The organism is Streptomyces sp. NPDC001606, from assembly GCF_053596835.1.
Map to the genome: position 1 here is coordinate 283,604 of NZ_JBSFHC010000005.1, position 57,671 is coordinate 341,274.

The 57,671-nt window shown below is 71.8% G+C and carries 44 protein-coding genes and 1 tRNA gene (2 of these 45 running past the window's edge); 23 read left to right on the plus strand and 22 right to left on the minus strand.

What is annotated here, in order from left to right:
* A protein-coding gene (locus tag ACWCV9_RS12910) for a glycoside hydrolase family 48 protein (RefSeq protein ID WP_450786110.1) crosses the window boundary here: on the minus strand, positions 1–1,455 show its 5' portion. 1,464 nt of this gene lie to the left of the window's left edge; only the first 1,455 of its 2,919 coding nucleotides appear in the window; the start codon lies at positions 1,453–1,455; its stop codon lies off the left edge, out of view.
* A gap of 261 nt (positions 1,456–1,716) precedes the next feature.
* Here ACWCV9_RS12910 and ACWCV9_RS12915 point away from each other — a divergent pair, with 261 nt between their 5' ends.
* Positions 1,717–3,174 (plus strand): cellulose binding domain-containing protein, encoded by a 1,458-nt coding sequence (locus ACWCV9_RS12915; RefSeq protein ID WP_450786112.1) that lies wholly within the window; start codon positions 1,717–1,719, stop codon positions 3,172–3,174.
* 53 nt (positions 3,175–3,227) lie between these two features.
* Positions 3,228–5,009: a glycoside hydrolase family 6 protein gene (locus ACWCV9_RS12920; RefSeq protein WP_450786114.1), complete on the plus strand. Its 1,782-nt coding sequence runs from the start codon at positions 3,228–3,230 to the stop codon at positions 5,007–5,009.
* A gap of 27 nt (positions 5,010–5,036) precedes the next feature.
* Here ACWCV9_RS12920 and ACWCV9_RS12925 read toward each other — a convergent pair whose 3' ends face one another.
* Positions 5,037–5,810, minus strand: a complete 774-nt coding sequence (locus ACWCV9_RS12925) for a phytanoyl-CoA dioxygenase family protein (RefSeq protein ID WP_450786116.1) — start codon at positions 5,808–5,810, stop codon at positions 5,037–5,039.
* A 123-nt stretch (positions 5,811–5,933) separates the two neighbouring features.
* Between ACWCV9_RS12925 and ACWCV9_RS12930 the strand changes: the two genes are divergently transcribed.
* The 3 genes from ACWCV9_RS12930 (at position 5,934) to ACWCV9_RS12940 (ending at position 8,362) form a co-directional block, all read left to right on the plus strand.
* Positions 5,934–6,839 (plus strand): class I SAM-dependent methyltransferase, encoded by a 906-nt coding sequence (locus tag ACWCV9_RS12930; RefSeq protein ID WP_450786118.1) that lies wholly within the window; start codon positions 5,934–5,936, stop codon positions 6,837–6,839.
* A gap of 94 nt (positions 6,840–6,933) precedes the next feature.
* Positions 6,934–7,635 (plus strand): SDR family oxidoreductase, encoded by a 702-nt coding sequence (locus ACWCV9_RS12935; protein WP_450786120.1) that lies wholly within the window; start codon positions 6,934–6,936, stop codon positions 7,633–7,635.
* 115 nt (positions 7,636–7,750) lie between these two features.
* Positions 7,751–8,362, plus strand: a complete 612-nt coding sequence (locus ACWCV9_RS12940) for a hypothetical protein (protein ID WP_450786121.1) — start codon at positions 7,751–7,753, stop codon at positions 8,360–8,362.
* A 75-nt stretch (positions 8,363–8,437) separates the two neighbouring features.
* On the opposite strand, the gene ACWCV9_RS12945 is transcribed toward ACWCV9_RS12940, so the two are convergent.
* The 3 genes from ACWCV9_RS12945 to ACWCV9_RS12955 all read right to left on the minus strand — a co-directional run bounded on the left by ACWCV9_RS12945 (position 8,438) and on the right by ACWCV9_RS12955 (position 12,990).
* Positions 8,438–9,274: an aldo/keto reductase gene (locus ACWCV9_RS12945; RefSeq protein WP_450786123.1), complete on the minus strand. Its 837-nt coding sequence runs from the start codon at positions 9,272–9,274 to the stop codon at positions 8,438–8,440.
* Between the two features lie 83 nt (positions 9,275–9,357).
* Positions 9,358–11,184 carry an AMP-dependent synthetase/ligase gene (locus ACWCV9_RS12950; protein ID WP_450786125.1) on the minus strand — a complete coding sequence of 609 codons (1,827 nt, stop codon included), beginning with the start codon at positions 11,182–11,184 and terminating at the stop codon, positions 9,358–9,360.
* A 312-nt stretch (positions 11,185–11,496) separates the two neighbouring features.
* The gene (locus ACWCV9_RS12955; protein ID WP_385842873.1) at positions 11,497–12,990 is read right to left on the minus strand and encodes an MFS transporter; all 1,494 of its coding nucleotides are present in this window, start codon (positions 12,988–12,990) and stop codon (positions 11,497–11,499) included.
* A gap of 125 nt (positions 12,991–13,115) precedes the next feature.
* On the opposite strand from ACWCV9_RS12955, the gene ACWCV9_RS12960 reads away from it, so the two are divergent.
* Positions 13,116–14,090: an Lrp/AsnC family transcriptional regulator gene (locus ACWCV9_RS12960; RefSeq protein ID WP_450786255.1), complete on the plus strand. Its 975-nt coding sequence runs from the start codon at positions 13,116–13,118 to the stop codon at positions 14,088–14,090.
* A 77-nt stretch (positions 14,091–14,167) separates the two neighbouring features.
* On the opposite strand, the gene ACWCV9_RS12965 is transcribed toward ACWCV9_RS12960, so the two are convergent.
* Entirely contained in the window at positions 14,168–15,037 is an 870-nt protein-coding gene (locus tag ACWCV9_RS12965) for a LysR substrate-binding domain-containing protein (RefSeq protein ID WP_385842872.1), read from the minus strand.
* 145 nt (positions 15,038–15,182) lie between these two features.
* On the opposite strand from ACWCV9_RS12965, the gene ACWCV9_RS12970 reads away from it, so the two are divergent.
* A complete protein-coding gene (locus ACWCV9_RS12970; RefSeq protein ID WP_450786128.1) occupies positions 15,183–16,229 on the plus strand; it encodes a bile acid:sodium symporter family protein in 1,047 nt (348 codons plus the stop codon).
* Positions 16,230–16,321: 92 nt separating this feature from the next.
* Here the strand turns inward: ACWCV9_RS12970 and ACWCV9_RS12975 are convergent, their stop codons facing one another.
* Positions 16,322–17,239, minus strand: coding sequence for a quinone oxidoreductase family protein (locus tag ACWCV9_RS12975; protein ID WP_450786130.1), 918 nt, complete (start codon positions 17,237–17,239; stop codon positions 16,322–16,324).
* Between the two features lie 106 nt (positions 17,240–17,345).
* Here ACWCV9_RS12975 and ACWCV9_RS12980 point away from each other — a divergent pair, with 106 nt between their 5' ends.
* Positions 17,346–17,783, plus strand: a complete 438-nt coding sequence (locus tag ACWCV9_RS12980) for a MarR family winged helix-turn-helix transcriptional regulator (RefSeq protein WP_450786132.1) — start codon at positions 17,346–17,348, stop codon at positions 17,781–17,783.
* 141 nt (positions 17,784–17,924) lie between these two features.
* Here the strand turns inward: ACWCV9_RS12980 and ACWCV9_RS12985 are convergent, their stop codons facing one another.
* Complete coding sequence (locus ACWCV9_RS12985; protein WP_450786134.1) at positions 17,925–18,644, minus strand: SDR family oxidoreductase; 720 nt, start codon at positions 18,642–18,644, stop codon at positions 17,925–17,927.
* Between the two features lie 153 nt (positions 18,645–18,797).
* On the opposite strand from ACWCV9_RS12985, the gene ACWCV9_RS12990 reads away from it, so the two are divergent.
* Positions 18,798–19,634, plus strand: a complete 837-nt coding sequence (locus ACWCV9_RS12990; RefSeq protein ID WP_450786135.1) for a LysR family transcriptional regulator — start codon at positions 18,798–18,800, stop codon at positions 19,632–19,634.
* 9 nt (positions 19,635–19,643) lie between these two features.
* Here ACWCV9_RS12990 and fdhD read toward each other — a convergent pair whose 3' ends face one another.
* Positions 19,644–20,492, minus strand: a complete 849-nt coding sequence (fdhD, locus tag ACWCV9_RS12995) for a formate dehydrogenase accessory sulfurtransferase FdhD (RefSeq protein ID WP_450786137.1) — start codon at positions 20,490–20,492, stop codon at positions 19,644–19,646.
* 230 nt (positions 20,493–20,722) lie between these two features.
* Here fdhD and ACWCV9_RS13000 point away from each other — a divergent pair, with 230 nt between their 5' ends.
* The gene (locus ACWCV9_RS13000) at positions 20,723–21,670 is read left to right on the plus strand and encodes a beta-ketoacyl-ACP synthase III (RefSeq protein WP_450786139.1); all 948 of its coding nucleotides are present in this window, start codon (positions 20,723–20,725) and stop codon (positions 21,668–21,670) included.
* Between the two features lie 123 nt (positions 21,671–21,793).
* A tRNA-Leu gene (locus ACWCV9_RS13005) sits at positions 21,794–21,878 on the plus strand.
* 66 nt (positions 21,879–21,944) lie between these two features.
* Here ACWCV9_RS13005 and ACWCV9_RS13010 read toward each other — a convergent pair.
* Entirely contained in the window at positions 21,945–22,550 is a 606-nt protein-coding gene (locus ACWCV9_RS13010) for a CGNR zinc finger domain-containing protein (RefSeq protein ID WP_450786141.1), read from the minus strand.
* Positions 22,551–22,670: 120 nt separating this feature from the next.
* Between ACWCV9_RS13010 and ACWCV9_RS13015 the strand changes: the two genes are divergently transcribed.
* Positions 22,671–23,897, plus strand: a complete 1,227-nt coding sequence (locus ACWCV9_RS13015) for an MFS transporter (RefSeq protein ID WP_450786143.1) — start codon at positions 22,671–22,673, stop codon at positions 23,895–23,897.
* A 78-nt stretch (positions 23,898–23,975) separates the two neighbouring features.
* Here ACWCV9_RS13015 and ACWCV9_RS13020 read toward each other — a convergent pair whose 3' ends face one another.
* The 3 genes from ACWCV9_RS13020 to ACWCV9_RS13030 form a co-directional block, all read right to left on the minus strand.
* A complete protein-coding gene (locus tag ACWCV9_RS13020; protein ID WP_450786257.1) occupies positions 23,976–24,746 on the minus strand; it encodes an IclR family transcriptional regulator in 771 nt (256 codons plus the stop codon).
* 427 nt (positions 24,747–25,173) lie between these two features.
* On the minus strand, positions 25,174–25,896 hold the full coding sequence (locus tag ACWCV9_RS13025) for a 4'-phosphopantetheinyl transferase family protein (protein ID WP_450786145.1): 723 nt from the start codon (positions 25,894–25,896) through the stop codon (positions 25,174–25,176).
* Positions 25,897–25,910: 14 nt separating this feature from the next.
* Positions 25,911–26,450 carry an FABP family protein gene (locus ACWCV9_RS13030; RefSeq protein ID WP_450786147.1) on the minus strand — a complete coding sequence of 180 codons (540 nt, stop codon included), beginning with the start codon at positions 26,448–26,450 and terminating at the stop codon, positions 25,911–25,913.
* Positions 26,451–26,690: 240 nt separating this feature from the next.
* Here ACWCV9_RS13030 and ACWCV9_RS13035 point away from each other — a divergent pair, with 240 nt between their 5' ends.
* From ACWCV9_RS13035 to ACWCV9_RS13085, 11 genes are all read left to right on the plus strand, one after another.
* Positions 26,691–28,106, plus strand: coding sequence for an NAD(P)/FAD-dependent oxidoreductase (locus ACWCV9_RS13035; RefSeq protein WP_450786148.1), 1,416 nt, complete (start codon positions 26,691–26,693; stop codon positions 28,104–28,106).
* A gap of 137 nt (positions 28,107–28,243) precedes the next feature.
* Entirely contained in the window at positions 28,244–30,037 is a 1,794-nt protein-coding gene (locus ACWCV9_RS13040) for an acyltransferase domain-containing protein (RefSeq protein ID WP_450786150.1), read from the plus strand.
* A gap of 26 nt (positions 30,038–30,063) precedes the next feature.
* Positions 30,064–36,024, plus strand: a complete 5,961-nt coding sequence (locus ACWCV9_RS13045) for an SDR family oxidoreductase (RefSeq protein WP_450786152.1) — start codon at positions 30,064–30,066, stop codon at positions 36,022–36,024.
* A complete protein-coding gene (locus tag ACWCV9_RS13050) occupies positions 36,021–38,507 on the plus strand; it encodes a KR domain-containing protein (protein WP_450786154.1) in 2,487 nt (828 codons plus the stop codon). Before ACWCV9_RS13045 ends, ACWCV9_RS13050 begins: the two co-directional genes overlap by 4 nt.
* A gap of 39 nt (positions 38,508–38,546) precedes the next feature.
* The gene (locus ACWCV9_RS13055; protein ID WP_385842852.1) at positions 38,547–38,975 is read left to right on the plus strand and encodes an ester cyclase; all 429 of its coding nucleotides are present in this window, start codon (positions 38,547–38,549) and stop codon (positions 38,973–38,975) included.
* A gap of 121 nt (positions 38,976–39,096) precedes the next feature.
* Positions 39,097–39,957 (plus strand): oxidoreductase, encoded by an 861-nt coding sequence (locus ACWCV9_RS13060; RefSeq protein WP_450786156.1) that lies wholly within the window; start codon positions 39,097–39,099, stop codon positions 39,955–39,957.
* Between the two features lie 44 nt (positions 39,958–40,001).
* Complete coding sequence (locus ACWCV9_RS13065) at positions 40,002–41,396, plus strand: cytochrome P450 (RefSeq protein WP_450786158.1); 1,395 nt, start codon at positions 40,002–40,004, stop codon at positions 41,394–41,396.
* Positions 41,393–42,835: an aldehyde dehydrogenase family protein gene (locus ACWCV9_RS13070; protein ID WP_450786160.1), complete on the plus strand. Its 1,443-nt coding sequence runs from the start codon at positions 41,393–41,395 to the stop codon at positions 42,833–42,835. The genes ACWCV9_RS13065 and ACWCV9_RS13070 overlap by 4 nt, the downstream gene beginning before the upstream one ends.
* Before the next feature lie 62 nt (positions 42,836–42,897).
* Positions 42,898–44,160, plus strand: coding sequence for a cytochrome P450 (locus ACWCV9_RS13075; protein WP_450786162.1), 1,263 nt, complete (start codon positions 42,898–42,900; stop codon positions 44,158–44,160).
* Complete coding sequence (locus ACWCV9_RS13080) at positions 44,153–44,383, plus strand: ferredoxin (RefSeq protein ID WP_450786164.1); 231 nt, start codon at positions 44,153–44,155, stop codon at positions 44,381–44,383. The genes ACWCV9_RS13075 and ACWCV9_RS13080 overlap by 8 nt, the downstream gene beginning before the upstream one ends.
* A 143-nt stretch (positions 44,384–44,526) precedes the next feature.
* On the plus strand, positions 44,527–44,709 hold the full coding sequence (locus tag ACWCV9_RS13085; RefSeq protein WP_450786166.1) for a hypothetical protein: 183 nt from the start codon (positions 44,527–44,529) through the stop codon (positions 44,707–44,709).
* 94 nt (positions 44,710–44,803) lie between these two features.
* Here the strand turns inward: ACWCV9_RS13085 and ACWCV9_RS13090 are convergent, their stop codons facing one another.
* From ACWCV9_RS13090 to ACWCV9_RS13130, 9 genes are all read right to left on the minus strand, one after another.
* Complete coding sequence (locus ACWCV9_RS13090; RefSeq protein WP_450786168.1) at positions 44,804–46,000, minus strand: pyridoxal phosphate-dependent aminotransferase; 1,197 nt, start codon at positions 45,998–46,000, stop codon at positions 44,804–44,806.
* Positions 45,997–46,818, minus strand: a complete 822-nt coding sequence (locus ACWCV9_RS13095) for an S-methyl-5'-thioadenosine phosphorylase (protein WP_450786170.1) — start codon at positions 46,816–46,818, stop codon at positions 45,997–45,999. The genes ACWCV9_RS13090 and ACWCV9_RS13095 overlap by 4 nt, the downstream gene beginning before the upstream one ends.
* Before the next feature lie 44 nt (positions 46,819–46,862).
* Positions 46,863–47,552, minus strand: coding sequence for a methylthioribulose 1-phosphate dehydratase (mtnB, locus tag ACWCV9_RS13100; protein ID WP_450786171.1), 690 nt, complete (start codon positions 47,550–47,552; stop codon positions 46,863–46,865).
* On the minus strand, positions 47,549–49,111 hold the full coding sequence (gene mtnA / locus ACWCV9_RS13105; RefSeq protein ID WP_450786173.1) for an S-methyl-5-thioribose-1-phosphate isomerase: 1,563 nt from the start codon (positions 49,109–49,111) through the stop codon (positions 47,549–47,551). The genes mtnB and mtnA overlap by 4 nt, the downstream gene beginning before the upstream one ends.
* Positions 49,108–50,331 (minus strand): methionine adenosyltransferase, encoded by a 1,224-nt coding sequence (metK, locus tag ACWCV9_RS13110; protein WP_450786174.1) that lies wholly within the window; start codon positions 50,329–50,331, stop codon positions 49,108–49,110. Before metK ends, mtnA begins: the two co-directional genes overlap by 4 nt.
* Positions 50,332–50,374: 43 nt before the next feature.
* Entirely contained in the window at positions 50,375–51,127 is a 753-nt protein-coding gene (locus ACWCV9_RS13115; RefSeq protein WP_450786176.1) for a thioesterase II family protein, read from the minus strand.
* On the minus strand, positions 51,124–52,335 hold the full coding sequence (locus ACWCV9_RS13120) for an aminotransferase class V-fold PLP-dependent enzyme (RefSeq protein WP_450786178.1): 1,212 nt from the start codon (positions 52,333–52,335) through the stop codon (positions 51,124–51,126). The genes ACWCV9_RS13115 and ACWCV9_RS13120 overlap by 4 nt, the downstream gene beginning before the upstream one ends.
* 64 nt (positions 52,336–52,399) lie before the next feature.
* Positions 52,400–55,948: an SDR family NAD(P)-dependent oxidoreductase gene (locus tag ACWCV9_RS13125; RefSeq protein WP_450786179.1), complete on the minus strand. Its 3,549-nt coding sequence runs from the start codon at positions 55,946–55,948 to the stop codon at positions 52,400–52,402.
* A 6-nt stretch (positions 55,949–55,954) separates the two neighbouring features.
* Positions 55,955–57,671, minus strand: the 3' portion of a protein-coding gene (locus tag ACWCV9_RS13130; RefSeq protein ID WP_450786181.1) for an amino acid adenylation domain-containing protein. Its footprint extends 80 nt past the window's final position; only the last 1,717 of its 1,797 coding nucleotides appear in the window; its start codon lies off the right edge, out of view; the stop codon is at positions 55,955–55,957.

Sequence of the window (57,671 nt, forward strand, 5' to 3'; positions counted from 1 at the left end):
CCAGTGCATGCCGTAGACGTCGTCGGTGCCGTAGGTGCTCTTCAGCTCGGCGGCGATCGGGTCCGAGCCCACGGACACGGAGGTGTCCAGCTTCGCCGGATACTGGTCGGGGGTGTCCTCCTCGGGGGCGTAGGTCGCCGGCTTGGAGGCGTTGTAGAAGGAGTTGGTCGGCTGGTCGGCGTGCGTGGGGATCATGTACTTCTCCATGAGGGCCCACGCCCCGTTGAACTTCGACCAGTCGCCGGTGACCTTGCCGTACATCGCCTGGAGCCACAGCAGGTAGCTGTAGGCCTCGGACGTGGTCTCGTGCCCGTAGTCCGGCGCCTCGACGATCAGCGTCTCCACCGAGTGGTAGGGGATGCCCTGCGGGGAGAAGTAGCCGTTCGCCGGGTCGGTGATCTTCCCGTAGAGGTCCAGGAAGCGGGTGTCGTACGTCTTGGTGGGGGCCAGCTCGGTCACCGTCACCGTGGCCTTGGTGTAGCCCGTGGCCGAGGCGGTGAAGGTCGCGCTGCCGGTGCCGGAGGAGTCCGCCGTGACGGTGACGTTCTGCGCGGTGTCCCAGTTGGCCGGGGTGAAGGTCAGGGACGACCCGCCCGTGACCGACAGACCGGTGTTGCCGGCGGTGCGGGCCACGCCCACCGTCACGTTCGCGCTCGGCTTGGTCGACAGCTTCACCGCGAAGGTGCCCGACTTGCCCTGCTGGACGCCCAGCTGGGACGGGGAGGCGACGACGGCGGGTCCGGACGCGACGGTGACGCCGACCGGTGTCGACTCGGCGGACGCGCCGAGGCTGTCGTACGCCTTCGCCACCAGTGAATGACTGCCCACGGTCAAATCGGAGACCGAGAGTGTGTACGGCGCGCTCGTGTCGGTGCCGAGCAGCGTGGTGTCGTCGTAGAACTCCACCTTGCTGATGGTGGCGTTGTCGGCCGCCGCCGCGGTCGCGGCCAGCGGGATCGCGTCGCCCTGGGTGTACACCGCGCCCGCGCTGGGGCTGGTCAGCACCGTGAGCGGCGGCTGGTGGGCGCCGGCGCAGGTGGTGCCGTTGACCGCGAACGCGGTGGGCGCCGCGTTGGTGCCGCTGTAGGTGAACTGGGCACCGGTGCTGACGGCGGAACCCGCGGCGATGGTCGCGTTGTACGAGGCGTTCTTGACGGTGACGGTCTGGCCGGACTGCGACCAGGTGCCGTTCCAGCCGTTGGACAGCTTCTGGTTGCCCGTATACGAATAGGTGAGCGTCCAGCCGTCGATGGCGTCGGTGCCGCGGTTGGTGACGGTGAGGTCGGCGGTGAAGCCGGAGCCCCAGTCGTTGGTCTTGTAGTCGACGCTGCACTGCACGGTCGCCGCGTGCGCGGCCGGGGTGCCGGTGGCGAGCATCGTCAGGGGCAGGGCGAACGCGGCCGCCACGGCGGTCCACAGTCGCCGCACGGCTGCGCGTCTGCGTCCGGGATCCATGTGCTGGTTCCTCCTTGCGGCTTTGCGGCTCGGTCAGAAGTCAAGGCTTGAACCAGTGGGAGCGCTCCCATAGTGATGACCGCCATGTGAACGGTCAAGACGCTCGAAGAGACGAAAAGATTCGACGCTTTTAGTTGAGGAAAAGTCAGCGCCTCTGCTAGGCAATCCGGCCGCCGGGCGCTACCTTCCTTCGCACCAGTGGGAGCGATTCCATTCAGTCGACGCGTCCGTCACGGCGTGTCCAGCTGTGAGGAGTCGCTCATGCGACACCCCCCGCGTTCAGTACTTTTAGCCGCCGCCGGCGCCGCCGCACTCGTGCTCGGCGCCGTCGTCCCGGTGGCCAGCGCACAGGGCGCCGCGCCCGCCTGCACGGTGGACTACTCCGTCACCGGCCAGTGGGACAGCGGCTTCCAGGGATCAGTCAGGATCACCAACAACCAGGCCGCGCTCAGCACCTGGAAGCTCGGCTTCGACTTCGCCGACGGCCAGAAGGTCACCCAGGGCTGGAACGCCGCGTGGTCCCAGTCCGGTACGACCGTGACCGCCACGAACGAGAGCTGGAACGGCTCGCTCGACACCGGAGCGAGCGTCAGCGCCGGCTTCCTCGGGTCCTGGTCGGGCCGGAACACCGTACCGACCGCGTTCAAGCTCAACGGCACCACCTGCAATGTCGACAGCGAACCGCCACCACCCCCGACCGGCAGCGGCGCCCCCGCCCTGCATGTCTCCGGCGCCAAGCTCGTGGACGCCGGCGGCACGCCCCACCGGCTGCTCGGCGTGAACCGCTCCGGCGGCGAGTTCAAGTGTGTGCAGGGCTACGGCATCTGGGACGGTCCCGTCGACGACGCCGCCATCCAGGCGATCGCCGACTGGAAGGCCGACGCCGTCCGCATCCCGCTCAACGAGGAGTGCTGGCTCGGCCTGTCCAACGTCAAGCCCGAGTACGCCGGCGCGAACTACATCGCCGCCGTCAAGGACCTGGTGGCCCGCGTCGAGGCGCACGGCCTGACCCCGATCCTCGATCTGCACTGGACCTACGGCCAGTACACCGGCAACTCGGCGGGCTGCTCCGACGTGCACGCCACCTGCCAGAAGCCGATGCCCGACGCCCAGTACAGCCCGTCCTTCTGGGCGTCGGTCGCCGGCACCTTCAAGGACGACCCGGCACCCGTGTTCGACCTGTTCAACGAGCCCTACCCGGACCGTGCCACCAGCAGTGTCACGGACGCCTGGAAGTGCTGGCGGGACGGCGGGACCTGCCCCGGCATCTCCTATCAGGTCGCCGGCATGCAGGACCTCGTGGACAGCGTCCGGGGCGCCGGCGCCAAGAACGTCATCATGGCCGGCGGGCTGGCGTACTCCAACGACCTCAGCCAGTGGCTGACCTACAAGCCCACCGACCCGGCCGGCAATCTCGCCGCCGCCTACCACGTCTACAACTTCAACTCCTGTTCCTCGGCGAGCTGCTGGGACTCCACCCTCGCCCCGGTCGCGGCACAGGTCCCGCTGATCGCCGGCGAGGTCGGCGAGAACACCTGCGCGCACTCCTTCACCGACCAGGTCATGAAGTGGCTCGACGACCACGGACTGTCCTACCTGGGCTGGACCTGGAACACCTGGGACTGCTCCAGCGGCCCCTCCCTGATCTCGTCGTACGACGGCACACCCACCGCGTACGGCGCCGGGCTGCGCGACCATCTGCGCGCCCTCAACCCGTAACCCCCATCCCGCAACTTCCCCCAACGCAACCCCGGAAGAAGGAACCCGCACTGATGAGTCGCACCAGAACATCCCTGCTCGCGGCCCTGGCGCTGGTCGCCGGGACCACCGGCACGGCGCTGCTCTCAGCCCCGGCCGGAGCCGCCACCTCCTCCATCCCCTGCACCGTGACCTACACCGTGCAGAACCAGTGGGACACCGGCTTCACCGCCGCCGTCACCGTCACCAACAACGCGGCCGCCAAGTCGAGCTGGTCGCTGAAGTGGTCGTACGCCGGCAACCAGAAGGTCACCAACGCCTGGAACGCGACGGTCAGCCAGAGCGGCGCCGACGTCACCGCCGCCAATGCCGGCTACAACGGCACGCTGGGCACCGGCAGTTCGGTGAGCTTCGGCTTCAACGGCAGCTACAGTGGCTCCAACGCCGTACCCGCCACCTTCACCCTGGACGGCGTCACCTGCAACGTCGACAGCGGCGGAGGCGGCGGAACGGGCGGCGGCACCGGTGGCGGTACCGGTGGCGGCACGGGCGGCGGTACCGGTGGCGGCACCGGTGGCGGCACGGGCGGTGGCAGCACCGGCGGCCGGGTGGACAACCCCTATGTCGGCGCCAAGGTGTACGTGGACCCCGAGTGGTCCGCGCACGCCGCCGCCGAACCGGGCGGCAGCCGCATCTCCAACCAGCCCACCGCGGTCTGGCTCGACCGGATCGCCACCATCAACGGCGCCAACGGCGGCATGGGCCTGCGCGACCATCTGAACGCGGCGCTCACCCAGAAGGGCTCCGGCGACCTGGTGGTCCAGCTGGTCATCTACGACCTGCCCGGCCGCGACTGCGCCGCCCTCGCCTCCAACGGCGAACTCGGCCCCGACGACATCGACAAGTACAAGACCGACTACATCGACCCCATCGCCTCGATCCTGTCCGACCCGAAGTACGCGGGGCTGCGGATCGCCACCGTCATCGAGCCGGACTCGCTGCCCAACCTGGTCACCAACGGCGGCGGCACCTCCACCAGCACCAGCGCCTGCGAGACCATGAAGGCGAACGGCAACTACGAGAAGGGCGTCAGCTACGCCCTCCAGAAGCTCGGCGTCCTCTCCAACGTCTACAACTACATCGACGCCGGACACCACGGCTGGCTCGGCTGGGACACCAACCTCGGTCCCTCCGCGCAGGAGTTCTACAAGGTCGCCACCTCCAACGGCGCCAGCGTGAACGACGTCGCCGGGTTCATCGTCAACACGGCCAACTACAGCGCCCTGAAGGAGCCGTACGTCAAGGTCACCGACTCGGTGAACGGCACGACCGTGCGCCAGTCGAAGTGGATCGACTGGAACCAGTACGTGGACGAGCAGTCGTACGCCCTCGGCCTGCGGGACAAGCTCGTCTCCCTCGGGTTCGACCCCGGGATCGGCATGCTGATCGACACCTCCCGCAACGGCTGGGGCGGCACCGCCCGGCCCACCGGGGCCGGCCCGCAGACCTCCGTCGACGCCTATGTCAACGGGGGCCGGGTCGACCGCCGTATCCACGTCGGCAACTGGTGCAACCAGAGCGGCGCCGGGCTCGGTGAACGGCCCACCGCCGCGCCGGCCGCCGGTATCGACGCCTATGTGTGGGCCAAGCCGCCGGGGCAGTCGGACGGAGCCAGCTCCCCCATCGCCAACGACGAGGGCAAGGGCTTCGACCAGATGTGCGACCCGACCTACACCGGCAACGCACGCAACGGGAACAGCATGTCGGGCGCCCTGCCGAACGCGCCGCTGGCCGGGCACTGGTTCTCCGCCCAGTTCCAGCAGCTGATGCAGAACGCCTACCCGCCGCTGCCGTAACCCCCTGAGCCGGCGGATCCGCCGGGGTCAGGCCTCGTCGAGGCCCAGACCCCGGCGGATCGTGCGCTCCACCGGCGAGTAGCCGCCGTCCGGCCGGTGCAGCTCGTACGGCACCGCCGGGGACAGCGGCGGCTGCGCCATGAAACGCGGCCGGGTGCCGTGGTGCAGCTGGGCCGCGTGCACCAGGAACGGATGGCACAGGTAGACATCACCGGGGCGGCCGGTGGCGTACGCGAGCGGCCGGTGCTCGGTGGCCGCCTCCACCCGCGGGGCGATCTCCAGCACCGACACACCGGCCTCGCCGTACGGCTCCAGCAGCGGCGGTACGTCCAGATGCGAGCCGACCCGGATCCGGGTCGGCGCGTCCTCCTCGGTCACCTCGCTGAACAGGAACAGCATCAGCAGCGCGCGGTCCCGCGAACGCACATTGGTGAAGGGCCAGGTCTCACCCTCCACGGCGTAACTGCCCTCGATGTGCCAGCCCGCGTCGCCCGGGTCGGCGGGGTGCGGGAAGCGCAGCGGGAAGGTGCCGAGGGAATAGCGCGGCTCCCAGCGGCCCGCACCGACCAGCTGGTCGAACGCCTCGTGCAGGACGGGGGTGTTGACCGCCGCCGCGAACGGGCCCTGCGCCATCCCTCCCACCCGCACCACAGGTTCTTTCCAGGTGCCGGGGTCCTGCGGGTCGTACCCCGTCTCCCGCCACAGCAGCCGTGCGCAGTCCTCGGCGACGCGAGGCGGGAACGCCGCCTCGATCTTGACGAATCCGTCGGCGAGGAAGCGTTTCACCAGTTCATGATCCATAGTGTCATCCTCGTCGGATCCGTTGCCGTGCCGCATCTGTTTTTTGCGGTACCGGCAAGACGGCTGGCCCCCGGCCGGTGCGCCGTCGCACGCTGGCCGCCTCCGGACGAGAGGCTGACCACCATGGCGCACGACCACCCCACCCACGAGCACCGGCACGGGCACGGCCACGGCCACGACACCACCGACATCGACTGGAACGAGCTGGGCCCCCTGCTGGAGTCCCAGGCGGAGCTGTTCACCCCCCTCTACGAGCGGGCCCTGGCCTGGCTCGCGCGAGAGGTGACCGAGCCGGGGCTGATCGTGGACGCGGGCAGCGGCCCCGGCGTCGTCTCCTGCCTCTTCGCCGAGACGTTCCCCGGCGCCCGGGTCGTCGCCGTCGACGGCACCCCGCCGCTGCTGGAACGCGCCCGCGCCCGGGCCGAGAAGCAGGGCGTCGCCGACCGCTTCGACACCCTCGCCGGGGAACTGCCCGAGGTACTGGACGGGCTGGACTATCCGGCGGACCTGCTGTGGGCCAGCCGCAGTCTGCACCACCTCGGCGACCAGCGGGCCGCGCTCGCCGCGTTCGCCCGGCGGCTGGCCCCCGGCGGCACCCTGGCGCTCCTCGAAGGGGGCCTGCCCATGCGCTTCCTGCCCCGGGACATCGGCATCGGCCGGCCCGGACTCCAGGCCCGGCTGGACGCCCTGGAGGCGGAGTGGTTCACGCGGATGCGGGCGGACCTGCCCGGCTCGGTCCCGGAGACCGAGGACTGGCCGGCCCTGCTGACCGCCGCCGGCCTCGGACACACCCGCACCCGCAGCTTCCTGCTCGACCTGCCCGCCCCGGTGAGCGACCGCGCCCGCGCGTATGTCGCCGCGTCCCTGTCCCGGCTGCGCGAGGGTGTCGGCGACGGGCTGGACGCCGAGGACCTGGCCACCCTGGACCGGCTGCTGGACCCGTCCGACCCGGCGAGCGTGCACCAGAGGCAGGACGTGTTCGTCCTGGCGGCCCACACGGTGCACACCGCGGTGCGGCCGGTGGCGTGAACAACCCCCGCTGGACGGGGTTGACTTGGAGTGCGCTCGCAGTGATGGACTGCCCGGCGTTCACCACAGGACGCACAGGAACGCAGGGGGCCTCATGAACGACGCACCGGTCGCACTCATCACCGGCGGCGGCAGCGGGATCGGCGCCGCCGTGGCCCGGCAGCTGCTGGACGCCGGGCACCGGGTCACCGTCACCGGACGGTCGGCGCAGCGGCTGCGGGACTTCGCCGACGGGCTCGGCCGCCCCGCCGCGCTGCGGACGGTCGCCGGTGACGCCGCGTCGTACGACGACATACGGTCCGCGGTCGAGCACACCCTCGAAGCGTTCGGCCGGCTGGACACCGTCGTCGCCAACGCCGGCATCGCCACGCACGACTCCGTCGCGGACGGTGACCCGGCCGGCTGGCCCGAGATGGTCCTCACCAACGTCCTCGGGCCGGCCCTGCTGGTCCGCGCCTCCGTCGACGCGCTGAAGGAGTCCCGCGGCCGGATCGTCCTGGTCGGCAGCGTCGCCGGGTTCGTGCCCACGCCCGGGAACATCTACGGCGCCACCAAGTGGGCGGTGACCGGGCTCGCCGAGAACACCCGGCGCCAGGTCACGGAGTTCGGGATCGGCGTGACCCTGGTCGCTCCCGGCCGGGTGGAGACCCCGTTCTGGGACGGCTACGGCAGTCTGCCGCCGGGTCTGCTGCTGACCGCCGACCAGATCGCCGACTCGATCGTCTGGGCCATCCGGCAGCCGGCCGGGGTCGACGTCAACACCGTCGTCGTACGGCCGCTGGGGCAGCCCAACTGAGGCACGGCCGTCCGGCGGCTGCGGTCAGCAAGGATTCCTCACCGTTGGTGTGCGCGGTGGCAGCCGTCTCCTCCCGGGAGAACACTGGTCGTGTCGGACAGGGAGGCGATTTGCGATGTTCGTACGCACCATCTACGCGACCGGCGATCCGGCGAAGCTCGACACCGCCGTCCGGGCACTGAACACCTCCGGGCGGGAGCTGCTCGAGGAACGGCCCGGCTATCGCGGATCCGGTGTGTTCGTGGACCGCGAGATCGGCAAGCTGCTGGTGTCGAGCTGGTGGGACACCGAGGCGGAACGCCACACCAGCGACGAGGTCATGAGCGAGCGCCGGGCGATGCTGCTGGAGCCGTTCGCGAGCACCTACGCGGTGGAGAACTACGAGGCGGTCGTGGTCCACTCGGTCCAGCCGCCGCGCGTGGGCGGCGGACTCCGGCACACCCGGCTCGTGTTCGACCCGATGGACGCCGACCTGTTCGGCGACACCTTCCGCGCCACCGTGGTGCCGCGGCTGGACGCCCTGCCCGGACTGGCCCGGGTGTCCCTGCTCATCGACCGGGACCGGGGCACGGGAAACGTCGGCGCCCTCTTCGTCGACCGGGCGTCGCTGGTGGCCTCCCGGGCCGGTCAGGCGGCGGCCCGGCACGAGGCCTCGGCCAAGGCCCATGTCACCGTCGTCGGACTGGAGGAGTTCGAGGTCGTGCACGCCGACGCCCACCTCGACTGACCGGGCGCACGGCAGACACCCCTACCGGGTCCCCGCCGCGCCGGTGCTCCGGCGCGGCGGGACCGGGTGCGGGGCTCAGGCCAGGTCGAACGTGGCCGGGTCGGGCCCGATCCGCCGGTCCTCGTTGAGCGCGCTGATCGCGCCGAGGTCCTCCGCGTCCAGGCTGAAGTCGAACACCTCGATGTTCTCCTTGATCCGCGACGGCGTCACGGACTTGGGGATCACGATGTTCCCCAGCTGGAGGTGCCAGCGCAGCACCACCTGCGCCGGCGTACGGCCGTGCTTCTGCGCGATCGCGACGATCGCCGGTACCTCCAGCAGCCCCTTGCCCTGGCCGAGCGGCGACCAGGCCTCGGTGGCGATGCCCTGCTCCGCGTGGAACTCCCGGGCGGCGTGCTGCTGAAGATGCGGGTGCAGCTCGATCTGGTTGACCGCCGGGATCACGGAGGTCTCGGAGATCAGCCGCTCCAGGTGCTCGGGCAGGAAGTTGGAGACACCGATCGCCTTGACCCGGCCGTCGGTGTACAGCTTCTCCAGCGCCTTGTAGGTGTCGACGTAGGTGTCGCGCGCCGGCAGCGGCCAGTGGATCAGATACAGGTCGACGTAGTCGAGCCCGAGCTTCGCCAGCGACACGTCGAAGGCGCGCAGCGTGGCGTCGTACCCCTGGTCGCTGTTCCAGAGCTTGGTGGTGACGAAGATGTCGTCGCGGGGCAGGCCGGAGGCGGCGATGGCCTTGCCGGTGCCCTCCTCGTTGCCGTAGATCGCCGCTGTGTCGATGCTGCGGTACCCGGCCTCCAGCGCCGTGGCGACGGCCCGCTCGGCCTCGTCGTCGGGCACCTGCCAGACGCCGTAGCCCAGCTGGGGCATCTCGATGCCGTTGTTGAGGATGATCGGGGGGACCTTGCTGCTCACGAGCCTCTTGATCCTTCGGTTGTCGACAGGTGGTACTTCCATGGTCAACGATCAGGCGCCGCGATGCATTCCAGACCCGCGCATCAGGTCCGGTAAAGTGCCTCGACCTCGCGCTCGTACGCCTTCTCGATGGCCTTCCGCTTCAGCTTCAACGACGGTGTCAGCAGGCCGTGTTCCTCGGTGAACGGCTGAGCCAGTATGCGGAAGGTGCGGATCGACTCGGCCTGCGAGACGAGTGTGTTGGCGGCGACCACCGCCCGCCGCACCTCCGTCTCCAGATCCGGGTCGCGCACCAGCTCCGCCGGGGTCAGCCGCGGCTTGTTGCGCATCGTCAGCCAGTGCTCGACGGCCTCCTGGTCCAGGGTGACCAGGGCGGCGATGTACGGGCGGTCGTTGCCGACCACGATGCACTGGTTGACCAGCGGATGGTCCCGGACCCGCTCCTCCAGCACCCCCGGGGAGACACTCTTGCCGCCGGAGGTCACCAGGATCTCCTTCTTGCGGCCGGTGATGGTCAGATAGCCGTCCTGGTCCAGCGTCCCCAGGTCGCCGGTGGCCAGCCAGCCGTCGTGCAGGGTCTCGTCGGTGGCCTTCTGGTTGTTCAGATAGCCCTGGAAGACGTTGCCGCCGCGCAGCCAGATCTCCCCGTCGTCGGCGATGTGCACGGTCACCCCGGGGATGGCCTGCCCGACCGTGCCGTAGCGGGTGCGCTCGGGCGGGTTCGCGGTCGCCGCGGCCGTCGACTCGGTGAGCCCGTAGCCCTCGTAGATCTGCACGCCCGCGCCCGCGAAGAACAGCCCCAGCCGGCGGTCCATCCCCGAGCCGCCGGACATCGCGTTCCGGATCCGGCCGCCCATCGCCGCGCGGACCTTCGCGTACACCAGCTTGTCGAACAGCTGGTGCTGCATGCGCAGGCCCGCCGACGGGCCCGGCCCGGTGCCCCAGGCCTTCGCCTCCACCGCCTCCGCGTACTTCACCGCGATCTCGACGGCCTTCTCGAACGGCCCCGCCTTGCCGTCCTTCTCCGCCTTGCGGCGGGCCGCGTTGAACACCTTCTCGAAGATGTACGGCACCGCGAGGATGAACGTCGGCCGGAAGGCGGCCAGATCGGGCAGCAGGGCGGCCGCGTGCAGCTGCGGCTGGTGGCCGAAGCGGACCCCGCCGCGGATCGCGGCGACCTGCACCATCCGCCCGAAGACATGCGCCAGCGGCAGGAACAGCAGGGTCGACGCCTCGTCGCCCTTCTTGGAGTGGAACACCGGCTCCCAGCGCTGGATGACGGTGTCCGCCTCGAACATGAAGTTGCCGTGCGAGATGACACAGCCCTTGGGCCGGCCCGTGGTGCCCGAGGTGTAGATGATCGTGGCCACCGACTCCGGGGTGACCGCCTGCCGGTGCCGGTGCACCATCTCGTCGTCCAGATGTGCCCCGGCGTCGTACAGCTCCTGCACACAGCCCGCGTCCAGCTGCCACAGCCGCCGCAGGTTCGGCAGCCGGTCGATGACGGTGGCGATGGTCATCGCGTGGTCCTCGTGCTCCACGACCGCCGCCGTCACCTCGGCGTCGTACAGCATCCAGAAGCACTGCTCGGCCGAGGAGGTCGGATAGACGGGCACCACCTGCGCGCCGATCGCCCACAGCGCGAAGTCGAACAGGGTCCACTCGTAGCGGGTACGGGACATGATCGCGACCCGGTCGCCGAACCGGATGCCGTTGGCCAGCAGCCCCTTGGCCAGGGCGAGGACCTCGTCGCGGAACTCGGCGGCGGTCACGTCCCGCCACTGCCCGGAGGCGTCCTTACGGCCGAGGGCGATGTGCAGGGGATCGGTCCGGGCATGCTCGAAGACGACGTCGGCCAGACCGCCCACCGGCGGTGGCGATGCCAACGGCGGGTTCGTGAACTCGCGCAAACCTGGCTCCCCGGTCCTCGCTGTTTGGTCACGCCGTGATGCGGCACAGCGCCGTGAAAGCTACCCCACCGGTTCACCGTTCGGGAGGGGGTGGGAAGCCGGGCAAACCTCACGTTTTTCCCGCTCGGGACGCGGAAAATGCCCGCACATGGGGAAGGGCCGGACACAAAACTGACGGTACCGTAAGTTTCGGTACCGTAATCTCCACCGAATCTGTACGCGCCGATTACCGGTGACGGCGCACCGGTCGGCGCACGCGTGCGCGCGGGGCGGCCGGGAGCCTTCCCCGGACCGCCCCGCACCAGGCACGGCTCAGCGCCGTACCGCCATCGCCTGCTCCCGCGCCGGCGGCTGCCCCGCGGGCGCGCCCGCCCCCGGCCCGGCCGTCCGCACCAGCCACAGCACCAGCCCGCCCGCCACCAGGCCGACGACGCCGGCGGTCACCAGCGCGGTGTCCAGGCCCGAGGCGAACGCGGCGCGCAGCGTGTGCTCGGGGACGCTGCCGCGCAGCCCCGCCGCCCCGCCGCCGGCCAGGGCGTGCGCGGCGTCGTGCCCCAGCGTGCCGGTCATCCGCGAGGTCAGGAGGGTGCCGAAGACGGCGACGCCGAGCGCGTACCCGAGCTGGCGGACCGTGTTCACCGCGCCGCCCGCCATCCCGGCCCGCTCGGCCGGCACCGCCGCCAGTGCCGCCCCGGCGACCGTCGGGCTGACACAGCCGGTGCCGATGCCGACCAGCACGAACCCCGGTACCAGCGCGGTCCAGGAGGCGCCCGCGTCCAGCACGGCCTGGCACAGGTTCCCGGTGCCGATCAGCAGCAGCCCGCCGCCGATGGTGAGCCGGGCGGGTACGCCGTGCAGCAGCCGGCCCACCAGCACGGCGACGATCATCGCCGCGACCGTCATCGGCAGCAGGGTGAGCCCGCCGCGCACCGGGGACATCCCCAGCAGCGTCTGCATCCAGATCGACAGGTACGGCGTCACCCCGAACGCCACCCCGTTGAAGGCGAACGCGCCCAGCAGCACGCCCGCGAACGCCGGCCGCCGCAGCAGCGCCAGGTCCAGCAGCGGATCCGCCGCCCGCCGCTCCACCAGCACGAACACCACCAGCGCGAGCGCCGCGCAGCCGAAGGCCAGCAGCGCCGCCGGGGCCGTCCAGCCGTCCTCACCGGCCCGTACCACCGCGTAGGTCAGACCGCCCCCGAAACCGGCGAAGGACACCATGCCCGCCCAGTCCACCCTCATACCGCGCGGCCCCCGGGACTCCGGCACCGCCCGCAGCGTCAGCCAGACCTCGACCACGCTCACCGGCAGGTTCACGAAGAAGATCCACCGCCAGCCGGGGCCCTCCGTGATCAGACCGCCCAGCACCGGGCCGATCGCCGCGGCGCCACCGCTCACCGCGCCCCACACACCGAGCGCCGCCGATCGCTGCCTGCCCTGGTAGACCGAGCCCAGCAGCGGCAGGGTGGTCGCGAACATCGCCGCGGCGCCCACCCCCTGCAAGGCCCGGGCCGCCACCAGCAGCTCCGGCCCGGAGGCCAGCCCGCACAGCAGCGAGGCCACCGCGAACAGCACGACACCCGCCACATGCACCCGGCGGCGCCCCAGCAGATCGGCGGCCGCGCCCGCGCCGAGCAGCAGCGCGGCCAGCGCCAGCGCGTACCCGTCCACCACCCACTGGAGATCGCCGAGCGAGGCGTGCAGCGAGCCGGCCATGTCCGGCAGCGCCACCACCACGATCGTCACGTCCAGCAACAACATGAACGTGCCCAGGCACACGGCCGTGAGCGTCCCCCATCTCCGCATGTCCCCACTCCCTGCCGACTCCTGGGCCGATCGCCCATTGCTCCGTACGATGGCCCCACAGCGGCTGATCGGACGGCTCGACCAGGCGGAACCGACGGAACCCGACAGGAGAACCCGTGCCGAGAATGGAATCCGACACCTTCGACCAGCTCGACGTCCAGCTGCTGTCCGCGCTGGAGATCGACGCACGCGCCCCCTTCAGCCGGATCGCCGCCGTACTCGGCGTGTCCGACCAGACCGTCGCGCGCCGCTACCGGCGCCTCGCCGCCGAGGCCGGTCTGCGGGTCGTGGCCATGCGGGACGCCTACCGGCTCGGCCAGGACCAGTGGATGCTGCGGATCCGCTGCGCCCCGGACAGCGCCGCGGCCATCGCCGAGGCCCTGGCCCGGCGCCCCGACACCTACTGGATCGGCCTGGCCTCGGGCGGCACCGAGGTGCTGTGCCTGACCCGCCCGCGCACCCCCGGCGACCACGACGAGCTGCTGCTCGGCAGGCTGCCCCGCACCCCCAGCGTGGTCGAGATCCGCGCCCATCAGCTGCTGCACCGGTTCTACGGCGGTGGTGCGGAGGGCTGGATCCGCAAGCTGAACGCGCTCACCGACGAGCAGATCGCCGCGCTGCGCCCCGCCGTCGACCCCGACCCCGGGCCGCCCCGGATCGAACCCGAGGACGAACCCCTGCTGGCCGTGCTGGAGCGCGACGGCCGGGCCGGCTACCCCGAGCTCCAGCGCGCCACGGGCCGCTCGGAGTCCTCGGTCAGACGCCGGCTGGCCACGCTCCGCGCCTCCGGAGCGGTGTACATCGACGTCGAGTACCAGACCGAGACCCTCGGCTATCCCGTCGTCGCAGCGCTCTGGATCACCGCCGCCCCCGCCGCGCTGCACTCCGTCGGCCAGGCCCTGGCCACCCACGCGGAGACCGCCTGGGTCTCGGCCACGGCCGGCCCGTCCAACCTGGTCGTCACCGCGCTGACCCGCAGCACGGCGGGCCTGTACGCCTACCTCAGCGGCCCCCTCGGCCGACTGGAGGGAGTCCAGCACGTGGAGACGACACCGTTCCTGCGCCGGGTCAAACAGCTGACGTACCCGATACCCCGCTGAGTCCGGGCCGGCGTTGCAGTGCGGCGCCCCTCAGCGGTGCGTCGCGTCCGGGCCTTGCCTTATGCCCCCCGGCGCCCTCAGCTGCTTCGGCGGCGCAGGCGTTCGCCGCCTGCCAGGATTGCTGCCGCGAGGGCGTTCGCGGGGCTGTCCGCAGGGCCCCGGTGGCGGCCGTGGACCAGGACGAAGTCGACCTTGCCCAGCTCCGGCAGCCCGGCCCGGTCCGGCAGCCGGAACAGGCCCGGGGGGATCAGCCGCCGGGCGTGGGCCATCACCCCGAGCCCGGCCCGGGCCGCGGCGATCAGCCCGTTGAGACTGCCGCTGGTGCAGACGATCCGCCACTCCCGGCCCTCGCCCTCCAGCGTCTCCAGCGCCCGGGCCCGGGTGATGCCCGGCGGCGGATAGACGATCAGCGGCACCGGCCGGTCCGGGTCCAGCCGCAGCCGCTCGGCGCCGATCCACACCAGGTCGTCCCGCCAGACCAGCGCGCCGCGCGGGTCCTCGGGGCGCCGCTTGGCCAGCACCAGGTCCAGCTTCCCGGCGGCCAGTCGCTCGTACAGGGTGCCGGACAGCTCGACCGTCAGCTCGAGGTCGACCTCCGGATGGTCGTAGCGGAAGCTTTCCAGGATCTCCGGCAGCCGGGTGAGCACGAAGTCCTCCGAGGCGCCGAACCGCAGCCGGCCCCGCACCCGGGTGCCGGAGAAGAACGCCGTCGCCTGCTCGTGCACCTCCAGGAGCCGGCGTGCGAAGCCGAGCATCGCCTCGCCGTCCTCGGTCAGCTCCACCGAATGGGTGTCCCGCGAGAACAGCTGCCGGCCGGCCGCGTCCTCCAGCCGCCGCACATGCTGGCTGACCGTGGACTGCCGCACCCCGAGCCGCCGCGCGGCCTGGGTGAAGCTCAGCGTCTGGGCGACCGCGAGGAAGGTGCGCAGCTGGGTGGGGTCGTACACCGGCCCAGCCTAGCGCGGTCATCGCGATACGTGATGACAGTCAGAGTGGTATGCAGGTTTCCCGATCGGTCGACGGAAGGAGACGATGAGAAGAGGCCCTGGTGGGCCCGGAGACGGAACATCACACCTGAGAGAACGGAGCACCGTGAAACGCCTGCGCTGGCCGAGTCGGCTGCCGATCGACCCGTACATCGTGCTGCTTCTCGGGACCGTGGGGCTGGCCGCGCTGCTGCCCGCCCAGGGCACCGCCGCCGATGTGGCCTCCGGCGCTTCCACGGCCGCCATCGCCTTCCTCTTCTTCCTCTACGGCGCCCGGCTGTCCACCCGGGAGGCGCTCGACGGACTGCGTCACTGGCGGCTCCACCTCACCGTGCTGGCCTGCACCTTCCTCGTCTTCCCGGCGCTCGGGCTGGCGGCGCGCGCCCTGGTGCCCGTGCTGCTGACCCAGCCGCTCTACCAGGGCCTGCTCTTCCTGACGCTGGTCCCGTCCACGATCCAGTCGTCCATCGCCTTCACCTCCATCGCCCGGGGAAACGTGCCCGCGGCGATCTGCGCGGGCTCCTTCTCCTCCCTCGTCGGCATCGTCCTCACCCCGCTGCTGGCCGCCGGACTGCTCGGCAACAGCGGCGGCGGGTTCTCCGCCGACTCGCTGCTCAAGATCGTGCTGCAACTGCTGGTGCCGTTCCTGGCCGGGCAGCTGCTGCGCCGCTGGATCGGCGGCTTCGTCACCCGGCACAAGAAGGTCCTCGGACTGGTCGACCGCGGTTCGATCCTGCTGGTCGTCTACACCGCCTTCAGCGAGGGCATGACCCGCGGCATCTGGCACCGGATCAGCCCCGGCCGGCTCGGCGCGCTGCTCGCCGTCGAGGCCGTCCTGCTGGCCATCATGCTCGTGCTGACCTGGTACGGCGGCAAGGCGCTCGGCTTCGGCCGGGCGGACCGGATCGCCATCCAGTTCGCCGGCTCGAAGAAGTCCCTCGCCTCCGGGCTGCCCATGGCGAGCGTGCTGTTCGGCGCCCATGCCTCCCTGGCGGTGCTGCCGCTGATGCTCTTCCACCAGATGCAGCTGATGGTGTGCGCGGTGATCGCCAAGCGGCGGGCCCGCGACCCGGAGGAGGAGCCCCGGCAGGCCCCGGCGGGCTCAGTCGCCCACCCGGCCCAGGGGCAGCCGCACAACGGCGTCCTGCGCTGAGCCCGGCACCTGCGGGTCGGTCGGCTCGTCGTCGGTGAGCGCCCACAAGGACCGTGCGGGCGCCGGTTCGCGGGAGCCGGCGCACCCGGCTCTCACGGGCGCAGTACGACCTTGCCGAGGTTGGCCCGTGCCTCGATCACCGCGTGCGCCTTCGCCGCGTCCTCCAGCGCGAACTCGGCGTGTACGACGGGCTTCAGGGCGCCCTCGGTGAACATCCGCCACAGCTCCCGGCGCCACTGCTCGTACAGCTCCGGCCGGCCGCGGGCGATGAGCGCCATCTGGAAGCCGATCACCGACTTGGCGCCCACCAGCAGGTCGTACGCCCGGATCGTGCCGCCGCCCGAGCTGTAGGCGACCAGCCGGCCGTGCGGGGCGAGGGCGGCGAGGGCGGGGGTGAGCAGCTCGCCGCCGACCGCGTCCAGGACGCAGTCCACGGGCTCCCCCCAGGTGTCGTCGCCGTACCGTACGCAGTCGTCCGCGCCCAGCGCGCGCACGAAGTCCGTCTTCGCCGGATCGGACACCGCGCCCACCACCCGGCCCGCGCCCTTCGCCCGCGCCAGCTGTACCGCGAGATGCCCGACCCCGCTGGCCGCCGCCGTGACCAGCACCGACTCGCCGGGGGCAGGGCGTGCCGACTCCAGCGCGCCGTACGCGACCAGCCCGCTGCGCACCAGCGCCACCGCGTCGACGGCGCCGGCCCCGTCGGGGACCGGGGAGGCCATGGCCTCGTGCAGGACGGCGAAGTCGGCGTAGCCGTGCCCGAAGCACAGCCCGGTCACCCGGTCGCCCACGCTGAACCGGGTCACCCCCGCGCCCACCGCGACCACCTCGCCGGCCAGTTCGCCGCCCAGCGGGATGGGCTCGGCGGACTCGGTGACCTTGCGGACCACGGGCAGGGTGACCCCGATCGCCGCGCAGCGCACCAGCAGCTCACCGGGGCCGGGCTGGGGGACCGGGACCTCCTCCGTGAAGAGCGGGCCGCCGGTGGACTCGTACCGGACACGGCGCATGGCCGACACCTCGCATTCGTTGGGAACACCCACGGCATTCGTTGGGAGCCCCAACGATAGCGGGGGTTCATGGGGAAGTCCAACGATTCTTCGATAGGCTTCCGGCATGGCCGAAGCACCCCTGCCCGCGATCCGCTCCCTGCCCAGCTGGCTGCTGGGCAGGGCCGCCGCCCGCGGCCGCGCCCTGGTCGCCGACGCCCTCGCCGCCGAGGGCATGAAGATGTGGCACCACGTGACGCTCTCCGCCGTCCGCGACCTCGGCCCGGTCGCCCAGGCCGACCTCGGCCGCGGCATCGGACTCGACCCCAAGGACCTGGTCGGCATCCTCAACGACCTCCAGTCCGCCGGCCTCGTGCTGCGCGCCCCCGACCCGCGCGACCGGCGCAAGAACGCGGTCTCCCTCACCGACGAGGGCGCCCTCCTCCTCGACCGCTGCGAGCAGGCGGCCCGCGCGGCCAACGACGCCCTCCTCGCCCCGCTGTCGGCGGCCGAACGCGAGCAGTTCATGGGCCTGTTGAGCCGCATTTCCGGTACGGACGGCTGACGGCGGCTAACGTTCCACCGCCGCCGAACACGACGCGTCGGTGCGGCTCGACTTCCCCCGCCTCGGCACGGTCACCACCGCGGACCGACTGCGCCTGGCGCGCGCCTGACGCGGGGTGGGTGCGGCGGCCGGGGCTTGCTGTCAGACCAGGGTTCCGCCGCCGTCCGCGACCACCACCGAGCCGGTGCTGTAGGCGCCCCGCATCAGGTACAGGTACGCCTCCGCCACGTCCGTCGGCTCGCCGACCCGGCCCACCGGCAGGGACTCGGCGGAAGCGCGGTACAGCCCCTCGCGCTGCTCCTCCGGCAGCTCCCGCCACAGCTCGGTGCGCACCATGCCGGGGGCCACCGCGTTCACCCGCACCGGCGCCAACTCCAGCGCCAGAGCCCGGGTCAGCGACTCCACCGCCCCGCACAGCGCCGCCAGCACCGACGTGCCCGGGGCCGGGCGGCGTCCCGCCGTGCCGGTCGTGAGCACCACCGAACCGCCCGGGCGCACCGACCCGGCGCCGTGCTTGGCCAGCGCGTACGCACCCCACAGCCGCGTGTCGAGGAACCGCCGGGCCTGCCCGAGGTCCGTCTCCGCCGCACCGCCCAGCAGCAGCGGCTCACCCGCCGTACAGACCAGGTGGTCGAACGCGCCGATCCGGGCGAAGAACGCGGGGATCGCGTCCTCGTCCGTCACATCCAGCACGTGTCCCTCGGTGCCCTCCGGCAGCTGCTTCAGCGCCGCGTCCACACTCTCCTGCCGGCGCGAGGCGACGACCACCTCGGCGCCCTCCCGTCCCGCGCCCTCGGCGACCGCCAGCCCGATGCCCGACGTACCGCCGATGACGACCACACGCTGTCCCCGCAACCCCATGACCGGTTCTCCTGCCCGTCGTTGGTTCTCGCCGCCGGTTCCCGGCTGCCGCTCCAGCCTGCGGCCAGGGGCGTCCAGTCGTCCAAGACCTCTTCCGGCCACGGCGATACCCTGAGGGCATCACCGCCGGTACGACCCCACGGGGAAGCAGCCATGGACCTGGACCTGCGCAAGCTGCGCTACTTCACCGCCGTGGCGGAACTGCTGCACTTCGGGCGGGCCGCCGAGCGGCTGCACATCGCCCAGCCGGTGCTCAGCCGTCAGATCCGCGCCTTCGAGAAGGAGTTGGGCGCCGAGCTGTTCGTCCGCGACAGCCACGGCGTGACCCTGACCGACGCGGGAGCCCAACTCCTCGCAGAAGCACGGAACTTGCTCGTCGCCGCCGAGGGGGCGCAGCGCCGGGTGCGGCGCGCCGCGAGCGGGCGCCGGCTCGTCATCGGCTTCCGCGCCGGCATCGTCGTCACCCCCGCCCTGCGCGCCTTCCGGACCGCCCACCCGGACGTCGACACCCGGGCCCGCCGCCTGGAATGGGACGACCAGGAACCGTCCGTCCTCGACGGCACCGTCGACATCGCCTACGTGCGCGCCCCGCTCCGCGAGGACGGCCTCGAACTGCGACCCCTCTACACCGAGCCGCGCGTGGTGATGCTGCCGGCCGCCCACCGGTTCGCCGGAAAGCCGGAACTCACCCTCGCCGACCTCGCCGACGAGACCTGGCTCAGCTACCGCACGCCGGGGCCGGACGACCTGCCGCTGCGGACCGTCGAGGAGAAGTTCGAGTGCATCGCGACGGGCACCGCCATCACCCTCGTCCCCCGCTCGGTCGCCGAGCAGTACTCCCGCCCGGACGTCGCCTACGTCCCCGTCCTCGACGCCGAGCCCGACCGGATCCTGCTCGCCTGGGCGGCCGGCCGCCCCTCACCCCTGGTCACCGCGTTCGCCGAGGCCGCGGCCGCGGCGACGGCCGGACCGGACGGGACGCGGGGCTGAGGCAGGCCCTCACTCGGAGGCGGCGTGCTCCTCCAGGGCGATACGGTCCTCGCCCGCGTACACGTTCATCGAACCGCCCCGCAGAAAGCCCACCAGCGTCAGCCCGGTCTCCGCCGCCAGATCCACCGCCAGCGACGACGGCGCCGACACCGCCGCCAGCAGCGGGATCCCCGCCATCACCGCCTTCTGCGCCAGCTCGAAGGAGGCCCGGCCGGAGACCAGGAGCAGCGTCCGGGACAGCGGCAGACCGCCGTTCTGCACCGCCCGGCCGACCAGCTTGTCGACGGCGTTGTGCCGGCCCACGTCCTCCCGGATGTCCACCAGCTCCCCGTCCTCGGTGAACAGGGCCGCCGCGTGCAGACCGCCGGTCCGGTCGAAGACCCGCTGCGCCGCCCGCAACCGGTCCGGAAGGCCCGCCAGCAGCTCCGGGGTGACCCGGACCGGGGGAGTGTCGGCGATCGGCCAGCGCGCGGTGGTCCGTACGGCGTCCAGGCTCGCCTTGCCGCACAGCCCGCAGGAGGAGGTGGTGTAGACGTTGCGCTCCAGCGTGACCTCGGGCAGCACCACGTCCGGCGCGGTCCGGACGTCGACCACGTTGTAGGTGTTCGCCCCGTCCGCGGTCGCCCCCGCGCAGTAGACGATGTTCTGGAGGTCGTCCGCGGTCGCCAGCACGCCCTCGCTCACCAGGAACCCCGCGGCCAGCGCGAAGTCGTCACCCGGCGTCCGCATGGTGATCGCGAGCGGCTTGCCGTTCAGCCGGATCTCCAGCGGCTCCTCGGCGACGAGCGTGTCCGCGCGGGCGGAGACCGCCCCGTCCCGGATGCGGAGGACCCTGCGGCGTTCCGTGACCCGTCCCATGTTCCGATCAGCCCCGGTTCTCTGTGTGCTGGCAGCAGCACACATTGTCCTGCACCCGCGAGGCCGGGCGCAGCCCGCCCCGGGTGCCCCGGTGCACGGATGTCCGAGTGTCTGACGGGAGCCGACAATCCCGGCGCCCGATTCCTGTGGCTTCACCTGCCGTCGTACCGGTGAGTCACTGAACAGACTGGTGGATCCCGCTACCCACGGCCACGAGGGGGATTCCCGTCATGAACGGCTCGCGCATCGCCGCCATCGGTCACTACCAGCCCGCCAAGGTGCTCACCAACGAGGACCTGGCCGGCATGGTCGACACGAGCGACGAGTGGATCCGCAGCCGGGTGGGCATCCTCACCCGGCACATCGCCGGCCCCGACGAGCCGGTGGACGAGCTGGCCGCCCATGCCGCCGCCAAGGCGCTCGCCGCGGCCGGCCTCACCCCCGCCGACATCGACCTGGTCCTCGTCGCCACCTCCACGGCGATCGACCGCTCGCCGAACACCGCCGCCCGGGTCGCCGCCCGGCTCGGCATCCCGCAGCCCGCCGCGATGGACGTCAACGTCGTGTGCGCCGGCTTCACCCATGCGCTGGCCACCGCCGACCACACCGTCCGGGCGGGCGCCGCCACCCGGGCCCTGGTCATCGGCGCCGACAAGATGTCCGAGGTCACCGACTGGACCGACCGCACCACCTGTGTGCTGGTCGGCGACGGGGCCGGCGCCGCCGTCGTCGAGGCCTGCCCGCCGGGGGAGCGGCCCGGCATCGGACCGGTGCTGTGGGGGTCGGTGCCGGAGATGGGGCACGCGGTGCGCATCGAGGGAACGCCGCCGCGGTTCGCCCAGGAGGGCCAGAGCGTCTACCGCTGGGCGACGACCCAGCTGCCCGCCATCGCCCGCCGCGCCTGCGAGCGGTCCGGCGTGGCCCCCGAGGATCTCGCCGGGGTCGTCCTGCACCAGGCCAACCTGCGGATCATCGAACCCCTCGCGCAGAAGCTGGGTGCGGTCAACGCCGTCGTCGCCCGCGATGTCACCGAGTCCGGCAACACCTCCGCCGCGAGCATCCCGCTCGCCTTCTCCAAGCTCCTCGAACAGGGAGCGCTCTCCAGCGGCGACCCGGTGCTGCTCTTCGGCTTCGGCGGGAACCTGTCGTACGCCGGCCAGGTCGTCCGGTGCCCCTGAGCGGACGGCCACCCGCCCTCACGCCCGGTGCACGCGGATACGCAGGTGAAACGCACTCCGAAACCTTGGTATTGTTGTCCATGTCGCCGCGGGGAACAGCCCCCGCAAGGCGGCAGACACCTAGTCCGGGTGGCGGAATGGCAGACGCGCTAGCTTGAGGTGCTAGTGCCCTTTATCGGGCGTGGGGGTTCAAGTCCCCCCTCGGACACGTACCGTAGTGATACGGAAGCGAGGGCCCCGACCTGATGGTCGGGGCCCTCGCCGTTTTCTGCGGTCAGGACGACCGCTTGTGCCGTCCCGAGCGGTCGAGATAGTGGCGCGCGGCGCGGACACGGTTGCCGCAGCGGTCCGAGCACCAGCGGCGGGCGCCGTGGGTGCGGATGAAGAGGCGGGTGCAGCCGGGCGCCCCGCACATGGCCAGACGTCGGCTCGACGGGCCGGTGAGCAGATCCACGCCGTCCTCGGCGATGGCGGTGATGGCCGTGCCGAGGGGGTCGTCGGCCGGATGGCGCGTCGCCACCACGGCCCCCGATTCCTCCCAGCGCACCTCGCGCACGGCCGGGGCCGCCGCGAGCGCGCTGTTCAGCGTGGACAGGGCGGCCGTATCGGGGTGAGCGCCCTTGACGTGCGCGTCGAACAGTTCCCTCAGGGAGTGGCGCAGTTCGCGCAGCCGCCCCGTGTCGCGCTCGCTGAGGGCACCCCGGGGGAGGGGCATGTCGCGCTCGGCCAGCCAGGCGAGCGCTGCGGGGCCGTCCTGGAGCCCGTCGTACGGGCCGTTCGGGCGGTTGAACTCCGTGTTGACCAGGGCCAGGGCGTGATGGTGTTCCTCGCCCGGCACCTGCGCCGGCGGCGTCGCTGTGGCGGTTTCGGCAGCGTCCATGTCGTAACGGTAACACTTGAGGTTTCCCGTGAGGATGGAGTAAGGTCCGATGATGTCTAACGGAGAATTCGAAGCTTTACCATTAGGTGCCTCGGCTTCGCGTCCACAGGGGAATCTCTTATGGCAAAGTCAGACAAAGGCCTCATCTTGCGGTTCATCACGCTGGCCATCGGCATGTTCGCCATCGGCACGGACAGCTTCGTGGTCGCGGGCATCCTGCCCAGCGTGGCCAAGGACCTGGACGTCGGCGTGCCCACGAGCGCGGAGCTGATCACGGCGTATGCGCTGTCCTACGCGATCCTCTCGCCCGTCGTGGCGGCCGTCGCCGCCCGAGTGCCCCGCAGGCTCCTGCTGATCAGCGGCCTGCTGGTGTTCATCGCGGGCAACATCGGCACCGGGCTCGCGCCCACGTTCGAGGTGGCCATGGGCTTCCGGGTGGTGGCCGCGCTCGGCGGTGCCATGTTCACTCCCACCGCGGCCGGAGTCGTCGTCGCGCTCGCCGGGCCGGAGCGGCGGGGCACGGCCCTGTCCATCCTGTTCGGCGGCCTGAGTGCCGCGACTGCCCTCGGATCCCCCATCGGCACCGCGATCAGCGGATTCACCGACTGGCGCGGCACCATGGTGTTCGTCGCCGCGGTCGGCGTGCTGGCCGCGATCGCCATCTCCGTGGCGCTGCCCTCCGTACCGAGCCCGCCGGCGGCCACGCTCAAGCAGCGGCTGTCGCCGCTCACCGATCCGCGGATCGCTCTGACGCTGCTGCTGGTCCTGGTCGGTTACAGCGGCCTGTTCATCCTGTACACCTACGTCAGTCAGATCTTCGCGCCCGCCACGGACGGCAGCGGCAGGAGGCTGGCCTGGTTGCTGTTCGCCTGGGGTGTCGCGGCGGTGGTCGGAAACATGACGTCCGGACGGCTGACCGACAAGTTCGGCAACCGCGTCGTGATCAACACGGCCGGTGTCATCGCGATCGCCGTCTTCGCCACGACCCCGTGGACCAGCCGTCATCTGGTGACCGCCTTCATCGCCGTGATGCTGTGGGGTGCCTGTGGCTGGGCGATGCTCGTCCCGATCCAGCACCGGCTCGCCGGGGTGAACCCGGCGGTCGCCCAGATGTCCATCTCGCTGAGTTCCTCCGCGAACTACGTCGGGGTCTCCCTCGCCCCGGTGATCGGCGGATTCCTGCTCGATCACGTGGTGGACATGCGCTACCTGGGTGTGCCGTCCGCGGCGATCGTCGTCGTCGGCCTGCTCATCGGGGAGGCGGGCCATCTGCTGATCAGGCGGGGGCTGCGCCGGGCGCAGGAGGACACCCCGGCCGGGGAGCCTGCTGTCACCGCACCACGTTGAGCGCGTGAACAGCAGCGGGGCCCGCGCGGACCGGTCGGCGGTCCGCGCGGGCCCTGTGCCGGCCGGGACGGAGGAGTACTAGGCGATCCGGCTGTGCGGTTCGAAGCCTCCGATCAGCCGGCTCACCTCGGCACTGGTGGACTTGACCGCCAGCACGAACCGGTCCCGGACGGCGGCCGGCAGGGGCGCCGGCTTCAGTACGACGACGGAGCCCAGCACGGTGCCGTCCCACAGCACGGGTGCGGCGACCGAGTCCCGGCCGTGGACGCACTCCTGGAACCCGAACGCGTACCCTCTGGCCCGGATCTCGGCGAGGGAGGCGAGCAGCTTGTTCCGGTCCCGGTACACCCCGGGACCCACGACGGGGGGCAGTTCCTCCGCCAGGACCCGCTGGAGCAGGTGGTCGGAGAGATGGGCGAGGATCGCCCGGCCCGAGGCGCCGATCCGCAGGGAGCGGCTGATGCTCATGAGGTCCCGGAGGGAAAGGCCCAGTTCCGACAGGTCGGAGGAGCCGACCGCCATGTCGATGCAGTGCCGCTGCGGGTGGCCCAGGTTGGTCAGGCCGTACAGGAACACCGTGCCACCGTCGGTGGCGAGACGCAGTTGTTCCAGGCAGTTGCCCAGTGCGGTGCGGTCGAGCCGAGGGGTCAGCGCCTGGGTGCCCAGTCGCGCGGCCGCCGGGCCGAGGCGGTAGCGGCCACGGGAAACCTGTGCGAACGCGCCCTGCTGAATGCCGGAACGAAGAATCCGGTAGACGGTGGAGTCGTCCAGCGCGGAGGCGCGGGCCAGTTCCGCGAGTCCGTGCACCTCGCCACCGAGCTGGGTAAAAGCCTGTTGTACGCGAAACACTCGCTCGGTGTAGCTCGTTCCGCCCGGGGGCGATGTGCCCTGTGATGAAGTGTGATTCTGCTGTCGGCCTGAGGAAATACTGCTGGATGTGGCTTCAGAGTGTTGAGCGGTGCCCTGATGCATGGGGTGACCTCTCGATCCGGAAAGGGAGAAACGCAGCCGTCAGGCGAAGGAGTCACCGGGGTGACTTCAGTGAGAGGCAGTTGCGCAGGTCGTCCCACCGGCACCGAGATGTCGGAAATGTGATGAATATAGCGCTTTGAAGCGCATAGCTAGCGGCACGCAATGCATGTCACAGCCCCCCGTGTCAATCCTTGTGTAGGGCGGACTTTACCTCGTAGGTGCCCCGGGAGCGTGTGACTGAAGTCTCTCTCCAACGCTTTCGACTCAATTTTTCCGTTACATTTGCCGAGCCGGCCGGGGCGAATCAGGCCATCGGGACGAGCGGACCCGTGAGGTCGGTGCGGGCCTCGCGCACCACGACGGTCTGCTCCGCACCGGCGGGGCGGGCCACCGCCGCCAGGAGGGCGGGGAGCGGCCTGAGGTTGCGCACATGCCAGTCACTCGGGCCTTCGCCCGTACCGTGCAGCACGCGCGCCACCTCCTCCCGAGGGCTCACCTCCAGCAGGGTCAGGTCGCCCGTGACTCCCGTACCCACTGCCTTCAGGACGGCCTCTTTCCGGGTCCAGCAGCGCAAATAAGCCATTGATCGACGGTCACCCGGCGGCTCGTCGGAAACGTAGGAGCGTTCGTCCGCGCACAGGGTGGCCGGGGCGAGCGTGGCGACGGGCATGGGGCGCACCCGCTCGATGTCGAGCCCCACCGGATGCTCTTCGGACAGCAGCAGGGCCGAGTAGCCGTCGCTGTGCGAGAGGCTGATGTGCACGGTGCCCTTCCGGAGTTCCGCCACGGGCCGGCCGTGCCCCGTGTCGCCGCAGGCCGGACAGGCCGCACGGGTCAGTCGCACCTCGTGGACGGGCACCCCCGCGGTGCTGCTCACGAGCCGCTTGGTCATGGCGCGCGCCCAGACGAACCGGGCGGAGTGCGCGGCGAAGCGGAAGGCTCCTGCCCTGGCGCGCTCCGCCGCGTCGAGCAGCTCGGGGAAACCGTCGGGCACCGGCGAGTCGTACCGCCACCAGCGCAGTTCCATGAATCCGGCGCCCATCAGGCGGGGCGGCGCCGCAGGCGGGTGGACAGATGCCGCTGGAGGGGCTCGCCCACCGCCTCGAGTTCCTGTACGACGGTCAGCTCGTCCCCGTCGAGCCTGAGGCTGCGCCGGGACCCGGTGACCTCCTTCGCCAGCGGGGTGACGGCCATGTCCCGCGAGGCCATCTCGATCTCGCCGCCGGAGATGCGGCCGACGTACGTGGTCACGATCCCCGTGGGGTGCGCGACCACCGCCTCCAGGTAGCCGTCCGGCATGACCCGCCACCAGCCGGTCTCGCGGCCCGACGGGCGTACCGGCCGGCCCTCGGCATCGGTCAGCCAGGCGCGCGCTTCGTAGCGCAGGAAGGGCCTGCCGTCATGGCTGAAGGTGATCTCCTGCGCGTACGGCAGCTCCTCGGCCATGGTGCCGTATCCGACGGTGCCGGTTCCCAGCCACCGGCCCAGAAGGGCGACGGCGGGCGCCAGCCAGGGGTGCGGTTCGGGCCCGATGCCTGCGACGTGGCTGTCGGGGAAAGGGGCCTGTGCCGAATCAAGCACGCTGCTCACTCCTGTAGGTGTATGCGCCCGGACTGGGTGCAGCGTAGCGGGCTCGGGCCGAATTCCTCGATATCTTCGCGCTTTTCTCGGTGTATGAGAAACCGCGGCTTCTTCGGGTTTCAATCACTGTTTCTCGGCCTGCGAGAAACGCGGGCGCCTTTCTCGCTCACTGGAAATATTGCAGGAAGTTGACCGGTCAGGAAAAGATTGACGGATCCTCGGGCGGTCTTGTTACGCTGCATGGGCCGGGTCTCGCCCGGATATCTTTTTTGGCGGACGGGGGCCTTTGTGTATGACGCCATTGTTGTAGGTGCGCGAATATCCGGTGCATCCACAGCTCTGTTGCTGGCTCGGCTCGGGCACCGGGTGCTGATGGTCGACCGTGCGCGCTTTCCCAGCCCTACGTCGTCGTCCACGAATCTCATCCACCCGCCGGGCGTCCAGCGGCTGAAGCAGTGGGGTGTGCTGGACCGGCTGGGCGACCACGCCATTCCGCACCTCACCCGCTACAGCCTCCAGAGCGGCCCGGTACGGCTCGAGGCCGCGCTGCCCGCCGTCGAGGACGTCGACTACGCGCTGTCGCCCCCGCGCATCAAGCTGGACGAGGCCCTGGTGCACCGTGCGGTCGACGCCGGTGTCGAGCTGCGCGAGGAGACCTCGGTCCAGGAGCTGCTGCGCGACGAGGACGGCACCGTGATCGGCGTCGCCGGTACCACCAAGGGTGCCGGCCGCTTCCAGGAGAAGGCCGCCGTCGTCATCGGCGCCGACGGCAAGAACTCCAAGGTGGCCCGGCTGGTCGGCGCCGAGCAGTACTGCGCCGAACCGGTGCTGAGCAAGAGCCTGTGGACGTACTGGGAGGGCATGCCGCCGGCGTCCCTCGTCCGTACCTACCGCAAGAACCGCCGGCACCCCTTCACCTGGCCCACCCATGACGGGCTGTCGATCGTCGGAGTGGCCTGGCCCACGGCGGAGTTTCCCGCACCGAACGGTGACGAGGCCACGGACCGGGCAGTCATCGCCGCTCTGGCCGATGCCGACCAGGACCTCGCCGAAGAGGTCCGGGCGGGCCGTCGGGCCGATCGCTGGCTCACCGGTTCCGTCCCCAACTTCCTGCGCACCTCGCACGGTCCGGGCTGGGCCCTGGTGGGCGACGCCTCCGCGACGCGGGATCCGATCACCGCCTCCGGCATCACGCACGCGGTGCTGAGTGCCGAACTCCTCGCGGACGCCGTGCACCAGGGCCTGTCCGGCGGCCGCGGCATGGACCTGGAGCTGGCGTCGTACGCCCGTGCCCGGGACGCGCTCGTCCGGGATCACTACGACTACACCCGCGACTACGCGCGCATCCTCGACCACACGGTGGAGGAGCGCGCGCTCATCGAGGCGATGAGCCGCAGCCCCTGGCATGCGCGCGGCATGATCGGCCTGTTCGCCACGGTCGTGCCACCGACGGAGTTCTACTCCCGTCGTACCTTCCGCGAGCTGTTCGACTTCCTCAACGAAGAGGGCGGACTGCCGCCGAAGATCCGCATGTTGCGCTGGCTGCTGCATGCCGTCCCCGGCCGGCCGGAGAGCACGGCCCGGCTCGCCGACCGGCTCCTCGCGGCGCGCCTCGGCCTGATGGGTGAGCTGCTCCTGCGCAGCCCGGCTGCCTGAGCGCGCCCAGGCCGCGACCTCTCCCTCACCCACCCTGACGACACGCACGCACCGCTCGCAACGCACGCAGCGTCGACGTCGTTGCGCGGCTGCCCGGGGCACAGCCCCGTGACACCTCGTTCTGGAGGAACCTCACCATGACCGGTACGCAGCAGTACACCGGCCCCGTCCTTCTCTTCCCCGGCCAGGGCGGCTTCGACGGTGTCGCGCTCCGCCGCGCGGCCGACGGCTACCCGCAGGTGCGGGCCGTCTTCGAACGGATCGACACCGTGACCCGGGAGGCACACGGCCGGGAGCTGTCCCCGACCCTGTTCCGCGACACCCCGGTGGAGCTCGCCGAGCTGCTCAAGGACGAGCCCTGGGTATCGCAACTCGCCATCTACGGAACGGGTCTGGCGGCCCATCACATCCTGACCGAACACGGCGTACGGCCGTCCGCCCTCATGGGCCACAGCCTCGGTGAGATCACCGCGCTGGTGGCCGCGGGCGGCTACTCCGTCGAGGACGGCGCCCGCATCGTCCTGAGCCGCACGGCCGCCATCGCCGGCCGCGACGGGGGCACCGGCGCGATGGTCGCGCTCGCCGCCTCGCCCGCCCGCAGCCGGCACCTGATCGCACTCGTCGAGAACGAGCGCCTGGCCGTGGCCACCGAGAACCACGCTGCCCAGACCGTGCTGAGCGGCCCCCGCGAGGCCATCGCCCAGGTCAAGGCCATCGCCGAGCACCTCAACATCGGCTGCGCCCCGCTGGACGCCGGATTCGCGTTCCACAACCCCGCACTCGCCTCGGCGGCCCCCGACTTCGCCGCCGCCGTACGGGGCCTGTCCCGCGGCCGGCTGCACACCCCCGTCTACTCGCCGATCCTCCAGCGCTTCTACGACCAGGACGAGAGCCTGGCCGACCGGTTGGCCGACCACTTCACCCTGCCCGTGCGGTTCTCCTCCGCCGTGGCCTTCCTGCACGAGCACGGTGCGCGCACCTTCGTGGAGGCCGGCGGACGCGCGGCCCTCACCTCGCTGGTGCCCAAGAGCCTGGGCACCGCCGACGGTCTCACCGTGCTGGCCACGCTGGCCATGGGCCGCGGCAACACCCTGCGCCTGTCCGACACCCTGGCCGAGCTGCGGCAGGCGGGGCTGGCGACCGGCGACGGCCTGGAGTCCCTGCGGCAGTATCTGGCGCCCGAGCTGTCCGCGGCGGAGTTCTCCACCTTCTGGACCACCACGGGCCACGAGGTCGCCGCACTGGTGAACCGCCGGCTGTCGGACTTCCGCACCGCGCTGGAGGACGGCGCCGGCGCTCAGGACAGCGCTCCCGCGGAGCCGGGTGCGCCTGTGGCGGGTGTTCCGGCGCGGGAGGAGGTGTTCGTGACGGTGCGGGGTCTGTACGCGCAGGCGCTGGAGTATCCGGAGGAGGTGTTCACGCCGGGTGTGCTGCTGGAGGCGGAGCTGGGCGTGGACTCGGTGAAGCAGGTCGAGTTGCTGTCGCGGGCGTCGGAGCACTTCGGGCTGCCGCCGCGGGGCTCGGACTTCCGGCTGGCGGACTACGAGACGCTCGACAAGATCGCCGACCTCATCCACCACGAACTGAACGGCCACCGCGGCGCCGCCGACCAGGACGCGGCTGTCGTGGAGCCGGGTGCGCCGGTGGCGGGTGTTCCGGCGCGGGAGGAGGTGTTCGTGACGGTGCGGGGTCTGTATGCGCAGGCGTTGGAGTATCCGGAGGAGGTGTTCACGCCGGGTGTGCTGCTGGAGGCGGAGTTGGGCGTGGACTCGGTGAAGCAGGTCGAGTTGCTGTCGCGGGCGTCGGAGCACTTCGGGCTGCCGCCGCGGGGCTCGGACTTCCGGCTGGCGGACTACGAGACGCTCGACAAGATCGCCGACCTCATCCACCACGAACTGAGCGGCCACCGGCTCCAGGGCGCTTCGGCATGAGCGGGCGGACCGGAGGAACCACGTCCATGAAGGACCTCAGCGGCAAGATCGCACTCGTCACGGGCGGGGCCCGCAACGTGGGCAAGGCCATCGCGGCCACCCTCGCGGAACACGGCGCCCACGTCCTCGTCAACTACTTCCACTCGCACGAGCAGGCCAAGGAGACCCAGCGCGAGCTGCGCGCCCGCGGCGCCCAGGTGGACCTGCTGCGCGCCTCGGTGGCCCGGCCCGAGCAGGTCGACCGGATGTTCTCCGAGATCGAGCAGCGCTTCGGACGGCTGGACATCCTCGTCAACAACGCCGCCAACGGCGCGCTCGTCCCCGGCCCCGAGGTCACCGACGAGCTTCTCGACAAGGCCCTCGACACCAACCTCAAGGGCGGCCTGCGCTGCGCCCGGGCGGCCGCCCAGCTGATGCGGCGGGCCGGCGGCGGTTCCATCGTCAACGTCTCCGCCCTGGGCGGCTCCCAGCTCGTCATGGCCAACTACCTGGCCTGCGCGCCCGCCAAGGCCGCGGTCGAGGCCGCCGCACGCTACCTGGCCGTGGAGTTCGCGCCCTTCAACATCCGGGTGAACACCGCCTCGGCGGCGATGCTCGTCAGCGAGGTCGCCGACGCCTTCCCCGACGCGGAGGCGATGCAGGAGGCCATCGCGGCGAGCACCCCGCTCGGCCGGCTGGGCACACCCGAGGAGTTCGCCGAGGTCGTCGCGTTCCTCGCCTCCGACCGGGCGCGCTGGATCACCGGCCAGGTGGTCCTGGCCGACGGCGGTCTGACCCTGGGCGCACCCCTGCTGTCGCCGCCCGCCCAACCGGCCGTCGACGGTACGGCGCAGCCGGCGAACACGTCGCCCGCGGCCGGCCCCGCCCCCGAGGAGGACCCGGCCGCCCAGGAACACCCCGAGGACGACGAGATAGCCGTCGTCGGCATGGGCCTCGTCGTCAGCGGCGCCGACAGCCCCGACGCGTTCTGGCAGCTGCGCACGACAGGCCGCGAGCTGTTCATCGAGGTACCCGAGGACCGCTGGGACCGGGCCCGGTTCTCCTCGCCCGACCGGTCCGCCGAGGACAAGTCGTACCAGGACACCTGCGTGTTCATCACCGACTTCGAGCCGGGTCGCGCCGTCCTCGACGGCCTGTCCGGGGCACCGGACGAGACCGAGCTGACCACCCTGTGGTTGCGTCACTCGCTCGTCCAGGCCCTGGACGGGGTGCGCGTCGGCGACACCGACCGCTTCTCCTTCCACGTGGGCTACACCGCGGACGGCAGCCAGCACCTGGAGGAGGCGGGCGTGCTGCACGCCGCCCGGCACCTCACCGCAGGCATCGCCGACGGCCTGGACCTCGCACCGGAGGCCCACGCCCGCCTCGTCGGCCGGGTCGACAAGGTCCTCTCGGGCCGCTATCACCGGGGCGCCACCGACGCACCGCGGTTCCTGCCGCACCAGGTGGGCCGTACGGCGATGACGGGCATCCTGCCGGACGACACCCAGCTCCAGATGGTGGACACGGCCTGCTCCTCCTCGCTGTACGCGATCGACATCGGCATCAAGGGCCTGCTGATGGGCAAGCAGGACATCGCCGTGTGCGGTGGGGCCTTCGCGCTGGCACCGCGCGGGACCGTGCTGTTCTCCAAGCTGAAGGGGCTGTCCCAGCGCGGCGCGGTGCACGCGCTGGACGCGGAGGCGGACGGTGTCATCTTCGCCGACGGCGCCGGCGTCGTCGTACTGAAGCGGCTCAGCCGGGCCAAGGCCGACGGCGACCGCATCCTGGGCGTGCTCAAGGCGTTCGGGTCCTCCTCGGACGGCAAGGGCAAGGCGATCTACGCGCCCAGCTCCACGGGGCAGAACCTGGCCGTGGAGCGGGCCCTGGAGGCCGGCGGCCTCGACGGAGCCGAGATCGACTGGATCAATGCCCACGCCACCGGGACCCCGGCCGGTGACCTCGCGGAGTTCACCACGCTCCGGGAGCACTACGGCAGTGCCCGGTCCACCGCCGTCACCTCGAACAAGTCGCTGATCGGGCACACCGGCTGGGCCGCGGGCGTGGTCTCGCTCATCGAGTCGATCCTGGCGTTGCAGGGGGAGACCATCCCCGGCCAGTACCGGTTTTCCTCCGCTCCCAAGATGTTCGAACTGGACCGCACCCGGCTGGAGATCTCCGGCAGCCCGCGGCCGTGGCCGGCCACGCCCGGCCGGACGCGCACGGCGGCGATCTCCGGCTTCGGGTTCGGCGGCACCAACGCGCACCTGATCCTCACCGAGGAGAAGGAACGCCGTACCTCCGGCGGGACGCCGCACCAGCCGGCCGGCGCGGTCCGGGCCGAGACCGACCGCATCGCCGTCGTGGGCTGGTCGGCCAAGCTGCCCGGGGTCGAGGACCGCGACCAGGTCCTCCAGTGGCTGTCCGGCTCCCGGGACATCGAGCCCGGGTTCGGCGAGCAGTACCCGGCACCGCCGTTCCAGCAGGTGCGGATGCCCCCGGCCACCGTACGGACCATCGACCGCTGCCAGTTGATGATCCTGGCCTGCGCCCACGACCTGCGCGACCAGCTGGGCGACTTCTGGCAGCGGCACACCGAGCGGACCGGCGTCGTCGTCGGTCACATGGGCCCCACCCGGGCCGCCATGCTCTACGCCAACCGCTGCTACCTGGACGACATCGAGCACGCCCTGCGCCAGGACCCCGAACTCGCGGGCAGCCCGCAGCTCACACCCCTGCTGGAGCGGATGCGCGAACGAGTCCGTTCCCTGGTCCCGCCGTCGAACGAGGACTCCTTCCCGGGCATGATGCCCAACATCATCTCGGCCCGGGTGGCGAACTACTTCGACCTCAAGGGCCCCAACATCACGGTGGACGCGGGACTGGCCTCGACCGTGGCGGCGTTCGCGACGGCCGCGCGCTACCTGCGCAGCGGCGAGCTGGACTTCGTGCTCGCCGGCGGCATCAACGGCAACAGCCTGCCCGAACTCCGGGGGCTGCTCAGCGATGTCTTCGAGGAGCCGGTCGAACCGGCCGAGGGCGCCTTCCTGTTCGGGCTGACCACCGAGCGCGCCGCCAAGGAGGCCGGACTGCGCATCCTCGGCATCGTCGACGAGGCCGATGTGCGCGCCGACCTGGACGGTGCGGCGCAGAACGTCCTCGACTGCGGCTCGCGTGGCGGCTTTGGCCACTACCTCGGCGCCGCGGGCGGGGCGCAGATCCTGCGGGCTCTCCAGCGAACCGGCAGCACCACCCGGATCCGCTGCCGCGAGAACGGCCACGACGCGGCCACCCACCTCGTGGTCCATGCCGGGGAGACGGCGTCCGGCCCGGACACCCCGGGCCCCCGGGAGACCACCGCGCTGGACGGTGCGTCCACCGACCTGGTCGAGCGGTACGCCGTCACGCTCGCCCCGGCTCCCGCCGCACCCCGCGGCCCGGTGGCGGCGGCGGTGCCCGACGGCGCGCTGATCCTCACCGACCGGCCGGACCTCGCCGAGCGTCTCGCCTCCACGGCCACCGGCTGCACGGTGTTCAGCACCACGCCGGTCACGGGCGACCGGCCCGCCATACGGCAGGTGACGAGCACGACCGAGGACGTGTGTGCGGCCCTGGACACCCTGGGACGCCCGGTGCGCCATGTGCTCCTCGTCACCGACCTGACCGCGTCCGCGCCGCCGAGCACCGCGCTCACCGCGGACCACCCCGGCCTGACCGCCCTGCACGACCTTGCCTTCCTCGTCGTACAGCAGCGCTACGCTGACCTCGGCGAGGCGCCCGCGTCCGTGGTGTTCGCCCTGCTCGGTGCCGAGCCGGAGGGCACCACCCATCCGCTCGCCGGGCTCTTCACCGGCCTGCTGAAGTGCGTGCGCCTGGAGCGTCCGGACGCCGACTGCTTCGCCCTGCTGACCCCCACCGGGGACCCGGACGCGGCCGTGGGGCCGATCGCGGCGGAGCGCGCCTGTGAGCGCGCCTTCCCGGTCGTCCACCGCGACGGCGACCGGCGCCGGATGCCCACCCTCCCCGCACAGCCCGCCACCGCCCGCGAAGGCCGCCCGGCCCCGCTGGACCGGGAGTCCGTGGTGGTCGCCCTGGGCGGGGCCCGTGGCATCACCGCCGAGCTGCTCACGGCCGTCGCCGAGCGCCACGGCAGCCGTATCTACGCGCTGGGCAGCAACCCGGTGGACGACTACCCGGCCGAGACCTTCGAGGGCACGGACGAGGAGTTCGCCGCGACCCGGGCCCGCTACATCCGGGAACAGCTCAAGGCCGGCGGCCGCAGCGTCGCCGAGATCAACCGCAGCTTCGACCGCATGGCCGACGCGCGCGCCGCGCGCCGCAACCTGGACCGGATGGCCCGGCACAGCGGAGCCGGCCGGGTGACCTACCTGCACTGCGACGCACGCGACGAGGAGTCGGTGCGCCGCGCCCTCGACACCGTGCACGCCGCGCACGGCCGGATCGATCTGCTCGTCAACGCGCCCGGTCTGAACCGCTCCGCCCTGATCCAGGACAAGGATCTGGACGAGTTCCGGCGCATCCGCGATCTGAAGCTGGTCGCGCACCGCAACCTGCACCGCGCGCTCGCCGGCCGGCCGCCGCGGATCTGGTGCGACTTCGGTTCCCTGCTCGGCTACTTCGGGCAGCGCGGCGAACCCGACTACGCGTCCGGCAACGACTACCTGGCCACGGCGGCGGCCTACGCCGCCCGCGCCACCGGCACCGACGAGTTCGTCATCGGATGGACGCTCTGGGACGAGGTCGGGATGGGGGCCAACGAGCTGACCCGCGAGTACTTCAAGCGGGCGGGCTCCTACAGCCACATGCCGGTCGCCGAGGGCATCCGGCACTTCCTGGCCGAACTCGGCACCGCGCACCGCACCCCCGCGCTGCTGCACATGGGGGCCGCGGAACGGGCCACCGTCGAGTCGTTCTACCCCGGCTACCTCGGCACGGACGCAGCCTCGGACGCACCCTCGGGCACTGCCGCGCCGGCGGCCAAGGACGCCTCGGCCACCGAGGCGAAGCCCGTCCGCGGACGGTTCTATCTGCGCCGTACGGTCGCGGGGGGCACCGGCGAGCGGGACGGCACCGGCACCGTGACCTTCGAGTGCCCCTTCGACCTGGACACCGACGGCTATCTCACCGGGCATCTGGTGCGCGGCGTACCCACGCTGCCCGGCACCTTCGTCACCGAGATCGCGGCCGAGGCCGCCCTCGCCCTCGTCCCGGGCGGCTGTGTGGTCGCCCTGGAGGACCTGCGCTTCCTGCACTTCCTCCAGGTGCGGGAGAACGTCTCCCAGGCGCCCAAGCGGATCACGGCCCGGATCACCGAACAGGTCGGCAGCCTGACCACCATCGAGGTCTCCGTCACCCATGACGTGATCGCGCCGTCCGGGGTGCTGCTGGTGGCCGGCAAGCCGCACTTCACCGTGCGCGTCCTGGTCGCCGACGCCTTCCCCACGGCCCCCAAGTGGGAGCGGTGGGACGCGGTGGGCGAGGAGCCCGTCGTCGACCCGTACCACGTGCCCTCCGCCCCGGTCCTGCTGAGCGGTCCGTTCCGGGCCACCACCGACACCCGGCGCCACCCGCTGGGCGCCCGCTCGGTGTTCCGGCCGGACCTCGACCCCGCCACCGGCCCCTGGAAGCAGTTCCTGATGCCGACCGTGCTGCTGGACGCCCTGGCGCGGACCGGGGTGCTGGACCCGGTGGACGGGCTCGTCCCGGTCGCCGCCCCGCTGTCGATCCGCCGGATCGACCTCTACCAGAGCGCCAACGACCTGGAACTCGCGCAGACCCACGGGGCGCTGGACCTGTACGTCACCCAGCCCGGGTTCTCCGCCGCGCCGCAGTCCGGCAACCGGTTCGTCGCCGTGGCCCCCGGCGGGCACGTGGTGGCCCAGATGAAGGACTTGGACGCCACCGTGATCGGGTACCTCGACCCGGAGACCGGCGTGGTGCATCCGCCCGTGCAGGGCCCGGCCGGGACAGGGGGCCATACCTCGTGACCACGTTCGCCGACTCGCCGGTCCGCACCGGCCCGCCCGGGGCCGGACCGACGCCCGCCGCCGCGGGACCCGACCCCCTGACCCGACCGGTGCGCCGCATGCTCTGGCGGCTCACCCCCGCACCGGCCGACGACCGCGTCCGCGGCGTCGCCGGACGGCGCGTGCTCGTCCTCGGCGGCACCCCGGCCGACGCGGAGCGGGTGCGCGACGAACTGCGCGCGCGGGGCGCGACCGTGCTGCCCGGCACGGCCGCCGGCGGCCCGGTGCCCGACACCGTGGTCGACCTGACGCTCGCCGAGCGGTTCTCGGCCGACACCGGCAGCGGCCGGTGGCGTACGGCACTGCTGCGCACCTTCGACGCCCTGCGGCACTGCTATGCCGAGTGGAGCCGTGAGACCTCGGCCGAACGGCTGACCTACCTTGCCGTCACCTACCAGGGCGGCGGCATGGGATACCACCCCGACGACGACCTCGCCCAGCCGCTCGGCGGGCTGTGGGCGGGCCTGGCCAAGACCCTGCACCGGGAGCTGCCCAACTGCCGGGTCCGGGTCCTCGATGTCGCCCTCGGCGAACGCGCGGCCCTTCCCCGGCTGGTCGGCGACGAGCTGGGCCGTCCGGGCCTGAGCGAGATCGGGTACCGGGACGGCCGGCGCTGGACCCTGACGCCGGCCGCCGTGCCGCCCCGGCCGCCCGCCCTGCGCTTCGGGCTCGACGACACCCTGCTGATCAGCGGCGGCAGCCGGGGGATCGGCATGGCACTCGCCCGGCGGCTGTGCGCCGAGTTCGGACTGCGCGTGGTGGTGACCGGACGCGGTCGGCTGCCCGCCGAGGACACCTGGGACGAGCACACCCCCGAGCGGCTCGCCGCGCACCGGACCGAGCTGTGGGCCGGACACCGGCAGGGGCGCGCCGTGGCGGCCATCCGCCGCGACATCGGGCGCGCGGAGAGCACCTGGGAACTCGTCGGCCATCTGCGTTCGGCCCGCGAGGAGGGGCTGCGCCTGGAGTACCGGCAGTGCGACTTCACCGACCCCGCCCAGGTGGAGACGCTGGTCGCCGGGCTGCCCGACCTCACCGCCGTGGTGCACAACGCGGGCGTCGACCGGCCCACCCGGCTGCCCAACAAGTCCGACGAGGACGTCGTCGCCGTGGTCGCGACCAAGGTCGACTCGTTCACGCACCTGGTGCGGGCCGTGCGCGGCCGCCCGCTAAAGGTGCTGTGCACGGTCGGCTCGCTCACCGGCCGGCTCGGCGGCATGGTCGGCCAGTTCGACTACGCGGCCGCCAACGAGTGCCTGGCCCGCCTGGGCCTGTGGGCCGAACGGCAGCTGCCCTTCCCGGTGATGACGCTCGCCTGGCCGACCTGGGCCCGACTCGGACTGATCTCCAACTTCGAGGCCAGCCTGCGCTACATGGCCGCCCTCGACGTGTCCGAGGGGCTGGACCACTGGCGGGCGGAGCTGCTCGCCGGCAGCCGCGGCGAGATCACCTTCGTCGGCCCGCTGGGGCGCGCGCTGGACCCTGTGCAGGCCACCGGCTACCCGATGCCGACGTGCCTGCCCGGCTACGCCGAGACCTACCCGAAGGTCTTCCACCTGGGCGAACCCGAGGTGTTCCAACCGCACGAACGCCTGTGCAGCATCGTCACGTTCGACCCGGCGACGAGCCCGGCGATCGGCGACTTCACCGTCCACGGCACACCTGCCGTCCCACTCGGCATGCTGCTGGAGAGCGCTGTCCGCGGGGCGGAGTGGGTGACCCCGGCCGACCTGCCCGACCACGCCCTGCACGCGGTGGAGGACCTGCGCCTGCCCTGGAGCGTGCTGGCGTGCGCCGACGGCCGTCCCCTGCGGCTGCGCCGGGACATCCGGGCACGGCAGGGCACGGACGACCGCTGGCTGGTGGACGTCACCTTCCGCCCGGCGGGACCGCCGGAAGCCGCCGAAGCGGCAGAGGCCGGCGCCGACGACGCGGAAACCGTGCGCCTGCGGCTGGTGTTCGGCGCACCCGGCACGGCGGCGCAGGACGCGGCCACACCGTCCGCACAGCGCCCGGCCGGACGCGGCGCGGACGGCGCCGACACGACCCTGCTCACCGACGCACCCGTGCTGCGCTGGCAGGGGCTGGTGGTGCCGATGGCGCGCTGGCGTCCGGACGGCAGCCACCGGGTCGTCGCCGAAGTGGGCCAGTGCACGGCGCAGGACCTCTGGGTGGTGCCGCAGCCGCCCGCGTGTCTGGTGCCGGTCGCCGCGGTCGAGAACATCGTGCGCGCGGTCACGGAACGCGCCCCGGGTCTCTCCGTGACCCCCGAACCCCTGACTGCCCGTCAGCTCTCCTTCCCGGCGTCCGGGCCGGCCGGCGCCCCTGGTCCGGAACGCATCCGGCTCGAAGGAGATCCCGTACTCGGTGTCTGGAGTGCCCGGCACCAGGACACCGGCCGGACCGTGGTCCGCATCCGCGGGCTCATGGCCAACCGCATCTGAACCGCACCCCAAGCAGTCCGCTCTCAAGGAGTCCACGACATGAGTGACACCACGACCGTCAGCGCCAACCGCAAGGTGCTGGAGCACTACTACGAGGAGTGCCTGAACAAGGGCAACCTCGACGCCGTCTACGACAAGGCCATCCCGGACCACATCAGCCACGGCACCCGCGCCGACGGCTTCGAGGGCGTGGAGCACCTCAAGGAGTGGGTCCGGATCCAGCGCGCCTCCTTCCCCGACCTGCACGTCGTCGTCGACGAGTGGATCGAGGAGGGGGACAAGGTCGTCCAGCGGTTCACCGCGCGCGGCAGCCACTCCGGTGAGGACTACTACGGCATCCCCGCCAGCGGCCGGAAGATCGAGATCTCCGGGATCGTCATCGACCACTTCGTCGACGGAAAGATCGTCGAGAGCTGGTTCTCCATGGACGGCATGGAACTCGCCCAGCAGCTGGGCGCGCTGGGCTGACCCGGGCGCGGAGCCGGCCCACGGCTTCGCCCGCAGACACGGACGGCCGGGGGTGCGACCCGTCGATGCCCCGCCCCCGGCCGTCCGTCACCCACCTCGGCCCCAGGAAGGGGAAGGCACGATGACACAGCGCTCGACCGCCCTCGTCACCGGGTGCTCGTCGGGGATCGGACGGGCCACCGCCCTGCGCCTGCACGCCGCCGGCCACCGGGTCTACGCCACCGCCAGAAAGCCCGATACGCTCGCCGAACTCGCCGCGCAAGGCCTGCACACCCTGGCCCTGGATGTCACCGACCCCGACTCCGCCCAGGCCGCGGTCGAGGCCGTCGAGGCGGAGCACGGCGCGGTGGACGTACTCGTCAACAACGCCGGATACGGGCTGTCCGGGACCTTCGAGGAGACCTCGCTGGAGCAGGTCCGCGACCAGTTCGAGACCAACGTCTTCGGCCTGGTCCGGCTCACCCAGCTGGTGCTTCCCGGCATGCGCGACCGCGGCGCCGGCACCGTCGTCAACGTCTCCTCCATCTTCGGACGGTACGCGGCCCCGGGCGGCGGCTACTACCACGCGAGCAAACACGCCGTCGAAGCCCTGAGCGACGCACTCCGGCTGGAGGTGGCGGCCTTCGGCATCCGGGTCGTCCTCGTCGAACCCGGCCCCGTGCGCACCCCCTGGGGGCAGACCTTCATGGACCGCATCCCGAGCGGGCGGGCCCGCACCGACTCCCCCTACCGCGGCTTCCATGAACGGACCGCCGCCTACTACGACGCCATCTACAACGGCACCCGCAGAACCCTCGCCGGCACCTTCGCCATCGAGGCCGAGCAGGTGGCCGACACCATCGTCCGGGCCGTCACGTCCCGTTCCCCGCGCTCGCGCTATCCGGTCGGCTTCCTCGCGGCCAGCACCATCGCACTGCGCCGGCTCACCCCCGACCGCATCTTCGACAACGCGTTCATACGACGCCAGTTCCCGGTTCCGTGAGGACACGGCAGCTTCCCAGGCGAACCAACGAGGTGACGAGAGAAATGACCACCCTGGCACCGAACCCCCAGGCCGCACCGCGCGGCGCGATCGCCCCCGGCCCACGGGGGGTTCCGCTGCTGGGCAGCCTGCCCCAGTGGAAGTCGGACACCGCCCAGTTCCTGCTGCGCGCCCAACGCGACCACGGAGAGGTGTCCCGGCTGCGCCTCGGCCCGTACACGGTGCATCTGGTGACGGCTCCCGACGCCGTGGGACGCGTCCTGAAGGAGAACAGCGCCAACTACACGCGCGGAGTACTCTACGAGCAGTTCCGCCTCGTCATGGGCGACGGGCTGCTCACCACCGACGGCGACTACTGGAAGGCGCACCGGCGTGCGGTCCAGCCGGTCTTCCTGCGCAAGGCGGTCGCCGCCATCGGCCCCAACGTGGTGCGCGCCACCCGGGAGATGCTCGACGACTGGGAGGTCCGCGCCCGCCGCGGCGAACCCGTCGACCTGGTCACCGAGACCCTGCGCCTGACCCTCGTCACGCTCAGCCGTTCGCTGTTCGGCTACGACATCCGGCCCGCCGCGCCGATCCTGAAGACAATCGTCGACAACGTCATCGAGGTGATGTTCAAGCACGGTTCGGTCGGCGAGATGCTGCCCTCCTGGCTGCCGACCCGGCGCAACCGGCTCATCGCCCGCGACCGGCGGATCTTCACCCGGCTCGTCACCGAGATCCGGGACACCCACGCGGCCACCGGGGAAGGGCCGCTGATGGAACTCATCGAGGCGGCCACCGACCCGGTGACCGGCGCCCGCTGGACCGACGACGAGATCCGTGACGAGATGCTGACCATCTATCTCGCCGGACACGAGACCACCGCCGTCGCGCTGCTGTGGACGCTGGTCTCCATCGCCAACCACCCGTCCGTGGCCGAGGAGCTGGACCAGGAACTCGGGCAGGTGCTGGGCGGCGGCGAACCCTCTCCCGAGGACGTGGAGCGGCTGCCGTACACCTGCCAGGTCGTGGACGAGAGCCTGCGGATGTACCCGCCGATCTGGATCTATCCCCGGGACGCCGTGGCCGACGACGAGCTGGCCGGCTTCCACATCCCCGGCGGCTCCTCCGTCCTGCTCTCGCCCCTGGTCTCCCACCGCAACCCCCGCTACTGGGACAACCCCGAGGCCTTCGATCCGCATCGCTTCGACCCCGAGCGGGTCAGGGAGCGGCCCAAGATGACCTACTTCCCGTTCGGCGCCGGTGCCCGCATGTGCATCGGCAACTTCATGGCCCTGCTCGAACTGCGGATGATCACGGCGATGATCCACCAGCGGTTCCGGCTGCGGCTGGTACCCGGCGACTTCCTGCGCTACGGCGACACCTCCATCTCGCTGCGCCCGATGACCCAGGTGCTCGCCCTCCCCGAGCCGCGTGAGGCAGGTGCCCGGGCATGACCACGGTCACCGGCCCTGCCGCCGCGGCCTCCTCGACCGCGGCCGACGTCGACGCCGCCGTCGCGGCCGCCCGCGCCGCCCAGCCCGGCTGGGACGCCCTGGGCTTCGCCGGGCGCCGCAAGGTGCTCCAGGCCTGGTGCGCGCTGATCCTGCGCCGCTCGGACGAGCTGATCGACCTCATCCGCGCCGAGACCGGCAAGACGGCCGACGACGCCCGGCTGGAAGTCGTCCTCGTCGCCCACCACCTGCGCTGGACCGCCGCCCACGCCGCCCGGGTCCTCGGCCGGCGCAGGGTCTCGCCCGGCCTGCTGATGTTCAACCACGCGGTCGAGGTGACCCACCGGCCGCTGGGCGTCGTCGGTGTCATCGGGCCCTGGAACTACCCGGCGTTCATCCCCGTCGGTCCCGTGTCCGCGGCTCTCGCCGCCGGGAACACGGTGGTGCTGAAGCCCAGCGAGCTGACCCCCGCGACCGGCCAGTGGCTCGCCGCCACCCTGGCCGAGGTCACGGGCGACACCCGGGTGCTGCACGTCGTCACGGGCGACGGGGCGGCCGGGGCGGCGCTGTGCCGGGCCGCCGTCGACAAGATCTCCTTCACCGGCTCCAGCGCCACCGGCCGCCGCGTCATGGCCGCCTGCGCCGAGAACCTGACCCCGGTGGTGATCGAGGGCGGAGGCAAGGACGCCATGGTCGTCGCCGCGGACGCCGACCTCGATGCCGCTGCCGACGCCGCGGTCTGGGCGGCGCTGACCAACGCCGGGCAGACCTGCGTCGGCCTGGAGCGGGTCTACGTCGTGGAGTCCGTCGCCGACCGCTTCCTCGACCTGGTCACCGAACGTGCCGCCGGCCTCCGCGTCGGCGACGGGCCCGACGCCGACCTGGGCCGCATCGTGCTGCCCAAGCAGCTGGACGTCATCGCCGCTCATGTGCGTGACGCCCTGGCCCGGGGAGCCCGTGCGGTCCTCGGCGGCCCGCACTCCATCACCGCGCCCTACGCCGCCCCGATCGTCCTGGCCGATGTACCGGAGGACTCCACCGCCGTCACCGAGGAGACGTTCGGACCGGTGCTCGTGGTGAACCGGGTGGCCTCCGTGGACGAGGCCGTCGCCCGCGCCAACGCCGGCGGCTACGGGCTGGGCGCCTCCGTCTTCACCCGCGACCGGCACCGCGGCCGCAGCGTCGCCGCCCGGCTGCGGGCCGGCATGGTGTCCGTCAACGCGGTGATCGCCTTCGCCGGAATGCCCGCCGTCCCCTTCGGCGGTGTCGGCGACTCCGGCTTCGGCCGGGTGCACGGCCCGGACGGGCTGCGCGAGTTCAGCCGTACCCAGGCCATCACCAGCCAGCGGTTCCGGCCGCTGATGCAGCCCACGTCCTTCCGCCGGCGCCCGGGCACGATGCCGGCCCTGGTGCGCATGGTGCGCACTCTCTACGGCCGGTGACCGCTCCGTCGGCCAGCACGCCGACGGCCCCGCGCACCTGCCCCGAAAGGAGCACGCAGAACGTGACCACGACCCTGACCACCGGGCTGGCCCGGCTGGCCGACCACGCCTCCCGGGCCCATCCCTACGAACTGCTGGAGGAGTTGCGGGAGGCCTCCCCCTTCACCGACCCCGCCAGCGGGATCGTCGTCGTCGGCAGGCGCGCCGACTGCGAGACCGTGCTGCGCAGCCCCCGCGTCAGCAGCAACCGCATGGGCGCGGGGATCACCAAGGTTCCCCAGCAGCCCAACCTCATGAACCTGGACGCGCCGGACCACACCCGGCTGCGCAGGCTCGCCGGAAAGGCGTTCAAGCCGAGGGTCATCGAACGCTGGCGGCCCCGGGTCCGGGCCATCGTGCGCGAGCTGCTGGCGGACATCGCCGCGCGCGGCACCGGCAGCGTGGACATGGTCTCCGCCTTCGCCTACCCGCTGCCGGTCCGGGTGATCTGCGAGATGCTCGGGGTGCCGCGCGAGGACCACCCGGTCTTCGAGAAGTGGGCGCACTCCATCGCCTACACCGTCGACCCGCAGCTGGTGCCCGATCAGCTCACCACCGAGGTCGAGCAGAACGTGGAGGAGGCCCGCGCCGGGTTCGTCGGTTACTTCTCCCGGCTGATCGAGGAGCGCAAGCGGGAGCCGCGCGCCGACATCCTGTCCGAACTGATCGCCGCCGAGGAGGAGGGCGACCGCATCACCGAGCGGGACCTGATCCTCACCTGCATCCTGCTGCTGGTGGCCGGGCACGAGACCACCGCCAACCTCATTCTCAACGGTCTTCTCGGCCTGTTGCGCAACCCCGGCCAGTTGCAGCTGCTGCGCGAGCGGCCCGACCTGGCCGAGGCCGCGGTGGAGGAGGTGCTGCGCTACGACGCGCCGACCCAGATGATCACCCGGATCGCCCGCGAGCCGTTCACCCTGGGCGACATCGAAGTGGCCGCCGGACAACCGCTGTTGCTGCTGCTCGCCGCCGCGAACCGGGACCCCGGGCAGCACAGTGATGCCGACGTGTTCGACATCACCCGGCCCGATGCGGGGCATTTGGGCTTCGCCGCGGGCCCGCACTTCTGCCTCGGCTCGGTGCTGGCCCGCATGGAGGGCGCCGAGGCCCTGAACGCCTTCGCCCAGGCGTTCGTCGCCCCGGCGCTGGACGAGGCGTCGCTGCACTACCGGCCGCATGTGTCCGTCCGCGGCCCCGACCATCTGCGGGTCACGTTCCAGGGCATCCGGCTCGACGGGCTGCCCGGGACCGGCGCGGCCCAGGGAAGCGAGGCCGGACATGGCTGAGCCGAAGTGGGAGGTCACCGTCGATCCGGCGCGGTGCGTCGGTTCCGGAGTGTGTGCCGCCGTCGCGGCCGCCCATTTCGCGGTGCACGACCGCCGGTCCCGTCCGGTGCACCCCGTCACCGAGCCCGACGACGCGGTGCTGGACGCCGCCGAGACCTGCCCGATGGAGGCCATCGCGGTCCGGGAGGCCGGCACCGGCACTCTGCTGGCCCCGGTGGAATGACCGTGCCCGGGGCGGTCGGACCGCATGATCTCGTCACGGTGACCCACAGGCCGCACCCGCTGTGCGGCCGACGGCTGCGGGTGCGTGCCGTCCGCGGCCGGCATGCCGAAACACTCCTCTGCGAACGCCCCGGAGGAGGACTGGTGACCGTCCTGCGGTCCTGGACGGACCGGGCGCCCGGTGCCGTCGGCCAGGACCGCGAGCCGTGCTGCGAGACGCGTCCCGGCATCCCCGACGGCGGTGGCTTCACGGTCTCCGAGTCCGCCCTGCACCGGCTGCGGGCGTCCTGGGCGCTGTCGGTGGAACGCCTCGTCGGGATGGACTGACAGCGCTACGGGTGGCGCGCCGCCCCGGGAAAGAACGGACTCCTCCGACCGGCCGCACGGGCCGGTCGGAGGAGTCCGTCATGTGCGTGCTGTGCTAGGTGAGCGCCGCGAGTCGCTGTACGGCTTCCTCCAGCACCGCCGTCCGTTTGCAGAACGCGAACCGCACAAAGGGCGCGCCCGCCTCCCGGTGGTCGTAGAAGACCGCGTTGGGGATGGCGACGACCCCGGCACGCGCCGGCAGCGTCCGGCAGAACGCGAAGCCGTCGCTCTCGCCCAACGGGCGGATGTCGGTCGTGACGAAGTAGGTGCCCACGGGCCGGAACACCTCGAAGCCCGCCCGGGACAGGCCCGCCGCCAGCAGGTCCCGCTTGGCCCGCATGTCCTCCCGCAGCGCCTCGAAGTAGCTGTCGGGAAGGGCGAGCGCCTCCGCGACGGCGTACTGGAACGGCCCCGACGAGACGTACGTCAGGAACTGCTTCGCGGAGCGGACCGCCGTGAGCAGCTGGGGCGCCGCCGTCACCCAGCCGACCTTCCAGCCGGTGAAGGAGAACGTCTTGCCCGCGGAGCCGATGGCGACCGTCCGCTCGCGCATGCCGGGCAGCGCGGCGAGGGGCTGATGCCGGACGCCGTCGAAGACCAGGTGCTCGTACACCTCGTCGGTTACCACGAGGAGGTCTCGCTCCACGGCGAGCTCCGCGATGGCGGTGAGTTCGGCGTGGTCGAGGACGGTGCCGGTCGGATTGTGCGGGGTGTTGACGAGGAGCAGCCGGGTGCGGTCGGTGACCGCGGCCCGCAGTTCGTCGGGGTCGAGGCGGAAGCCGCCGTCGTACGGCCTCAGGGTGACCGGCACCCGGGTGGCGCCCGCCATCGCTATACAGGCCGCGTACGAGTCGTAGTACGGCTCCAGGGCGATCACCTCGTCGCCCGGCTCCAGCAGGGCGAGCAGCGCCGCGGCGATCGCCTCGGTGGCTCCCGCGGTGACCAGGACCTCGGTGTCGGGGTCGTAGGACAGGCCATACCACCGTTGCTGGTGGGCGGCGATCGCCGTGCGCAGTTCGGGCACCCCCGGCCCCGGCGGGTACTGGTTGCCGCGACCGTCGCGCAGGGCGCGTACGGCTGCCTCCCTGATCTCCTCCGGGCCGTCCGTGTCCGGGAAGCCCTGGCCCAGGTTGATCGCCCCGGTCTGCGCGGCCAGGGCGGACATCTCCGCGAAGATCGTCGTCCCGAACTCGGCGAGCCGGCGGTTCAGCGGGCCGCGAGGCCGGGTCCGCGGCGGTGTCGCGGCGGTCACGGGAGTTCCAGCGGCAGCTGCATTCCGTCCAGCGCCGTGGAGCAACGGCACCGGCGCTGTTCGGGCAGGCGCTTGACGGCTTCGAGGACAATGCCGCGCAGGTGTTCGATGTTCTGTGCGAACACCTTGAAGACCTCCTCCTGGGCGACGCTCTCCTCGGCGTCGATGCCGGCGTCCAGGTCGGTCACCAGGGCCACCGAGGTGTAGCAGAGGGCCAGTTCACGGGCGAGGACGGCCTCCGGGTGCCCGGTCATGTTGACCAGGGACCAGCCCTGTGCGGCGTACCACTGGGACTCCGCGCGGGTGGAGAACCGGGGCCCGTCGATGACCACCATGGCGCCCCCGTCGATCGCCTCGGCGCCGCGGGCGGCCGCCGCCTTGAGAACGGTGTCACGGCCGTCCGCGCAGTAGGGATCCGCGAAGGACACGTGGACCGCGTTCTCGTCGTAGTACGTCTGGATCCGGCCGCCGGTGCGGTCCACCAGCTGGTCGGGCACCACCACGGACCCGGGACCCAGCTCGCGGCGCAGCGAACCGACCGCGCACGGTGCCAGGATCTGACGGACGCCGAGGGAGCGCAGTGCCCAGAGGTTGGCCCGGTAGTTGATCTTGTGGGCGGGGAACGCGTGGTCCTTGCCGTGCCGCGGCAGGAACGCCACCCGGCGGCCCGCGACGCTGCCGACGGCGACCGCGTCCGACGGCCGGCCGTAGGGGGTCTCCACGTCGACGCGCTCGGCGTCGTCCAGCAGCTGGTAGAAGCCGCTGCCGCCGATCACCGCCACCTCGGCCACGGGGGTGTTATCGGATGTACCGCTCATGTGATGTCATGCCTCTTTGTGTCGAGTTCGTGATGATCGGGGGATCAGGGCCGCGTCCGCAGGTCCGCCGCGCCGAGGGTGAGCAGCTGGCAGATGGCCTCGAAACACTCCAGACGGTTGCGCGCCTGAGCGAGGTCCTCACCCCACACGGTGATGCCGTGGTCCACGATGAGCAGTCCCGGAACCACCTCCGTACGGCTGCTCACGTGGTCGGCGACCTCGGCGGCGATCCGCGGCACGTCCGGCCAGTTCGGGAAGACGGGCACGTCGGCCCGGGAGGGATCGGCGAGGCCGAGTCCCTTGAGGAGCTCGAAGTGCGTGAGTTCCAGCGTCGTACGACGGGACCGGTCACCCGCGCGGCAGGCCACCACGGTGGAGTACGGCGCATGGACGTGGATGACCGCGCCGGCCCGGGTGGTGCGGTAGACCGCGGAGTGGATCGAGGTCTCCGCCGACGCGCGCAGTCCGTCGGGCGCCAGGACCGTCTCACCGCTCTCGGCGCCGACGACGACCATGTGCTGGGCGGCGAGTTCGCCCTTGCCCAGCCCGCTGGCGGTGATCAGCGCCTTGTCCTGGTCGCTTCCGGCCAGACGCACCGACAGGTTCCCGGAGGTTCCCGGCATCCAGCCGCGCAGGTAGAGATCGCGGGCGAGCGCGGCCAGCTCGGCCGCGGCCGTGTGATCCCCGGCGTGTTCGCGGGTGTCCCGAGCGTCGTGCCCGGTGGATGTCGTCATGCCGGCACCTCGCAGAGGGACAGCACCTCGTGCGACGCCAGCCGCTCGGCCCCGCCGAGCCCGGTGAGCTCGACCACCACCGCCATCCCGGCGACCTGCGCGCCGCAGGCTTCGGTCAGTTCGGCCGCGGCACCGAGGGTGCCACCGGTGGCCAGCACGTCGTCCACACACAGCACCCGGTCGCCCGGACCGATGCCGTCCTTGCGCACTTCCAGCCGGTCCTCCCCGTATTCCAGCGCGTAGCTCGCCGAGTGCACCGCCCCCGGCAGCTTGCCCGGCTTGCGCGCCAGGGTGAGCGGGACACCGGCGTGCGCGGCCAGGGCGCTGCCCAGCAGGAAGCCGCGGGCCTCGACGGCCAGGACCCGGTCGTACCGGCCACGGAACTCGTCCGCGACCCGGGCCGCCATCGCTGCCAGCAGCCCCGGTTCGGCGTAGAGACCGCCCAGGTCACGGAAGACCACGCCTGGGGTCGGATGGTCGGGAAACTCCTCCAGCAACCCCGCTATCCGCTCCGCCAGAGCGGTGGTCCCCCCTGCCCGGTCGGCCGAGTGGCCCGGCCGGAACACCCGCTGCTCGGTCACGATGGCGGTGATCAGTTCGGCGGGTGTGACGTCGAAAGCGGGGTTGTACGCCCTGGCGCCGGCCGGTGCGCTCGGGCTCCCCTGCCAGCCGGTGACCTCGGCGTCGGCCCGCTCTTCGATCACGATCCCCGAACCGTCGGCCAGCCCCTCGTCCCAGGTGGACTCCGGGGCCACGACCACGAACGGGATGCCGTGCCGGGCCGCGGCCACGGCGAGCCCGTAGGTGCCGATCTTGTTGGCGGTATCGCCGTTCGCCGCGATCCGGTCCGCGCCGACCAGGACGCAGTCGACCAGCCCCTGCGACATGGCCGCCGCGGCGGCCGAGTCGACGCACAGCCGGTACGGCACCCCGGCCTCGCCGAGTTCCCAGGCCGTCAGGCGGGCGCCCTGGAGCAGCGGACGGGTCTCGTCGACGAGCACCTCGGCCACTCGCCCGCGCGCCGCGAGTTCCACGATCGCGCCCAGCGCCGTACCCACGGCGGCGGTTGCCAGCCGGCCGGTGTTGCAGTGCGTCAGAAGCCGCAGCGGCCGGGCGGGCGCGATCGACTCCACCAGCTCCACGGTCCGGGCAACGGCGGCCGAATTCACCGCGATGTCCTCGTCCAGCATGGCCATCGCCTCGGCCAGCACGGCCTGCGGCCCCTCGTCCAGTCTGCCGAGCACGCGTCGTACGGCCCAGGCGAGGTTCACCGCGGTGGGGCGTGCCGCGGCGATGCGTTCGGCATCGGCCCGCACCGCCGACTCGTCCCGGCGCCCGCCGGCACAGTGCCGGTGGGCACTCTGGGCCACGCCCAGGGCCCCGGCCAGGCCGATGGCGGGGGCCCCGCGCACGGCGAGCGACGTGATGGCGTCGATGAGCTGGTCGGTGTTCTCCAACCGCAACTGCCGGTACTCGTGCGGGAGTCCGCGCTGGTCGACGGCCACGATCGTGCCGTCGTCCCAGGCGAGTGACGCCTGGGAGGTGAGGGCGGCGCTCATGCCGACACCGCCGCACGGAGTGCCTCGGCCCGGTCGACCCGCTCCCAGGTGAAGTCGGGCAGTTCACGGCCGAAGTGACCGTAGGCCGCGGTCCGGGCGTAGATCGGGCGGAGCAGGTCCAGGTCGCGGATGATCGCGGCCGGCCGCAGGTCGAAGACCTCGGTGACCGCCCGCTGGATCTCCAGCACCGGCACGGTCTCGGTCCCGAAGGTCTCCACGAACAGGCCCACCGGCTCGGCCTTGCCGATCGCATAGGCGACCTGCACCTCGGCACGCCGGGCCAGACCCGCCGCGACGATGTTCTTGGCCACCCAGCGCATCGCGTACGCGGCCGAGCGGTCGACCTTGGACGGGTCCTTGCCGGAGAAGGCGCCGCCACCATGGCGGGCCATGCCGCCGTAGGTGTCGATGATGATCTTGCGGCCGGTGAGTCCGGCGTCCCCCATCGGGCCGCCGATCTCGAAGCGGCCGGTCGGGTTCACCAGCAGGCGATAGCCGGCGGTCTCCAGCTTGATCCCGTCGTTCTCGCACTCGGCCAGCACATGCTCGACGACATGGGTGCGGATGGCAGGCGTCAGCTGCGCGTCGAGGTCGACGTCGGCCGCATGCTGGCTGGAGACCACCACCGTGTCGAGACGAACGGCCCGATCGCCGTCGTACTCGATGGTGACCTGCGTCTTTCCGTCGGGGCGCAGATAGGGAACGGTGCCGTTCCTGCGTACCTCGGTCAGCCGGCGGGACAGCCGGTGGGCCAGGGTGATCGGCAGCGGCATCAGCTCAGGGGTCTCGTCGCTGGCGTAGCCGAACATCAGCCCCTGGTCGCCGGCACCCTGCCGGCTCAGCTCGTCGGAGTCGCCCGGCTGGCCGGCGTCCTGGGTGCGGACCTCGTGTGCCGAGTCCACACCCTGTGCGATGTCCGGCGACTGGGCACCGATCGACACCGAGACACCGCACGAGGCGCCGTCGAAGCCCTTCTGCGAGGAGTCGTAGCCGATCTCCAGGATCTTGTCGCGCACCAGCTGGGCGATCGGCGCGTAGGCCGTGGTGGTCACCTCACCGGCCACATGGACCTGGCCGGTGGTGATCAGGGTCTCCACGGCGACCCGCGAGGACGGGTCGGCGCTCAGCAGCGCGTCGAGGATGGTGTCGCTGATCTGGTCGGCGATCTTGTCGGGATGTCCCTCGGTGACGGACTCCGAGGTGAAAAGGCGGCGGGACACGGTGCTCCAGGAATGTGATGAGGAAAAGGTGGATTACGTCCGCTCAGCCGGCGCTGTCCAGCGCTTCCAGGCCGAGACTCTCGCGGATGAGCCGCTGCACCGTGGCACGCTCGTCGTTGAGGAAGAAGTGGCCGCCGGGGAACACCTGAACCCGGCAGTCGCCGCTGGTCAGTTCGGCCCAGCGGGCCAGCGAGCCGGCCGGCGCCAGGGGGTCGGCGTCGCCACCCATGACCGTGAGGGGACAGGTGAGCTTCTCGGGCTGCTGCCAGCGGTAGTTCTCGTACGCGGCGAAGTCGGCACGGATCGACGGCAGCATGAGCCGCATCAGATCGGCGTCCTGCCAGATCACCTCGGGAATGCCGTCGTAGGTACGACGCACCTCCGCCAGGAACTCCTGGTCCGGCAGATGCGAGACCGGGGGTTCGTCCTCCAGACGATGCGGTGCGGACGAGGCGGAGGCGAACAGGTGGCGGGGCGCGGTCGGCAGCAGCTGTGCGGTCTCGTAGGCGATGACCGCGCCCATGCTGTGCCCCAGGAAGGCGAACGGCCGGTCCAGCAGGGAGCCGGCCTCCTCCGCCACCCGCTTCGCGATCAGGTGGATGTCGTCGAGCGGCTGTTCGCGCAGCCGGGACTCGCGGCCCGGCAGGTGCACCAGGCAGACCTCGACGTCGGGCGCCAGTTCCGGGATCCAGCGGGCGAACGAGGAGGGGCCGCCACCGCCGTGCGGTACGCAGAACAGCCGTGCTCGCGCGTCGGGGAGCGGCCGCGGGCGCTTGATCCACAGCGAGGTCGTCACGCGACCACCTGCGCGACCCGGCGAACCGTCATGATCTCTTCCAGGGCCGTACACAACCGGGCCAGCTCCTCCGGCGAGTTGTAATAGTGAGGGGAGATGCGGAGCAGGGTGCTCAGGTCGCGCTGCTGCATGTCGACACAGGCCGCGTTCTCCAGACACACCCAGGTGTTGATACCGGCTCGCTGGAGACCTTCCCGGACCTCGTACGCGTCACGGTCCTCGAACGTCAGCGCGATGTTGGCGCAGCGTTCCCGGCCCCGGTCCGCCACGATGACGCCCGGGATGCCGGCGAGATCCTGGCGCAGCTTCCGCGTGAGCCGGCGGAGCAACCCCGAGGTGCGCTCCACTCCCCAGCCGAGCGCGTAGTCGATGGCCACACCCAGGCCGATACGGGAGGCGCAGTTCGTCTCCCAGGTCTCGAACCGGCGGGCACCGGGGGCCAGCCGGTAGGTGCCGGAGAGCCACTCGGCGCCGTCGAGGCCGAGAATGGCCGGCGTCAGCTGGTGGGCGATCTCCTGGCGCACATAGAGGAAGCCCGTCCCGCGCGGCCCGCGCAGATACTTCCGGCCGGTGCCCACCAGCAGGTCACAGCCGATCTCGGCGACGTCCACCGGCAGCTGGCCCACCGACTGGCAGGCGTCCACCAGGTAGGTGATGCCATGCCGCCGGGCGACCCGGCCGATCTCGGCGACCGGGTTGATCAGGCCGTCGTGCATCGGTACATGAGCCACGGCTATCAGACGCACACGTTCGTCGAGCCGCTGCTCCAGCTCCGCCACGTCCACCAGGCCGTCCTCGTCGACCGGCAGGACCTCCAGCTCCAGATCCAGCCGCTGGGCGAGATGGAGCAGGGATATGTAGTTGCTGCCGTACTCGACCGCCGAGGTGAGAATCCGGTCGCCCGCGCGCAGCGGGATGCTGGACAGCGCCATGGCCCAGGCCCGGCTGGCGCTGTCCAGGATCGCGACCTCGAACCGGGTGCAGTTGAGCAGTGCGGCGATGGCGTCGTGCGTGTGGTCGATCGCCTCCTGGGCGTGCTCGGCCGCCTCGTACGAACCGATGCGGCTCTCCAGGTTCAGATGGCTCGTCATGGCGTCGACCACCGGCCGCGGTGCCAGCGCGGCACCGGCGTTGTTCAGATGGACCACGTGCTCCACACCGGGTGTGTCCGCGCGCGCCCTGGCCAGATCGAACGTGTCGTAGAACAAAGAGGACCCCCGTCTGGTGTTTCTGCGTGAGGCATGGCGAGTTGCAAGCTCCTGGGGACCGGCCCTAGCCGACCAGGTAGCGGAGCGCCTCCTGCCCGGCGTCTTCTGCGGCGTCCGTGTCCTCGGCGACCGGGGCGACGGCCTGCCAGCTCACCTCGACCAGTTCGCCGACGGTGGTACAGCCCCAGAACTCCGCCAGTGGCACCTTCGTCCGGAGGGCGCTCTCCACCCGGGTGACCACCTCGAGCAGAGCCAGCGAGTCGCAGCCGACGGCCAGCAGCTCGTCCTCGTCCGCCACGTCGCCGGTCTCGGTGACCTCGGAGACGATCCGCCGGACCGTCACCCCGACCTCCTCACGGGAGAGCTGGGCCTGCGGCTCGGCGCCGGTCGCCACGGCCTCCCTGCGCCGGGCGAACGAGGCGTTCACACGCTCGATCCGCTCCGCCAGCGGAACCGTCGACACCACGCACTGCGGTTCGCCGGACAGGACGATCGCCCCCAGCAGTTCCCCACCCTGATCGGCCCTGATCGCGGTCCGGGCGGCCGCGGCTCCGATCCGGGCGCTGCCGGACTCGTCGAAGCGCCACGAGTCCCAGTCGATGCTCACCCAGGGAGCACCCTGCGCCCGCCGTCGGTGGGCGTAGCTGTCGAGGTAGCGGTTGGCCGTCGTGTAGATGCCGAACGCGATACCGCCCAGGAGGGTGTCGAGGCTGGAACAGAGCAGACAGAAGTCGAGAGGCTGCGAGCGGGTGACCCGGTCCAGCACGGCGATGCCGGGAACCTTGGGCCGCAGCGCGGCGACCGCCCGTTCGGTGCTGGTGTCGGCGATGAGCGAGAAGTTCTGGCCCTCCTCGACACCGGCCGCGTGCACCACGCCGTTGATCGGCCCCCATCGCTCGTTGACCTCGGCCACCACCCGGCTCATCTGCTCTTCGTCGGCCACGTCCGCGGCGAAGGCGGCGACCTCCGCACCCAGGTCCCGCAGCCGGCGAAGCGGATCCCGGGCGTCGTCACCCTGCGCCGGCGCGCCACGACGGGAGACCAGGGCGATCCGCACATCGCCCGACCGGGCGAGCTGCTCCGCGATCACCTGCCCGATCCGCCCCGATCCACCGGTGATCAGATAGACCCCGCCGGACTGGAGGGGGAGCGGCGCACCGGTCTTGGCCTCGACCGGTTCCACGGTGCCGACCAGGCGATCCACCCCGCGGTACACCACTTCCAGCTCGTCGTCCGGGTTCGCCATCTCGGCCAGCAGCCGCGGCACCACGTCCGTCTTGGTGCTGCCGGTCGAGAAGTCGACGCAACGGCAGCGGATACCGGGGTACTCCTGCGGGATGACACGGCACAGACCGAGCAGAGCGGAGGCCTCCAGATGGAGGGAGTGCGCGGCGCCCTGGGCGGCCTGGGCGTTCTCGGTCACCACCCAGAGCTCGGGAGTCTGGCGGGCTGCGGCGAGGGCCTGGACCACGGCCAGCATGGTCAGCGTGCCCCGTCGCATCCCGGCGTCCTGGCCGCCGAGCTGCGGGCCGTACGACCAGAGGTGGATCACCTTGCGGACCGGACCCGTCCCGGCCACGGTCCACTCGACCAGCCTGGCCGCGTCCCGCGCCTCCCCGGGGCGCACACTGACCCGGTCGGCGGCGAGGACCTGGAACCCGTCTCCCTGCTCGACGAGCACGGTGGTCAGACCCGCCGCGGCCAGCTCCGCGCGGAGCGCCTCCGTCAGCTGTCCGCCGTCGCCGAACACCAGGCATGCGCCGTCGGTCTCCGGCAGATCGCCCAGATGGTACGGACGCGGCAGCGAGGTCCGGGACCAGGCCGGACGGTAGAGCCATTCGGCGAGCGGTGCCTGCTCCTCGGGCTCGAGCAGTCCGGCGGCGTCGGCGCTCGCCCCCGCGGCGCTCTCCACCCAGAGCCGCTCGCCCTGCCAGGGGTAGGTCGGCAGCGGAACCCGCCGGCGCCGCTCGTCCCGGTAGAGCACGGCCCAGTCCCTGGACTCGCCACGTATCCAGCTCAGGGCGAGGCTCTCCGGCGTGACCTCGTCCGGCTCCGCGCCCTGCGCGCCGGTGTCGGGGCTGTCGCCCGTCACGTCCTCGGCGCCGTCGAGAGCGGCCGCCAGTTCCTCGGCCGAGCCCACCACGGCCGCCCAGCGGCGGGCCAGCGGGCGGCGGCCCGCGGCGAGCGTGAACGCGATGTCGGCGAGTTCGGCGTCGGGCCGGGCGGTCAGCCAGGTGCGCAGCCGCCGCTTCACCTCCGCCAGTGCTTCCTCGGTCCGGGCGGACAGCAGCACCGCGTGGCGCCGCACCGCGCTCGGCGCGGCCGGCTGCGGCTCGGGCGCCTGCTCCAGCACGAAGTGGGTGTTGGTGCCACCCATGCCGAAGCTGCTCACGCCGGCCCGTCGCGGGCTCTGTTCCCAGGGACGCAGTTCACGGTTGAGGTAGAACGGCGTCGCCTCGAAGTCGATGTCGGGGTTGCTCTCCTCGAGGACGGCCATCGGCGGCAGCTCGGCGTTCTTCAGACAGAGGATCGCCTTGAGCAGACCGGCGATGCCGGAGGCGAAGCAGAGGTGTCCGATGTTCGCCTTCACCGAACCCAGCGAGCAGTAGCCACGCTCGTCCGTGTGGCGACGGAACGCGCGGGTCAGCGCGCGCACCTCGATCGGGTCGCCGACGAGGGTGCCCGTGCCGTGTCCCTCCAGCAGCCCGATGGACTCGGCCGACACCCCGGCTTCGTCGAGCGCGGCCTGGATGACCCGGGCCTGGCCCTCGACGCTGGGCGCCGAGAAACCGGCCTTCACCCGCCCATCGTTGTTCATGGCGCTGCCCTTGACGACCGCGTGGATGTGGTCGCCCGCGGCCAGCGCGTCCTCCAGGCGGCGCAGTACCAGCACGCCGACGCCGTCGCCCTCCACATACCCGGACGCCTTGCTGTCGTAGGCCCGGGTGCTGCCGTCGGCGGAGAGGATGAAGCCTTCCTGGTGCTCGTAGGCGAGGGTCTCCGCGGTGCCGATGCTGGCGGCGCCCACCAGCGCCATCCCCGCCCGGCCCTCGCGCAGTGCCTCACAGGCGAGGTGTACGGCGGCGGCCGCGGAGGAGCAGGCGGACTGGACGTTGACGCTCTCGCCGGTCAGGCCGAGCTTGTAGGAGATCCTCGTCGGGACGGTGTCCGGGCCGTTGGAGAGCTGGATCAGCATCCGCTCGGCGGCCGAGCGCTGACCGAAGTCCCGCCCCTCGTAGTAGGTGTTGGGCCCGACCGAGGTGTAGACGGCGACGTCCTGGCCCACGCGGTACGGGTCGTAGCCGGCGTCCTCCATCGCGTTCCAGGCGCACTCCAGCAGGTGCCGGTGTTGCGGGTCGAGCACCTCGGCCTCGCGCCGCGGGATGCCGAAGAACTCCGCGTCGAAGCGTCGGATGTCCTCCAACACACCCCGGGCGAAGACCCAGCGACGGCCGCTGCTGTCCTCCTTGACCCGGGGAGAGCCGTGGCGGATGGATTCCTTGCCCGCGCGGATGTTGGCCCAGAAGTCGTCCAGGTCCGCCGCGTCGGGAAGGGTGGCTGCCATACCGATGACGGCGATCTCGGGTCGGTTCCGGCCTGTGGTCCGGTTCACTGTCGTCTATACCTCGGAGTTCTTGATGGCCTGGGCCAGGTACCGGACGGTCGGGTACTCGTAGAGCGCGGTGCTGGGCAGCCTGATGCCGAGCCGTTCCTCCAGCTGCGTCTGCGCCTGCTTGATCGAGAGTGAAGTCCCGCCCAGGTCGAAGTAGTTGTCGTCGATACCGATGGCCGGCGTGTTCAGGATGCCGGACCAGATCTCGCCGATGATCTGCTCCAGCTCGGAGACGGCGGGGATGAACGCGACGCCGAGGGGCAGTTCGTCCGCCGGCACACCGGCGCGCAGTGCGTTGCGGTCGGTCTTGCCGTTCCCGTTCATCGGCAGTCGGCCGAGACGGAACAGCTTCGACGGGATCATGTACTCGGGGAGGCGCTTGGCCAGCCGTTGCCGGAGGTCGGTGACGGTGGGGCTGGTTCCTTCGGCGGGAACCAGATAGGCGACGAGGACGCGTTCGGCGCCCTGCTGCCGGTCGACCACGGCGGCCTGCTGCACCTCGGGCGCCTCCAGCAGCGCCGACTCGACCTCGGTCAGTTCGACTCGGTTGCCCCGGATCTTCACCTGGCTGTCCAGGCGGCCCAGGATCTGGATCAGGCCGCCGGGCAGCGCACGGGCGAGGTCGCCGGAACGGTACACACGCGCCCCCGTGCCGTCCTCGAACGGGTTCGGCAGAAAGGCCTTCTCGGTCAGGTCCGGCCGCCGGTGGTAACCGTGGGCGAGGGCGTCGCCGCCGATGTACAGCTCGCCCAGCTCTCCCTCGGGCACCGGCCGGAGCTGTTCGTCGAGGACCCAGACGCGGGTCCCGGGCAGCGGCGGGCCGACCGGCGGCGGCGAGTACGCCAGGTCGGACTCCTCGAACACCTTGCAGCAGGTGAACACACCGGCCTCGGTGGGGCCGTAGCCGTTGGAGAAGCGGATGTCCGTCGTGTGCATCGCCTTGGCCAGGTGCGGGGTGGAGACCACCTCGCCGCCGATGACGACCTGACGCAGACCGGCACCCACGAGCAGACCGTCGTCGACGATCTGGTTGAACAGGGTCGGCGTCAGCCACAGCGTGGTGACTCCGTAGCGGCGCACGGCCTCGATGACGGCGTCGGACGAGACCCGCTGTTCCGGCAACAGCACCAGTCTGCCGCCGTTCGCCAGGGCGCCCCACACCTCGAGGACCGAGGCGTCGAACGAGAGGGGACAGGCCTGGAGAAAGGTCTGTTCGGCGTCGAAGTCCCCGTAGATGCCGGTACGGACGATCCTGGCGGCGGCCCGGTGCGGGACGGCGACGCCCTTGGGGGTGCCGGTCGTGCCGGAGGTGTAGATGACGTAGGCGAGGTTCTCGGGCGTGGGGTGGTCCCCGGACTCGGCGGAGCCGGTCCCGGAGACCTCGGGCGCGGCGTCCGCCCGGACCCGGGTGCCGTCGAAGCCGGCCAGCCGGCCGTCCGTCGTGGCAGAGGTCAGCACCACCTCCACACCGGCCTCGCCGAGAATGGTCGACACCCGCTCGACCGGGTCGTCGGTGCGCAGGGGCAGATACGCGCCGCCGGCCTGAAGGATCCCCAGCATGCCGGTCACCATGGCGATGGAGCGCTCGACGTAGAGCCCCACGACCACATCCGGGCCTACGCCCAGCTCGCGCAGTTGCGAGGCGAGAAGGCGGGCCCTGGAATGCAATTCTCCGTATGTGACGGACTCTTCACCATGGACGACGGCGGTGGCATCCGGAGCC

Excerpts from the sequence above, each read along its gene's own strand:
- ACWCV9_RS12915 (WP_450786112.1), top strand. The coding sequence starts at position 1,717 with ATGCGACACCCCCCGCGTTCAGTACTTTTAGCCGCCGCCGGCGCCGCC.
- ACWCV9_RS12920 (WP_450786114.1), top strand. The coding sequence starts at position 3,228 with ATGAGTCGCACCAGAACATCCCTGCTCGCGGCCCTGGCGCTGGTCGCC.
- ACWCV9_RS12925 (WP_450786116.1), bottom strand. The coding sequence starts at position 5,810 with ATGGATCATGAACTGGTGAAACGCTTCCTCGCCGACGGATTCGTCAAG.
- ACWCV9_RS12930 (WP_450786118.1), top strand. The coding sequence starts at position 5,934 with ATGGCGCACGACCACCCCACCCACGAGCACCGGCACGGGCACGGCCAC.
- ACWCV9_RS12935 (WP_450786120.1), top strand. The coding sequence starts at position 6,934 with ATGAACGACGCACCGGTCGCACTCATCACCGGCGGCGGCAGCGGGATC.
- ACWCV9_RS12940 (WP_450786121.1), top strand. The coding sequence starts at position 7,751 with ATGTTCGTACGCACCATCTACGCGACCGGCGATCCGGCGAAGCTCGAC.
- ACWCV9_RS12955 (WP_385842873.1), bottom strand. The coding sequence starts at position 12,990 with ATGCGGAGATGGGGGACGCTCACGGCCGTGTGCCTGGGCACGTTCATG.
- ACWCV9_RS12960 (WP_450786255.1), top strand. The coding sequence starts at position 13,116 with ATGGAATCCGACACCTTCGACCAGCTCGACGTCCAGCTGCTGTCCGCG.
- ACWCV9_RS12975 (WP_450786130.1), bottom strand. The coding sequence starts at position 17,239 with ATGCGCCGTGTCCGGTACGAGTCCACCGGCGGCCCGCTCTTCACGGAG.
- ACWCV9_RS12980 (WP_450786132.1), top strand. The coding sequence starts at position 17,346 with ATGGCCGAAGCACCCCTGCCCGCGATCCGCTCCCTGCCCAGCTGGCTG.
- ACWCV9_RS12985 (WP_450786134.1), bottom strand. The coding sequence starts at position 18,644 with ATGGGGTTGCGGGGACAGCGTGTGGTCGTCATCGGCGGTACGTCGGGC.
- ACWCV9_RS12990 (WP_450786135.1), top strand. The coding sequence starts at position 18,798 with ATGGACCTGGACCTGCGCAAGCTGCGCTACTTCACCGCCGTGGCGGAA.
- fdhD (WP_450786137.1), bottom strand. The coding sequence starts at position 20,492 with ATGGGACGGGTCACGGAACGCCGCAGGGTCCTCCGCATCCGGGACGGG.
- ACWCV9_RS13000 (WP_450786139.1), top strand. The coding sequence starts at position 20,723 with ATGAACGGCTCGCGCATCGCCGCCATCGGTCACTACCAGCCCGCCAAG.
- ACWCV9_RS13010 (WP_450786141.1), bottom strand. The coding sequence starts at position 22,550 with ATGGACGCTGCCGAAACCGCCACAGCGACGCCGCCGGCGCAGGTGCCG.
- ACWCV9_RS13015 (WP_450786143.1), top strand. The coding sequence starts at position 22,671 with ATGGCAAAGTCAGACAAAGGCCTCATCTTGCGGTTCATCACGCTGGCC.
- ACWCV9_RS13025 (WP_450786145.1), bottom strand. The coding sequence starts at position 25,896 with ATGGAACTGCGCTGGTGGCGGTACGACTCGCCGGTGCCCGACGGTTTC.
- ACWCV9_RS13035 (WP_450786148.1), top strand. The coding sequence starts at position 26,691 with ATGGGCCGGGTCTCGCCCGGATATCTTTTTTGGCGGACGGGGGCCTTT.
- ACWCV9_RS13040 (WP_450786150.1), top strand. The coding sequence starts at position 28,244 with ATGACCGGTACGCAGCAGTACACCGGCCCCGTCCTTCTCTTCCCCGGC.
- ACWCV9_RS13045 (WP_450786152.1), top strand. The coding sequence starts at position 30,064 with ATGAAGGACCTCAGCGGCAAGATCGCACTCGTCACGGGCGGGGCCCGC.
- ACWCV9_RS13055 (WP_385842852.1), top strand. The coding sequence starts at position 38,547 with ATGAGTGACACCACGACCGTCAGCGCCAACCGCAAGGTGCTGGAGCAC.
- ACWCV9_RS13060 (WP_450786156.1), top strand. The coding sequence starts at position 39,097 with ATGACACAGCGCTCGACCGCCCTCGTCACCGGGTGCTCGTCGGGGATC.
- ACWCV9_RS13065 (WP_450786158.1), top strand. The coding sequence starts at position 40,002 with ATGACCACCCTGGCACCGAACCCCCAGGCCGCACCGCGCGGCGCGATC.
- ACWCV9_RS13070 (WP_450786160.1), top strand. The coding sequence starts at position 41,393 with ATGACCACGGTCACCGGCCCTGCCGCCGCGGCCTCCTCGACCGCGGCC.
- ACWCV9_RS13080 (WP_450786164.1), top strand. The coding sequence starts at position 44,153 with ATGGCTGAGCCGAAGTGGGAGGTCACCGTCGATCCGGCGCGGTGCGTC.
- ACWCV9_RS13095 (WP_450786170.1), bottom strand. The coding sequence starts at position 46,818 with ATGAGCGGTACATCCGATAACACCCCCGTGGCCGAGGTGGCGGTGATC.
- mtnB (WP_450786171.1), bottom strand. The coding sequence starts at position 47,552 with ATGACGACATCCACCGGGCACGACGCTCGGGACACCCGCGAACACGCC.
- mtnA (WP_450786173.1), bottom strand. The coding sequence starts at position 49,111 with ATGAGCGCCGCCCTCACCTCCCAGGCGTCACTCGCCTGGGACGACGGC.